Source organism: Streptomyces cucumeris (assembly GCF_024295805.1).
Lineage (GTDB): Bacteria > Actinomycetota > Actinomycetes > Streptomycetales > Streptomycetaceae > Streptomyces > Streptomyces cucumeris.
In genome coordinates this window covers 10,243-58,763 of record NZ_JANCLX010000009.1, presented here as the reverse complement: position 1 = coordinate 58,763, position 48,521 = coordinate 10,243, and the positions used below count along the sequence as shown (strand labels likewise).

Annotated in this window: 40 protein-coding genes; 28 read left to right on the top strand and 12 right to left on the bottom strand. The window is 71.7% G+C overall.

Annotated features, from left to right (window positions below):
* Positions 1 to 174 precede the first annotated feature (174 nt).
* Positions 175 to 3,495, bottom strand: a complete 3,321-nt coding sequence (locus tag NMK44_RS15870; protein WP_374215281.1) for a S41 family peptidase — start codon at positions 3,493 to 3,495, stop codon at positions 175 to 177.
* 175 nt (positions 3,496 to 3,670) lie between these two features.
* Here NMK44_RS15870 and NMK44_RS15865 point away from each other — a divergent pair, with 175 nt between their 5' ends.
* The 10 genes from NMK44_RS15865 to NMK44_RS15820 all read left to right on the top strand — a co-directional run bounded on the left by NMK44_RS15865 (position 3,671) and on the right by NMK44_RS15820 (position 14,424).
* Positions 3,671 to 4,240, top strand: coding sequence for a TetR/AcrR family transcriptional regulator (locus NMK44_RS15865; protein WP_254743854.1), 570 nt, complete (start codon positions 3,671 to 3,673; stop codon positions 4,238 to 4,240).
* 131 nt (positions 4,241 to 4,371) lie between these two features.
* Complete coding sequence (locus tag NMK44_RS15860) at positions 4,372 to 6,588, top strand: MMPL family transporter (RefSeq protein ID WP_254743488.1); 2,217 nt, start codon at positions 4,372 to 4,374, stop codon at positions 6,586 to 6,588.
* 170 nt (positions 6,589 to 6,758) lie between these two features.
* Positions 6,759 to 7,931, top strand: coding sequence for an energy-coupling factor ABC transporter permease (locus tag NMK44_RS15855; protein ID WP_254743486.1), 1,173 nt, complete (start codon positions 6,759 to 6,761; stop codon positions 7,929 to 7,931).
* 1 nt (position 7,932) lies between these two features.
* Entirely contained in the window at positions 7,933 to 8,697 is a 765-nt protein-coding gene (gene cbiQ / locus NMK44_RS15850) for a cobalt ECF transporter T component CbiQ (protein ID WP_254743484.1), read from the top strand.
* The gene (locus NMK44_RS15845; protein ID WP_254743482.1) at positions 8,682 to 9,491 is read left to right on the top strand and encodes an energy-coupling factor ABC transporter ATP-binding protein; all 810 of its coding nucleotides are present in this window, start codon (positions 8,682 to 8,684) and stop codon (positions 9,489 to 9,491) included. Before cbiQ ends, NMK44_RS15845 begins: the two co-directional genes overlap by 16 nt.
* A 160-nt stretch (positions 9,492 to 9,651) precedes the next feature.
* Positions 9,652 to 10,866, top strand: a complete 1,215-nt coding sequence (locus tag NMK44_RS15840; RefSeq protein ID WP_254743480.1) for a serine hydrolase domain-containing protein — start codon at positions 9,652 to 9,654, stop codon at positions 10,864 to 10,866.
* Positions 10,867 to 11,263: 397 nt separating this feature from the next.
* Entirely contained in the window at positions 11,264 to 12,208 is a 945-nt protein-coding gene (locus NMK44_RS15835; protein WP_254743478.1) for a sigma factor-like helix-turn-helix DNA-binding protein, read from the top strand.
* A 157-nt stretch (positions 12,209 to 12,365) separates the two neighbouring features.
* Positions 12,366 to 12,893, top strand: a complete 528-nt coding sequence (locus NMK44_RS15830) for a hypothetical protein (protein WP_254743476.1) — start codon at positions 12,366 to 12,368, stop codon at positions 12,891 to 12,893.
* Complete coding sequence (locus NMK44_RS15825) at positions 12,887 to 13,201, top strand: hypothetical protein (RefSeq protein ID WP_254743474.1); 315 nt, start codon at positions 12,887 to 12,889, stop codon at positions 13,199 to 13,201. Before NMK44_RS15830 ends, NMK44_RS15825 begins: the two co-directional genes overlap by 7 nt.
* A gap of 50 nt (positions 13,202 to 13,251) precedes the next feature.
* On the top strand, positions 13,252 to 14,424 hold the full coding sequence (locus NMK44_RS15820) for an ATP-binding protein (protein ID WP_254743472.1): 1,173 nt from the start codon (positions 13,252 to 13,254) through the stop codon (positions 14,422 to 14,424).
* 60 nt (positions 14,425 to 14,484) lie between these two features.
* Here NMK44_RS15820 and NMK44_RS15815 read toward each other — a convergent pair whose 3' ends face one another.
* Genes NMK44_RS15815 through NMK44_RS15800 form a run of 4 tightly spaced genes read right to left on the bottom strand, consistent with a single transcriptional unit; the run spans position 14,485 to position 18,918 of the window.
* Entirely contained in the window at positions 14,485 to 17,073 is a 2,589-nt protein-coding gene (locus tag NMK44_RS15815) for a caspase, EACC1-associated type (RefSeq protein WP_254743470.1), read from the bottom strand.
* 2 nt (positions 17,074 to 17,075) lie between these two features.
* Positions 17,076 to 17,513 carry an effector-associated constant component EACC1 gene (locus tag NMK44_RS15810; RefSeq protein WP_254743468.1) on the bottom strand — a complete coding sequence of 146 codons (438 nt, stop codon included), beginning with the start codon at positions 17,511 to 17,513 and terminating at the stop codon, positions 17,076 to 17,078.
* A 20-nt stretch (positions 17,514 to 17,533) separates the two neighbouring features.
* Positions 17,534 to 18,433: an EamA family transporter gene (locus NMK44_RS15805; protein WP_254743466.1), complete on the bottom strand. Its 900-nt coding sequence runs from the start codon at positions 18,431 to 18,433 to the stop codon at positions 17,534 to 17,536.
* Positions 18,430 to 18,918, bottom strand: coding sequence for a YbaK/EbsC family protein (locus tag NMK44_RS15800; RefSeq protein WP_254743465.1), 489 nt, complete (start codon positions 18,916 to 18,918; stop codon positions 18,430 to 18,432). The genes NMK44_RS15805 and NMK44_RS15800 overlap by 4 nt, the downstream gene beginning before the upstream one ends.
* Positions 18,919 to 19,129: 211 nt before the next feature.
* Between NMK44_RS15800 and NMK44_RS15795 the strand changes: the two genes are divergently transcribed.
* Together NMK44_RS15795 and NMK44_RS15790 are read left to right on the top strand one after the other, a co-directional pair.
* Complete coding sequence (locus NMK44_RS15795) at positions 19,130 to 20,068, top strand: TIGR03564 family F420-dependent LLM class oxidoreductase (protein WP_254743463.1); 939 nt, start codon at positions 19,130 to 19,132, stop codon at positions 20,066 to 20,068.
* A gap of 171 nt (positions 20,069 to 20,239) precedes the next feature.
* Positions 20,240 to 20,635 (top strand): cupin domain-containing protein, encoded by a 396-nt coding sequence (locus NMK44_RS15790; RefSeq protein WP_254743461.1) that lies wholly within the window; start codon positions 20,240 to 20,242, stop codon positions 20,633 to 20,635.
* A 75-nt stretch (positions 20,636 to 20,710) separates the two neighbouring features.
* On the opposite strand, the gene NMK44_RS15785 is transcribed toward NMK44_RS15790, so the two are convergent.
* Together NMK44_RS15785 and NMK44_RS15780 are read right to left on the bottom strand one after the other, a co-directional pair.
* Positions 20,711 to 22,345 (bottom strand): penicillin-binding transpeptidase domain-containing protein, encoded by a 1,635-nt coding sequence (locus tag NMK44_RS15785; RefSeq protein ID WP_254743459.1) that lies wholly within the window; start codon positions 22,343 to 22,345, stop codon positions 20,711 to 20,713.
* A gap of 154 nt (positions 22,346 to 22,499) precedes the next feature.
* Positions 22,500 to 24,266: a dolichyl-phosphate-mannose--protein mannosyltransferase gene (locus NMK44_RS15780; protein WP_254743457.1), complete on the bottom strand. Its 1,767-nt coding sequence runs from the start codon at positions 24,264 to 24,266 to the stop codon at positions 22,500 to 22,502.
* A 102-nt stretch (positions 24,267 to 24,368) separates the two neighbouring features.
* Here NMK44_RS15780 and rsmI point away from each other — a divergent pair, with 102 nt between their 5' ends.
* From rsmI to NMK44_RS15735, 9 genes are all read left to right on the top strand, one after another.
* Entirely contained in the window at positions 24,369 to 25,244 is an 876-nt protein-coding gene (gene rsmI, locus NMK44_RS15775; RefSeq protein WP_254743456.1) for a 16S rRNA (cytidine(1402)-2'-O)-methyltransferase, read from the top strand.
* A gap of 173 nt (positions 25,245 to 25,417) precedes the next feature.
* On the top strand, positions 25,418 to 25,876 hold the full coding sequence (locus tag NMK44_RS15770) for a hypothetical protein (protein ID WP_254743455.1): 459 nt from the start codon (positions 25,418 to 25,420) through the stop codon (positions 25,874 to 25,876).
* A gap of 97 nt (positions 25,877 to 25,973) precedes the next feature.
* On the top strand, positions 25,974 to 26,894 hold the full coding sequence (locus tag NMK44_RS15765) for a TatD family hydrolase (RefSeq protein WP_254743453.1): 921 nt from the start codon (positions 25,974 to 25,976) through the stop codon (positions 26,892 to 26,894).
* A gap of 105 nt (positions 26,895 to 26,999) precedes the next feature.
* Complete coding sequence (locus tag NMK44_RS15760) at positions 27,000 to 28,238, top strand: resuscitation-promoting factor (RefSeq protein ID WP_374215280.1); 1,239 nt, start codon at positions 27,000 to 27,002, stop codon at positions 28,236 to 28,238.
* Between the two features lie 100 nt (positions 28,239 to 28,338).
* Positions 28,339 to 29,208, top strand: coding sequence for a 16S rRNA (adenine(1518)-N(6)/adenine(1519)-N(6))-dimethyltransferase RsmA (gene rsmA, locus NMK44_RS15755; RefSeq protein ID WP_254743451.1), 870 nt, complete (start codon positions 28,339 to 28,341; stop codon positions 29,206 to 29,208).
* Positions 29,209 to 29,317: 109 nt separating this feature from the next.
* A complete protein-coding gene (locus tag NMK44_RS15750; RefSeq protein ID WP_254743450.1) occupies positions 29,318 to 30,244 on the top strand; it encodes a 4-(cytidine 5'-diphospho)-2-C-methyl-D-erythritol kinase in 927 nt (308 codons plus the stop codon).
* A 60-nt stretch (positions 30,245 to 30,304) separates the two neighbouring features.
* Positions 30,305 to 32,122, top strand: a complete 1,818-nt coding sequence (locus NMK44_RS15745; RefSeq protein WP_254743448.1) for an ABC-F family ATP-binding cassette domain-containing protein — start codon at positions 30,305 to 30,307, stop codon at positions 32,120 to 32,122.
* 264 nt (positions 32,123 to 32,386) lie between these two features.
* Positions 32,387 to 34,213, top strand: coding sequence for a PI-PLC domain-containing protein (locus tag NMK44_RS15740; RefSeq protein WP_254743447.1), 1,827 nt, complete (start codon positions 32,387 to 32,389; stop codon positions 34,211 to 34,213).
* 256 nt (positions 34,214 to 34,469) lie between these two features.
* Positions 34,470 to 35,156: a response regulator transcription factor gene (locus NMK44_RS15735; RefSeq protein ID WP_254743445.1), complete on the top strand. Its 687-nt coding sequence runs from the start codon at positions 34,470 to 34,472 to the stop codon at positions 35,154 to 35,156.
* Between the two features lie 168 nt (positions 35,157 to 35,324).
* Here the strand turns inward: NMK44_RS15735 and NMK44_RS15730 are convergent, their stop codons facing one another.
* Both NMK44_RS15730 and NMK44_RS15725 read right to left on the bottom strand, forming a co-directional pair.
* Positions 35,325 to 35,648, bottom strand: a complete 324-nt coding sequence (locus NMK44_RS15730) for a hypothetical protein (protein ID WP_254743444.1) — start codon at positions 35,646 to 35,648, stop codon at positions 35,325 to 35,327.
* Positions 35,649 to 35,673: 25 nt separating this feature from the next.
* Positions 35,674 to 37,344, bottom strand: a complete 1,671-nt coding sequence (locus NMK44_RS15725) for a sodium:solute symporter family protein (protein WP_254743443.1) — start codon at positions 37,342 to 37,344, stop codon at positions 35,674 to 35,676.
* A 169-nt stretch (positions 37,345 to 37,513) separates the two neighbouring features.
* Between NMK44_RS15725 and galT the strand changes: the two genes are divergently transcribed.
* From galT to NMK44_RS15705, 4 genes are all read left to right on the top strand, one after another.
* The gene (gene galT, locus NMK44_RS15720; RefSeq protein WP_254743442.1) at positions 37,514 to 38,557 is read left to right on the top strand and encodes a galactose-1-phosphate uridylyltransferase; all 1,044 of its coding nucleotides are present in this window, start codon (positions 37,514 to 37,516) and stop codon (positions 38,555 to 38,557) included.
* The gene (gene galE, locus NMK44_RS15715; RefSeq protein ID WP_254743440.1) at positions 38,554 to 39,531 is read left to right on the top strand and encodes a UDP-glucose 4-epimerase GalE; all 978 of its coding nucleotides are present in this window, start codon (positions 38,554 to 38,556) and stop codon (positions 39,529 to 39,531) included. The genes galT and galE overlap by 4 nt, the downstream gene beginning before the upstream one ends.
* Positions 39,528 to 40,763, top strand: a complete 1,236-nt coding sequence (gene galK, locus NMK44_RS15710) for a galactokinase (RefSeq protein WP_254743438.1) — start codon at positions 39,528 to 39,530, stop codon at positions 40,761 to 40,763. The genes galE and galK overlap by 4 nt, the downstream gene beginning before the upstream one ends.
* Positions 40,764 to 41,093: 330 nt before the next feature.
* The gene (locus NMK44_RS15705; protein WP_254743436.1) at positions 41,094 to 41,915 is read left to right on the top strand and encodes a LuxR C-terminal-related transcriptional regulator; all 822 of its coding nucleotides are present in this window, start codon (positions 41,094 to 41,096) and stop codon (positions 41,913 to 41,915) included.
* Here NMK44_RS15705 and NMK44_RS15700 read toward each other — a convergent pair.
* Positions 41,874 to 42,371, bottom strand: a complete 498-nt coding sequence (locus NMK44_RS15700) for a MarR family winged helix-turn-helix transcriptional regulator (RefSeq protein WP_254743434.1) — start codon at positions 42,369 to 42,371, stop codon at positions 41,874 to 41,876. The two genes, NMK44_RS15705 and NMK44_RS15700, sit on opposite strands and share 42 nt — an antisense overlap.
* Positions 42,372 to 42,498: 127 nt before the next feature.
* Between NMK44_RS15700 and NMK44_RS15695 the strand changes: the two genes are divergently transcribed.
* Both NMK44_RS15695 and NMK44_RS15690 read left to right on the top strand, forming a co-directional pair.
* Positions 42,499 to 43,323 (top strand): trans-aconitate 2-methyltransferase, encoded by an 825-nt coding sequence (locus tag NMK44_RS15695; RefSeq protein WP_254743432.1) that lies wholly within the window; start codon positions 42,499 to 42,501, stop codon positions 43,321 to 43,323.
* Positions 43,320 to 43,682, top strand: a complete 363-nt coding sequence (locus NMK44_RS15690; RefSeq protein ID WP_254743430.1) for a VOC family protein — start codon at positions 43,320 to 43,322, stop codon at positions 43,680 to 43,682. Before NMK44_RS15695 ends, NMK44_RS15690 begins: the two co-directional genes overlap by 4 nt.
* Positions 43,683 to 43,773: 91 nt before the next feature.
* Here the strand turns inward: NMK44_RS15690 and NMK44_RS15685 are convergent, their stop codons facing one another.
* Positions 43,774 to 44,481 carry a TetR/AcrR family transcriptional regulator gene (locus NMK44_RS15685; RefSeq protein ID WP_254743852.1) on the bottom strand — a complete coding sequence of 236 codons (708 nt, stop codon included), beginning with the start codon at positions 44,479 to 44,481 and terminating at the stop codon, positions 43,774 to 43,776.
* A complete protein-coding gene (locus NMK44_RS15680; RefSeq protein WP_254743428.1) occupies positions 44,481 to 45,461 on the bottom strand; it encodes an acyl-CoA desaturase in 981 nt (326 codons plus the stop codon). The genes NMK44_RS15685 and NMK44_RS15680 overlap by 1 nt, the downstream gene beginning before the upstream one ends.
* A gap of 247 nt (positions 45,462 to 45,708) precedes the next feature.
* Here NMK44_RS15680 and ppc point away from each other — a divergent pair, with 247 nt between their 5' ends.
* Positions 45,709 to 48,429: a phosphoenolpyruvate carboxylase gene (gene ppc, locus NMK44_RS15675; protein ID WP_254743426.1), complete on the top strand. Its 2,721-nt coding sequence runs from the start codon at positions 45,709 to 45,711 to the stop codon at positions 48,427 to 48,429.
* The last annotated feature ends 92 nt before the right edge of the window (positions 48,430 to 48,521 follow it).

The window sequence follows — 48,521 nt, the reverse complement described above, 5'->3', positions numbered from 1 at the left end:
GCTGCGGGGGTGGGGCGCCCGCGCCCCGCCGCGAGGGTCGGGCCACGGGGCGCGCTCCAACAGGGGCGCGCCCCTTCGCCGTACCCGGAGCCGGGCTCAGTTCCCGGTACCCGGAGCCGGGCTCAGTTCCCGGTACCCGGAGCCGGGCTCAGTTCCCGGTACCCGGAGCCGGGCTCAGTTCCCGTTGCGCGGCGGGAGTTCGGGGCGCCGCAGATCCGGGACGTCCGCATAGCCGGGCGGGCTCGCCGCCGGATGGCGCTCCAGCAGTTCCAGCGCCGTACGGACCGCCACCCCGAGCTGCGGATGGCGCCCCTCGGCCCAGTCCACCGGGGAGCGCGGCGCCTCGATGTCCGGCTCCACCCCGTGGTTCTCCACGCCCCAGCCGTAGGCGTCGAACCAGGCGGCGTTCATCGGCACGGTGATCGCCGTACCGTCGCCCAGCAGATGACGGCCGGTCATCCCGACCACCCCGCCCCAGGTACGCAGCCCCACCACCGGGCCGATGCCCTGCACCTTGATCGCCGCGGCGATCATGTCCCCGTCGGAGGAGGTCATCTCGTCGGCGACGGCGACGACCGGCCCGCGCGGCGCGTTGCTGGTGTACGACACGGGCTGGGCGTTGCGAGTGAGGTCCCAGCCCATCACCGTGCGGGTGAGCTTCTCGACCACCAGCTCGCTGATGTTGCCGCCCGCGTTGCCCCGGACATCCACGATCAGGGCGGGCAGCGACATCTCCCGGCGGACATCCCGGTTGAACTGGGCCCAGCCGGAACCGCCCATATCGGGGATGTGCAGATAGCCGCACCGTCCGTCGCTCAACTCCCGCACCACCGCGCGGCGTTTGGCCACCCAGTCCTGGTAGCGCAGCGGCCGGTCGTCGATCAGCGGGACCACGGCGACCCGGCGCGGCGGCCCGTCCCCTTCGGACGGGGCGAAGGTGAGCTCCACCGTGGTGCCGCCCGCGGCGGTCAGCAGCGGAGAGGGCCCGGACAGCGGGTCCACCGGGCGCCCGTCGACATGGGTGAGGGTGGCGCCCTCCCGGATGCCCGCTCCCGCCAGCGGCGATCGCGCCCGGGAGTCGGAGGACTCCCCGGGCAGGATGCGGGAGACGATCCAGGCGCCCTCCTTGGTGCGGGCGAGGTTGGCGCCCAGCAGCCCGATGGGGCGCTGGTAGTGGGCCGGGCCCTCGTTGCGGCGCGCGGAGCTGACATAGGCGTGGGAGGTGCCCAGTTCGCCCATCACCTCGCGCAGCAGATCGGCGAACTCGTCGGGTGAGGCGACCCGTTCGACCAGCGGCCGGTACTGGTCGAGCACCCCGCCCCAGTCGATCCCGCACATATCCGGTTCCCAGAAGTAGGCCCCGGTGATCCGGCCCGCTTCCTCATAGGCCTGCCGCCACTCGGCGGCCGGATCGACGGTGTGCTGGATCCGGCGCATGTCGATGTGGACGGTGGAGTCCCCGTCGCCGGACTCGGTGGCGGGCACCGCCCGCAGATCACCCTCGTCGTTGACCACCAGCCGGGAGCCGTCGCCGCTGACCGCGAACCAGTCCAGTTCGGCGCTGAGTTCACTGCGCTTGGCCTTCGCCAGGTCGAAGTGTTCCAGGGTGGGGCGGGCGGAGGTGTCGGCCGGATTGGCGAAGGTCTCGCCGAGCGCGCCGGAGATCGGCCAGCGCAGCCACACCAGTCCGCCGCCGCTGACCGGATAGAGCGAGGAGTACTTGGAGGCGGGCACCGGGAAGACGGTGACCCGGCTCGGCAGCCCTTCCACCTCGACGGTGACGGTGCCGTCGCCCTCGGCCGCGCCGTCGTCCGGGTCCAGCCCGCCCGCCGCCGGCCGCCCCTCGGGGGACAACGCGAAGGGGGAGGGGGTCGCGGAGGACAGCGGCACCAGATAGGGGCGGCAGCCCAGGGGGAAGGAGAGATCGCCGGTGTGCACGTCGTAGACGGGGTCGAAACCGCGCCAGGAGAGGAAGGCGAGATAGCGGCCATCGCTGGTGAAGACCGGCTCCTCGTCCTCGAACCGGCCGTTGGTCACGTCCACCGTCGTCCGGTCCGACAGCCGGGCGATCTTGATAGAGCGCAGGGAACGCCCGATACCCGGGTGGGACCAGGCCAGCCAGGCGGAGTCGGGGGAGAAGGCGAGATCGCCCACCGGGCCGTTGAGCGACCGCACCAGCTCGGTGACCTCGCCGTTCCCATCGGGGGAGGTGTCCACCAGCAGCAGCCGCCCGTCATGGGAGGCCACCGCCAGCAGATCCCCGTCCGGGGCGGGCTCCACCTCGTGCACCCGGCCCAGCTCCCCGGCGGCCAGCCGCCGGGATTCGCCCGCCTCGGTGGCCCGCGGCAGGTAGCCGATCTCGATCGCGTCCTCGCCCTCGGCGTCCGTCACATACGCCACCCGGCCCGTGGCGCCCAGGACCGAGGGGAGCCGGACCCGGACCCCGGGGGTGTCGGAGAGGGTGCGGGCGGGGCCGTCGCGGTGCGTCAGCCAGTACAGACTGCCGCGTACGCACACCGCGCTGGCCCGGCCGGTGGTGTCCACCGCCAGTGAGTCGACGTGCGAGGCGGCCGGGATCTGGTAGGGCCGCCGTCCGGTGCGCGGTCCGCCCAGCCGTACGGCCAGCCGGCGCGGTACGGACTCCGGGGCGAGGTCGTCCACCAGCCACAGGTCGCCCGCGCACTGGTAGACCACGCGGGAGCCGTCGGTCGAGGCGTGCCGGGCGTAGAAGTCCGCGTGGTCGGTGTGGCGGCGCAGATCGGAGCCGTCCGGCAGACAGGAGTAGAGGTTGCCGATGCCCTCGTGGTCGGAGAGGAAGGCGATCCGGTCGCCGACGAACATCACCGAGTCCAGATGGCCGCCGATGTCGGGCAGCAGCCGGGTGCCGTGCAGCCACAGCCGTCCGGTGGCCCCACCCCGGTAGCGCTTCCAGGAGGCGGGTTCATGCGGCGGTTTGCCGGTGAGCAGCAGGGTGCGGTGCTCACCGTCCTGGTCGGCCACGGCGATGTCGGACACCGGCCCCCAGGGCAGCCGTCCCCCGGGGCCGCCGTCGGTGGCCAGGCCGTAGGCCCAGGAGAAGTGGGAGAAGGGCTGGCCGTGGGAGGAGACGGCGAGGATCTGGGAGCGGCCGTCGGCGTCCGGGGGCGTCCAGCCGCAGACCCGGGCATCCGTACTGCCCCAGTAGGTCAGCCGGCGGGTCGGCCCGCCGTCCACCGGGACGAGATGGATCTCGGGATCCAGGCTGCGCCAGGTGGTGAAGGCGATCTGGGAGCCGTCCGGGGAGAAGCGGGGATGGCCCACCCGGGTACGGTCCGCGGTCAGCCGCCAGGCACGGCCCGGGGCCTGCCCCGGGGCGGCCAGCGGCGCCACCCACAGATCGTCTTCGGCGGAGAAGCAGATCAACTCGCCGTGGAGATGCGGGAATCGCAGATAGGCGGAGTCATGATCGCTGCCAGGGCGCGGTGGTTCGCGGTGTGCGTCGCTCACTCCACCCATGTTTTCGGGCCAGGCGACCGGGAGCAACTCGGTTCTGTGACGGACACCACCAGCGAAACGGCTCGGTTTCGCTAGTGAGGGGCTTATGCTGGTCGAGTACGAAACCGTTTCGTTCGGAGGGAGGCGCCCCATGCAGGCGACGGACCAGCAGACAGAAGACCGGCCCACCGCCCGGGTGCGCCGCAGTCGGTTGTCCCCCGAGCGTGAGCGCGAGCTCTGCGAAGCCGTGGTCGACATGCTCCAGGAGGTCGGGTATGACGCCCTGACGATGGACGCCGTCGCGGCCCGCACCCACTCCAGCAAGGCCACGCTCTACCGCCAGTGGAAGAGCAAGCCGCAGCTGGTCGCCACCGCCCTGCGATGTACCAAGCCGATTCTGCTCGAGGACATCGACACCGGATCGCTGCGCGGCGACCTCCATGAGATCGTCAGGTGCTCCGAGCCCTCCCGGGAGCGGGACGCGGCGCTGATGAGGGGGCTCGCCCAGGCCGTTCATGAGCATGAGGACCTCCAGGAAGCCCTGCGCGAGTTGTTGGTCTACCCCGAGATCGAGGCGCTCAACGCCCTGCTGGCACGTGCCGTCGACCGGGGGGAGATCGCCCCTGGAACGCCCGCCCTGCGCTATGTCGGGCACATCGTGTGCGGCGCCTATGTCGCCCGCCCGTTCATCGAGGGGAAAGAGCCTGATCTCGAGTACCTCGAGGACTTCATCGATGCCGTGATCCTCCCCGCCCTCGGCGTCTGACCTCCCCGCACTCCCCGCACTCCCCGATTTCCCCACACAACCACATAGTCGCCAGTCGGCGCGCCGCTCTCGTCGCCGGCCGGTCATCCCCGCCTGTTCGTGCCATCTATTCGACGGGAGCACTCCTTCTCGTGGCCACGTTCCTCTATAAACTCGGCCGTTTCGCCTTCCGGCGCCGCGGTCTCGTCTCCCTGATATGGGTGGCGCTGCTGGTGGTCGCCGGTGCCGGCGCCGCCACCGCCTCTCCGCCCGCCAATGAGAACTTCTCCGTCCCGGGTACGGAGGCGCAGAAGGCGTTCGACCTGCTGGAGCAGCGCTTCCCGGGCAGCAGCGCCGATGGCGCCACCGCCCGCGTGGTCTTCCGTGCTCCCGACGGCGAGAAGATGACGGACCCGGCGAACAAGCAGGCCGTCAAGAAGGTCATCGGCGAGCTCAAGTCCAGCTCCGACCAGGTCGCTTCGGTCGCCGACCCCTATGTCTCGAAGGGGGTCAGCAAGGACGGCTCCACGGCGTACATCCTGACCACCTACAAGGTCAACTCCATGGAGCTGGAGGACAAGACACGGGACGCGCTGGAGGACACGGGTGAACACGCCCGTGACTCCGGGATGACCGTGGAGATCGGCGGTGACGCGCTCCAGGAGATGCCCGAGACCGGTGCCACCGAGGTGATCGGTATCGCGGTCTCCGCCGTGGTCCTCGCCATCACCTTCGGCTCGCTGATCGCGGCCGGAATGCCGCTGCTGACCGCGCTGATCGGTGTGGGTATCGGTATCTCGTCGATCACCGCGCTGGCCTCCACCCTGGGTCTGTCCAGCACCACCTCCACGCTGGCGATGATGATCGGCCTCGCGGTCGGTATCGACTACGCGCTGTTCATCGTCTCCCGCTACCGGGCGGAGCTGGCCGAGGGACGGGACCACGAGGAAGCCGCCGGACGGGCCGTGGGCACCGCGGGCTCCGCGGTGGTCTTCGCCGGCCTCACGGTGGTCATCGCCCTGGTCGGCCTCGCCGTGGTCAACATCCCGATGCTGTCCAAGATGGGCTTCGCCGCCGCGGGCACCGTGGTGATCGCCGTCCTGATCGCGATCAGCCTCATCCCGGCGCTGCTCGGTTTCGCCGGCAAGCGGATCGTCAGCCGCAAGGCCCGCAAGGCGGCCGAGGCGGGCGCCGACACGGGCGAGAAGAAGGAGAACGCGGGTACCCGCTGGGCCCGGTTCGTGCTGCGCCGCCCGGTGATGGTGCTGGTGGTGGCCGTCCTCGGCCTGGGTGTCGCTGCCGCCCCGGTGGCGAGCCTGGAGCTCGGACTGCCCGACGACGGCTCGCAGCCGACCAGCACCACCAAGCGCAAGGCGTACGACATGGTGTCCGAGGGCTTCGGCCCCGGGTTCAACGGTCCGTTGATGATCACCGTCGACACCAAGAACAGCGACGATCCCAAGGGCGCCGCCAACCAGGTCCGCAAGACCATCAAGGGCATCGACGGCGTCGCCGGGGTCAGCCCGGCCAGCTTCAACAAGGCCGGTGACACCGCCATGCTGTCGGTGGTGGCCAAGTACAAGCCCAGCAGCATCGACACCGAGCATGTGGTCGCCGACATCCGCGACACGGCGGATTCGATCAAGTCCGACACCGGCGCCGACATGCTGGTCACCGGGCAGACCGCGATGAACATCGATATCTCGAAGAAGCTCAACGATGCACTGGTGCCGTATCTGGCACTGGTGGTGGGTCTGGCCTTCCTCCTGCTGATGGTCGTCTTCCGGTCCATCCTGGTCCCGCTCAAGGCGGCGCTCGGCTTCCTGCTCTCCGTGGTCGCGGCGCTGGGCGCGGTCGTGGCGGTCTTCCAGTGGGGCTGGCTGGCGGGTCTGCTCAATGTGGAGGAGACCGGCCCGATCATGAGCATGATGCCGATCTTCATGATCGGTGTGGTGTTCGGTCTCGCGATGGACTACGAGGTCTTCCTCGTGACCCGGATGCGCGAGGCGTTCGTCCACGGCGAGCGTCCCGGCCAGGCCATCGTCACCGGCTTCCGGCACGGTGCCCGGGTGGTCACCGCTGCCGCGGTCATCATGATCAGCGTCTTCTCCGGGTTCATCGGCTCCACCGACTCGATGGTGAAGATGATCGGCTTTGGTCTCGCCATCGCGGTCCTCTTCGACGCGTTCATCGTCCGCATGGCCATCGTTCCGGCGGTGCTCGCCCTGCTCGGCAAGTCCGCGTGGTGGCTGCCGCGCTGGCTGGACAAGGCGCTGCCGAACGTGGACGTGGAGGGGGAGCAGCTCCAGAAGCAGCTCGCCACCGGCACCGCGTCACCGGAGAAGGACACGGAGCTGACCCGCGTCTGATCCATGCCTGATCCACGGGTGTCCAGGGGGCGCCCACGGCGCCGATGGCGGCCTTCCCACAAACGGAAGGTCGCCATCGGCGTTTTTTGCGATCTCTCCGCTCTTGCGAAGCATTCGCAGGCAGGCGCTACCATCGAGCCGAAACTCGCAGCTCAGGAGCGGAGCCCCGGATGCATGTCCCCGACGGATTCATCAACGCCCCGGTGTCGGCGGCGACCGGTGTGGTCGCTGCTGCCGCCGTCGCGGTCAGTCTCCGCGGTGCCCGCCGGGAGCTGCTGGACACGGCGGGCGGGCCCGCCGGCGACGCCGGTACGGGCGGCGGGGAGCGCACCGCGCCCCTGGCGGGTCTGGTCGCCGCCTTCATCTTCGCCGTGCAGATGCTGAACTTCCCGGTGGCCGCCGGGACCAGCGGACATCTGCTGGGCGGGGCGCTGGCGGCGATACTCGTCGGCCCCTACACGGGGGTGCTCTGTGTCTCCGTGGTGCTGCTGATGCAGGGCGTGCTGTTCGCCGACGGCGGCCTCACCGCGCTCGGTGTGAACATCACGGACATGGCGGTGGTCACCACGGTCGTGGCCTACGCGATCTTCCGCGGGCTGCTGAAGCTGGCCCCGGGCCGCCGCCGCACCGTCACGGTCGCCTCCTTCGTGGCGGCGCTGGTCTCCGTCCCGGCCGCGGCGGCCGCGTTCACCGGGCTCTACGCGCTGGGCGGCACCACCGACGTCCCCATCGGCAAGGTCTTCACGGCCATGTTCGGGGTGCATGTACTGATCGGCATCGGCGAGGCGGCGATCACCGCCCTGACCGTCGGCGCGGTCATGGCCGTCCGCCCGGATCTGGTCCACGGCGCCCGCGGAGTGGCCGCCCGCCCCCTGGAGCTGCGCAACACCGGTCCGGTGGCCACCCCCGGCGCGCCCGCCGCGGCCCCCGCCGCCGCGCGGTCGGCCGATGAGCCCGGGGCCACGGCGGCGCCGGAGCCCGCGGCCCCCGCCGCCGCGGCCCCGGCCCCGACCGCCGCCCCGCGCAGCTCCGCGCGCCGGGTCTGGCTGGCCGGTCTGGCCGCCGCCCTGCTCTGCGCGGGTGTGGTCAGCTTCTACGCCTCCGCCAGCCCGGACGGGCTGGAGAAGGTCGCCGCCGACAAGGGCATCGACAAGAAGACCGAGGACCACGCCACCAAGGACTCCCCGCTCGCCGACTACGGCGTGAAGGACATCACCGACACCCGGCTGTCCGGCGGTCTCGCCGGGGTCATCGGCGTCGGCGCCACCCTCGCCGTGGGGACCGGGGTCTTCGTGGTGGTGCGCAGGCGCAGGTCGGCGGCCGAGCCCGCCGAGACGTCCTGACATGGGCGCGGGCCACGCCCACCAGCTCTACCGGGAGGGCCGCTCTCCCGTGCACACACTGCCCCCGCACTGCAAGATCGCCGCGGTGTTCTGCTTCGTCGTGGTGGTCGTCTCCACTCCGCGCGAGGCGGTCTGGGCCTTCGGGGCGTACGCGCTGCTGCTGGCCGGAGTGGCGGCGGTGGCCCGGATTCCCGCGGGCTTCCTGCTGCGGCGGCTGCTGATCGAGATCCCGTTCGTGGCCTTCGCCCTGCTGATGCCGTTCGTCGCGGAGGGCGAGCGGACCACGGTGCTGGGGATGTCGCTCAGCCAGTCCGGGCTGTGGAGCGCCTGGAACATCCTGGCCAAGGGCACCCTGGGTGTCGCCGCCTCGGTGCTGCTGGCATCCACCACCGAACTGCGTTCGCTGCTGCTCGGGCTCCAGCGGCTGCGGATGCCCCCGCTGATGGTGCAGATCGCCTCGTTCATGATCCGCTACGGGGACGTGATCACCGACGAGATGCGCCGGATGCGGATCGCCCGCCGCTCGCGCGGTTTCGAGGCGCGGGGGATCCAGCACTGGGGGGTGCTCGCGAAATCGGCCGGTGCGCTGTTCATCCGCTCCTACGAGCGGGGCGAGCGGGTCCATCTGGCGATGGTCAGCCGCGGTTACACGGGCACCATGCCGGTGATCGACGAGGTGACCGCGTCCCGGACCCAGTGGACGTACGCCGCCGCACTCCCGCTGACCGCGCTGGCGGTCTGCCTGACCGGATGGATGCTCACGTGACCGCAGCCGAGACCCCGAAGACACCGGCCACCGGGCCCGAGGCGCCGCCCTCGCTCCAGGTGTCCGGTCTCGCCTACGCCTATCCCGACGGTCACCAGGCCCTCTTCGGGGTGGACCTCACCGTCGCCCGCGGGGAGCGGGTGGCCCTGCTCGGTCCCAACGGGGCGGGCAAGACCACCCTGGTGCTGCACCTCAACGGGATCCTCGGCGCGGGCGCGGGGACGGTCACCGTCGCCGGACTGCCGGTGGCCAAGCGGAACCTGCCGGAGATCCGCCGCCGGGTGGGGATCGTCTTCCAGGACCCCGACGACCAGTTGTTCATGCCGACCGTCCGGGAGGACGTGGCGTTCGGCCCGGCCGCGGCCGGGCTGCGCGGCGCGGAGCTGGAGGAGCGGGTACGCACCGCGCTGGAGCGGGTCGGGATGGCGGACTTCGCCGACCGGCCGCCGCATCACCTCTCCTTCGGCCAGCGGCGGCGGGTGGCCGTCGCCACGGTGCTCGCGATGGAGCCGGAGATCCTGGTCCTGGACGAGCCGTCGTCCAACCTCGACCCGGCCTCGCGCCGTGAACTGGCCGACATCCTGCGCTCGCTGGACGTCACGGTGCTGATGGTCACCCACGATCTGCCGTACGCGCTGGAGCTGTGCCCGCGCTCCGTGGTGCTCTCCGGCGGGGTGATCACCGCCGACGGCACCACCCAGCGGCTGCTGTGCGACGAGGAGCTGATGCGCGCCCACCGGCTGGAGCTGCCGTTCGGCTTCGACCCCGGCTCGGTGACGGTCCCCGGCGCGTGAGCGGATCCGGCGGGTGAGCGGATCCTGCCGTGGACCCGGCCGGAGGTGGCCGAGGAAGGGGGCCCGGTCCGGACCTGCGCCGGGGTCCGTTGCACCATAAGGGGGGCACAGCGGAAGACACAGCGCACTCGGTCGGGTCGGCAGGGCAGGAGTCGGATCAGTGGTGGACGTCCAGGGCACGGTGGCCGACGGTTTCGAACCGGTCCGGGACGCTTTCGCCGAGAACTTCGCCCGCCGCGGTGAGCGCGGCGCGGCCGTGGTTCTCTACCGCGAGGGCGAGAAGGTCGTCGACCTGTGGGGCGGTGTCCGGTACGCGGACGACCCGGCCGACGGCACCGCGGAGCCGTGGACCCGGCACACCGCGCAGGTCGTCCGGTCCGTCACCAAGGGCGTCGCCGCCGCGGTGCCGCTGCTGCTCCACCAGCGCGGCCAGCTCGACCTGGACGGCCGGGTCGGCACCTACTGGCCGGAGTTCAAGACGAACGGCAAGGAGCGGGTGCTCGTACGGCATCTGCTCGGCCACCGCACCGGGATACCGGTGCTCGACACCCCGCTGACCCCGGACGAGGCGGTGGACGGGACATCCGGTCCGCGGGCCGTCGCCGCCCAGCGTCCCGTGTGGGAACCCGGAACCGACCACGGCTACCACGCCCAGACCTATAGCTGGCTGATGAGCGAGCTGGTGCGCCGGGTGACCGGACGGACCATCGGACGCTGGATCGCCGAGGAGATCAGCGGTCCGCTCGGCCTCGACCTGTGGCTCGGGCTCCCCGCGGAGCAGCGCGCACGCGTCGGCCGGATCGCGTCCGTCGAGGCGCCCGCGGGCCCCGCCGCCCAGGGGCTGCGGCTGCGCCCCAAGCGGTCGGTCACCGAGGCGTACCAGGACCCGGAGTCGCTGACGCGGCGGGCGTTCGCCGCGATCACCCCGCTGCCGGACGAGAACGACCCGGCGTATCTCGCCGCTGAACTGCCCGCCTCGGGCGGGGTGGCCACCGCCGACGCGCTGGCCCGCTTCTACGCGGCGCTGATCGGGCCGCTGCCCTCGGCCCGCACCGCCCGCGCGGGGGGACGGCTCTTCGCCCCGGCGACCCTGACCCTGGCCCGTACCGAGGAGTCGGCGGGGCCGGACCGGGTGCTGGTGGTCGGTACCCGCTTCGGGCTCGGCTACATGCTGCACGGACCGGCGTCCCCGCTGCTCGGGCCCGGCTCCTTCGGCCACCCGGGCCGCGGTGGCTCGCTCGCCTTCGCCGACCCCGGGGCCCGGATCGGCTTCGGCTATGTCACCAACGGGATGCAGCGCGGGGTCACCGCGGATCCGCGGGCGCAGGCGCTGGTACGCGCGGTGCGGACGTCCCTGGCGGCCCGGGAGGAGTAGCGCACCGCCCCGGCGTGAACTCCCTTCGTTCGCACGCCCCTTGAATGCCTCCATGCGCCCTCCGGTATCCGCGCCGGTCACCTGATCAAGGGCCAAGGGTCCCTATTGCGCCTTCCCCGGTCTGCCCAGACTGGGAGGTCTTCCGGCAGGGCCATGCCCCTGGCATGAGAACGGACGCCATGGGCAATGGCGCCGCCCTGCCGGAGGTCGGGGGACGACGGGGGAACCAGGTGGAGCGTACGGAGACGGCCGACGGCCGTGCGCGGACGAGCGGCGCGCGCTCCACCACCCCCCGCGGCACGGCGGACTTCCGCCCGCGCACCGTGCCGATCCCTGTCCCGCGCGGCGCGGGCACGGAACACGGCACACCGACGTGCCGGAACAGGGGGGGATCGGCATGAGGGACGGCACTGCGGAGCACGGTGGCGGACCGCCGCTCCAGGTGGCGGTGGTCGAGGACCACGAGATGACCCGGCGGGGCCTGGTCGCCGCGCTCGACGCGGACCCACGGCTGACGGTGGTGAGCGACGTTCCCTCGGTGGAGCGGCTGACCGTCAGCGGCGCTGAGTACGACGTCTGCGTGGCCGATCTGCGGGGCGTCGGCACCGCCGAGCGGTTCACCGAACTGGTGCGGCGCTCGGACGTGGTGGTGTGCACCGCCTCCGAGCAGTGGCGGCAGCGGGTCGCGCCGTGGGTGTGCGGGGCGCGCGCGGTGTTCGGCAAGACGGTCAGCGCGGTCGTGCTGGCCAACGCCGTATGGGACGCCCGCCACCATCCGCACTGGCTCAAACCGCATCTGGCCTCCGCGCTGGAGGCGGCCGTGCGCGAGTGCGGCCTCACCGTGGAGCCCTATCTCGCCGATGTGCTGGCGCGCACCGCCCGCGGCGGGCGGGTGGCCTGGATCCTGGACGAACTGGACGTCACCGAGGAGTGCTACCGCGAGGACCTCCATCTGCTGCGCACCCGCTGCGCCGCGGCCGGGCTCGGCCGGATCACCCTGCCGGACGTACCGGACCCGGCGGCACCCGGCCACCCGGCCACGGCCCATGAGCCGGTGGTGTTCTCGAGCTGGGCGGCCGGGCTGAGCGACGGAATGGTCCGGGCGCTGGAGTGGTACGCGGACGGCTACTCCTACGAGGAGACCGCCGCCCAGCTCGATGTGAAGGTCTCGACCGTCCGCACCCAGATCGAACGGGCCATGACGGTCTGCGGCATCCGCTCCAAGCCCGCCGACGTCCGCATGATGTTCGCGATGTACGTGTGCTCCCGGCACAGCAAGCCGGATCTGCTGCTGCGCAGGCTCAGCGCACTGGGCGCCCACCCGCCGCGGCGCGGCGTCTAGGAGGCCGTTGTCGGATTCTGTCGTCACGGGAGACGACACCGGCGGCCGGAATTCCCCGCACCGGCGTGGGACGCGGAGCGACACCCCCGGCGCGGAGGATCGGAAGCGGGCCCCCGAGGGGAGAGCGGGGGCCCGCCATCCGAGAAACGGAGAAGCCATGTCCGAACACCGCGCAGCGCGGGACGGAGCGACGTCCGACCGTCTGCTGGGCACCGCCGACACCATGCTCCGCCGGATCGAATCCCTCATCAACTGGGGCGACCGCATCAGCGAGGCCAGGGACGAACTCAACGCCAAGCGTCCGCCGCTGCGTGATGTCCTCGGCTACGCCGATGTGGTCGACTTCCTGGTCACCAACCATTCCCAGGCGCCCGGCGCGACGGCCGGCGCGGTCCTCCGCCGCCGCACGGGCCATGAATTCCTCGTACAGACCTTCTTCCTGGACGAGGACGGCACCCCGCTGGGCGACGGCCATGGCGAGAGCGACGGCCACCGCGAGGACCGGCGGAACCGCGAGCACCGCGAGCCCCGGCAGGGCCGGGTCCGCGACGGCGGTGGCGACGGCGGGACCGGCACGCCCGCCCCGGTCTGGATCTGCCGGGCCCGGAGGCTGGACGACGAACTGTCCGACGCCTTCGGGGACACCGATCTCATCGTCTTCGGAGAGGCTGCACCGTCATGCTGAGTCTGCTGGCCATGGTCCTCGTCGCGCTCGGCGGCCTGGGCGCCGTCGCGGTGGTCTACGTCGTCATGGTGACCATCGAATTCCTCACCGACTGGTTCCGCGCCCGCGGCGAGCGGCTCCAGACCGACCCCGACCTGCGTGCCATCACCGTCGCCGAGGACATCCGCAACGGCAACGTCACCTATATCCAGGGCCTGTTCGACACCTCCCTGGAGAAGTTCGTCGACAGCCGCCGGGTCGAGGGCAAACAGGCCGACGAGCGGGTACGCAGCGCCCACGCCGCCCACCAGGTCGCCGTATGGGGATGACCCGCCGAGCCGCCATCCGCGCAGCCACCCAGAGAGGAGGAGAGAGCTCCGTGAAGAGCCATGGACGGACCGGGGACCGCGCCACCGCGGCCGCCGGACACCCCGGGGCCCACACGGCGGGGGCCGTCCGTCACTCCTTCGCCGTCAGCGGTATCCCCCGGAGCGCCGACGCCGTCGAGGCGGGGCTGCTGCGCACCCGGCTGATCGCCGCCGCCAAGGCGTTCAGCGTCAGCCACGGGCCGCGTCCGCTCACCGTGACCCTCACCAACCGCCCCTGGCCGGCGGACGAGCGGATACCGGACGGGGCGGACCCGGCGCCCGCGCCGGACGAACCGTCGACGGCCGAACGGGCCCGGTGGTTCACCGCCACCGCCCCGCTGTACACCTTCGACCGCCTGGTGCTGCCCGAGGGGACCCTGGAGCACCTGTTGCGCGCGGTGCACACCGTGGAGCGGCGCGGGGTGCTGTTCGACGACTGGGGGCTGCGGAGCATCCAGCCGCACCCCAGCTCGGCGGTGAACCTCGAAGGCGGGCCCGGCACCGGCAAGACCCTCGCCGCGCATGCCATCGCCGACCGGCTGGGCCGCCCCGTGATCGTGGCCCGGGGCTCGCAGTTGGAGAGCAAGTTCCACGGGGAGGGCCCGAAGAACCTCGCGGCGCTCTTCCACGCCGCCCGTGAGCAGGGCGCGGTGCTCTTCCTCGACGAGGCGGACTCACTGATGTCCGCGCGGTTCGAGACCACGAGCCATGGCTCGGAGGCCGCGGTGAACGCCATGCGGAGCGAGATGCTCACCGCGCTGGACAGCCATGAGGGGCTGGTGGTGTTCGCCACCAACCTGGTGACCGCGTATGACACCGCGTTCGACAGCAGGGTGTGGCACGTCCGGTTCCCCAGCCCGGACCGGGCGGCCCGCACCCAGATCTGGCGGCGCCACCTCCCCGAGGCCCTGCCCCGGGACGACACCGTCTCACCCGAGGCCCTGGCCGAGGTCGACGACGTCACCGGGCGGGACATCTGCCGCGCGGTGATCGACGCGGCGGCCGAGGTGCTGCGCACCGGGCGGAACCGGGTCGGGCAGCGGGATCTGCTCGACGCGGTGGAGCGCATCAAGGCGGGACGGCCCCGCCGCGGTGAACCCGCCGCCCCGCCCACCCCGGTACCCGCGCCACCCGGCGTCGCCGAAGCCGTCGCGAACGCAGTGCCGTCACCCCGCGAGGGGTGACCCGCCCCAGCCGCCCCCGCCCGGCCGTGCCCCCGGGCGGGGGCCCTTCCGCGTACGGCGTCAGCCCTTGACCCCCAGGGTCGCCATGTCATAGCCGCCGGAGTACGCGTCGCTGGTGTGCACATTGGTGAGCCGGGTGCTGCGCCAGCTGTAGCCCCGCTGGAAGAGGAGCGGTACGTAGGCGGCGTCGTCGACCAGGGCTTTGTCGATCGCCGCGTAGTGCTCCGCGGCCTTCTTGACGCTCAGGCCGCCGGTCGCGGCGTCGAAGCGCTCGTTGATCGCGGTGTTGTCGACCAGGGCGGAGTTGTAGTTGCCCGTGGGTTCGATGAAACGGCCGTCGGCCAAGGGCCGGAGGAAGCCCTGAGCGGTCGGGACGTCCGCGCCCCACGTCGTGAGGATGATGCCGTAGCCCTTCTTCTTCACGGTGCTGGGCGAGCCCGTGGCGGTGAGCATCTCACCAAAGGGGATCTCCTCGATCCTGACGGTGATCCCGGCCTGCTTCAGGGACTCCTGAACCACCTCGGCGGCATCACGCTCGGGCGTGCGGTCGTTCCGGACCGCGAGGGTGGTCGAGAAGCCCTTCGTGTGGCCGCATTTCTTCAACTCGTCCTTGGCCGCGGAGGCATCGACCTCCGCCGGTGCGCCGTTCGTGGAACCCCCGAGGGACGGGGGAAGCAGGGTCGCGGCGAGGTCGCCCCCCGCGCCGGCGCCGCCGAAGGCGGTTTGCACGGATTTCCGGTCCACGGCGAGCCGGACCGCCCTGCGGCAGTGGACGTTGTCCATGGGGGTGACGGACCGGGGGAGGGCCAGAAAGCGGGTGAGTCCGGTCCGGGGATTGTCGAGCTGCTCCCTGAGTTTGCCCCGTGCCATGGCCTGGATCCGGGGTCCGTCTTGCAGGGCGGCGGGAGTGAGCTCCAGGTCGTATCTGCCGCTGAAGAGGCCATTGCTCCGGCTTCCCGGGTTCTCGTCGACATCGAGGCGGATCGTCTCCGGCAGGGCGGTGCGGATCAGATCCGATTTCCTGTCCCACTCGTCGTTCCGCTTCAGCTTCAGGGGTCCGCTCGTCCTGGGGGAGACGAACTTGTACGGGCCGGAGGAGAGAGGACGCTCGCCGTACTTCTTCTTCGTGTCCGCGGACTTGGGCACCGGCGAGGCCGCGGGCATCGCAAGCAACTGCTCGAAGTCCGCGTCCGGCTTGGGGAGACGGAAGACGATGGTGCTGTCGCCATGCGTCTCGATGGCCTTGAGCCCTCCCGTGTCCTTGTACGGTCCCCGGTAGGTGTGCTCGGGGTCGAGCGCTCGCTGGAGCTGGTCCGGGCCGCCGGGCAGGACATCGGTCGCCCAGCCGCGCTCGATCCCGTACTTGATGTCCTGCGCGGTGACCGGTTTGCCGTTCTCCCAGGTGACGCCCTCGCGCAGGGTGTACGTGTAGGTCCGCCCGCCGTCCGTCACCCGGGCCGTGTCCTTCGCGAGGTCCGCCACCAGCGTGGTGCTCTTGTCCCCGGGGGCGGTGGACCAGGTGACCAGTTGGCGGGTGAAGTAGCGGGCGAAGTTCCATCCGCCGGAGGAGTACATCCGCTGGGGGTCCCAGGAGTCCTCCCATGCGGCGACGAACCGCAGCTCACCGTCGCGGTCTGTCGAAGGGTTCACGATGCCCTTGGTCGCGGCGTTGTAGCCGGTGGTGACCACGGCGTCCTTCGGCCGTCCGTCCGCCGCCGACGGTTTCCCGTCCCCGTCGTCCGCCAGCCAGCCGCGCGCCAGCGGAATGCCCGCGGCCAGCAGCGCGACGCTCACCGCCCCCACCACCGCGGCGCGGATCCGGCGGCGGCGCGGATCTCCGGTGGCGGGTGCCGGGGGCCGGGTGGGCCGGGGCGGCACGACCGTATGCGGCGGGGGCGGCGGTCCGAAACCCGGCGGGACCCAGGCCGCGTTACGGACCAGGGCGAGCCGTCCGGCGCTGTTGCGGGCGCGCTTCTGCGGCAGCGGCCGCCCCTTGGCCCGCAGCGCCGCGTGCACCCGGGCGTAGACGGTGTCCAGGTCGAGTAACTCCGGCCCGTCCGGCACCCCGTCGCGCAGCACCCGGAGCACCTCACCGGTGAACGCGGTGTGGGGTTCACCGGGCGGGGCGAGCGCGTAGCTGGTGTCGGGCACGGCGGCCAGCAGATAGGTGCCCTCGGTCTCCGCCCGGTCGACGACCGAGTCCGCGCTCGCCATGAAGCCCAGCGCGCGCCCGCTGAAGCAGCAGTCCAGCAGCATCACCTGACGGTCGGCCCGCCCGTCCAGCACCACATCGCGCAGGGCGCCGTACGGCAGACCGGTGTAGGACCGCTGTGGCATCGAGCGGGTCAGTCCGAGGTACAGCTCACCGCGGCGCGGTTCGACCAGACCGTGTCCGGCGAAGTACACCAGCAGGGTGTCGGTGGCCTCCTCGGCGGCGGTGCGGACCGCCTCCAGGACGTCGACCGCGGCCACCGGGTCCTCGATCACCGTGCAGTGCTCCCGGGCGAGGCCCCAGGAGCGTGCGGAACACAGCGCGTCGGCCAGCGCCCCCAGATTGGCGGACACCGCCGGGATGGATTCCAGATGGACGTAGTCACCGGTGCCGATGAGCACCGCCCGCGAGGCCGCGGGGTCGGGCAGGGCCGTCACGCCTACCGCCCCTCGCCGCCGCCGCTCTCCGGGTCCGCTCCCGGTTCCGGTTCCGGTCCGGCGTCCGGTCGCTCCAGCGCCGCGATCAGCCGCCGGAGCTCCTCCTCGTCGCCGTTCTCGATCGAGACCGAGAGATCGCCGCGCCGGACCACGATCCGCCGCGCCTGGGGACGGGTCTGCCGCCAGGTGCTCAGGGCCAGCGCGAAGGACGCCGCGCTCCACGCGTTGTCGGTGATGAGCTGGAGCACCTCGGCGACCGCTCCCATATGCCCCGGCGCGGGCACCGGCTGGACCAGCTCCACCCGGGCGCCGCGGCGTGTCGCGGGATCCCGCCCGAGCCAGTCGTACAGCGAACGCAGCTCCCGCTCATCGCCGTTCACGTCCACGTCGATCCGCACCGGGCCCCCTCGAGTGACGACGGTGTCCTCATTCTGCCCCACCGGGGGGCCGTCATGAGGGGTCAACCGGCGTGCAGCATCAGGCCGATGCCCGCCACCATCAGACCGGCCGCGGCGATCCTCGGGGCGCCGAACCGCTCCTTGAAGAAGAGCGCGCCGATCGCCGCGCCCACGATGATCGACGACTCGCGGAGCGCCGCGATCGGGGCCAGCGGCGCCCGTGTCTGCGCCCACAGCACCAGGCCGTACGCGAAGACCGACAGCACCCCGCCGAGCAGTCCGCGCAGCGCGACCGGGCGGAGCTGCCCGATCAGCGCGCGGCGGCGGACCGCCAGGGCGTACACCGGGACGGCGAAGCCCTCCAGGATCATCAGCCAGGCGATATAACCCATCGAGCTGCCGGAGGCGCGCACGCCGAGGCCGTCGATGACCGTGTACGCGGCGATGGACAGACCGGTGGCGACCGCCGCGGTGAGCGCCAGCCAGGGCCGTCCGCCGCTCGCCGTGGCGCCGTTCGCCGTGGCGTCGGCGTCGGCAGCGGCCCGGCGGCCGCCGCGGACGCCCCACAGCGCCACGCCCAGCAGTCCCGCCGAGGCCAGCGCGATCCCCGTCGCCTGCCAGGCGTCCGGGGTCTCGCCGACGAAGACCGCGGCCAGCACGGTGACCACCAGGGGCGCGGTGCCGCGCGCGATGGGATACATCTGGCCGAAGTCACCGAGGTGGAACGACCGCATCAGCAGGACGTAGTAGATGACGTGCACCACCGCGGAGGCCAGCAGATACGGCCAGGCGGCGGCGTCCGGCACCGGGGTGAAGGCGGCCATCGCCAGGCCGCACACCGCCCCGCCACCGCCGACCAGGGTGAAGGCGAGAAGCTGGTCGCGTATGCCGTGCGCGATGGCGTTCCAACTGGCGTGGGTGATGGCCGCGATGAGCACCGCGACCGCGACGAGCGGGGTCACGCGGTGCGCTCGCGCACGTCCGCCACGGTGGCTCCGGCGTGGGTGACCAACTCCGCCGGGGGCAGCGGGAACACGGTGTGCGGGGTGCCCGCGGCGGCCCACACCACCGGGTGGCCGAGCAGTCCGCGGTCGGCCAGCACCCGGGTGCGCACCCGGTGGCCGAAGGGCGGCACCCCGCCGATGGCGTAGCCCGTGGTCTCCCGGACCACCGACGGATCGGCGCGCCGGACGGATCCGGCGCCGAGCTCCTCGCGCACCCGCTCGACGTCGACCCGTGAGGCGCCGTCCACGAGCACCAGCACCGGTGCGCCGTCGGCTTCGAAGACCAGGGACTTCACGATCTGGCTGAGTTCGCACCCGAGCGCCGCGGCGGCCTGGGCCGCGGTGCGGACGGCGTCGGGGAAGGCGCGCACCTCCACCTCCAGGCCGAGTTCGCGCAGGGCGTCGGCGAACCGTGGATGAGCTACGGAATCCGGAATGGCCATGGCCTCGACGCTATCGGGGCGCCACTGAGCCACGCGAGGGCATTTTCCCGGTACCGGAATGCGGTCCGGACCCGCCGGGTTACCGGTTTCACGCGCCTGGAGGCGGCTCGTCCGTACGCCGCGCACCACCGGGACGTCAGCAATGTCACAAGGCTAGAAAAGGCTGTATCACGCTGAAAGACCCATAACGCCATGAAGAGGAGATATGCGGATGTCGCTGGGTATTGCCCTGCCTGCCGGTGACGACCACCCCGGCAATCTGGTGACCGAGCTGCTCGATCAGGTCCAGGAAGCCGCCGCGGCCGGGATCGGCGCGGTGTGGTTCGCCCAGCGCCAGGACGTCGACGCGATGACGCTGGCCGCGCTCGCCGGTCAGGCCGTTCCCGGGATCCGGACCGGCACCGGTGTGGTGCCGGTCTACCCCCGGCATCCGATCACCCTCGCCGCGCAGGCGCGCACCGCCCAGGCGGCCTCCGCCGGACGGTTCCGGCTCGGGCTGGGGCTCTCCAGCAAGAGCTTCGTGGAGGAGAGCTTCGGGGTCCCCTTCGACCGGCCCATCCGGCACCTGCGCGAATACCTCACGGTGCTGGGCGGTCTGCTGCGCGAGGGCGCGGCCGACTTCGCCGGCGAGACCCTGCGCGCCCGCACCGTCTTCGGCCCGGTCTCGGTGGCGGGCGCGGAGGCGCCCCCGGTCCTGGTCGCCGCGATGGGCCCGCAGGCGCTGCGCGCCACCGGGGAACTGGCCGACGGTACGGTGCCCTTCCTCGCCGCGCCCCGGGCGCTGGCCGACTACGTCGTGCCCACCATCGGCGCCGCGGCACAGGCGGCCGGTCGGCCCGCCCCGCGGGTGGTCGCCATGGTCCCCGCGCTGGTCACGGCGGATACGGACGCGGTACGGCAGCGGGCCCGCGAACAGTTCGCCTTCTACGAGGGCATCCCGTCCTACCGCGCGATCCTGGACCGCGCGGGGGTGGAACGGGCCGGGGACGTCATGGCGATCGGCGACGAGGAGACCGTGGCGGCCGAGCTCCGCCGCCATATCGAGGCGGGCGCCACCGAGCTGATCGCCTCCCAGACCGGTATGGGCACCGCGGAGGACCGGCGACGCACCTGGCGGCTGCTGGGCGAACTGTCCGCCGGGAGCAGCTAGGGCGTGTCCTGCCGGTCTTCGTGGGCCCGCGACGCCCGCCACCGTGCCTCGCCGGGCTGATCCACGAAGACCGACAGGACAGGACCTGGACCCCTGGCCCCCGAACAGGCCCCGGCCAGGAGCGCACCGGCGTTCAAGACGGGGCCCGGACCCGTCGCGGAGGATCGGTGCATGGACCTCGCACCCGTCAATCTCACCGAGGCGCTGGCCTCCTTCGACGACGTCTACAGCCCCCGCGTGGTGGGCCGGATGAACGACTACGACATCCGGATCGCCCACACCCGGGGCGAACACATCTGGCACGTGCACGACGACACCGACGAGTTCTTCCTCGTCCTCGACGGCCGCTTCGACATCGCGCTGAGGGACGCCGACGGCACCGAGACCACCGTCGTCCTGCGGCGCGGTGACACGTTCACCGTCCCCCGGGGCACCGAGCACAAGCCGTCCTCACCCGGGGCCTCGATCCTCATGGTCGAGCCCTCCGGGACCTGGACGACCGGGGACCGCCACGAGGGCGAGATCCCGGCCCATGTGGACAGCACCACGGGCCACCCGCTCAGCTGACCGGCAGCCCAAAAGGGCCGGGCGGACGCGGAGTTCCCGCGCCCGCCCGGCCCCTTCGCCTATCCGGGCTCGCCGTCAGCCCGCGCGCAGCACCGAGGCCACGATCGGGCCCGCGGTGTCACCGCCGTGGCCGCCCTCGGGGACCACACCGGCCGCGGCCAGGTCGCCGCGGTAGGCGGTGAACCAGCCGTTGGGCTGCTTCTGGCCGTCGACCTCGGCCGAACCGGTCTTGGCGCCGAAGTCGCCGCTCATCCCGGACATGGCCTCCGCGGCGGTGCCGGAGGTGGCGGTCAGATGCATCAGCTTGCGCAACTGCTCACGGGTGCCCGGCTTCATGGTGCGCGGGGCCTTGGCCAGCGTCCGGTCGTCCAGCGACGGCGCGACCAGGTACGGCTGGCGGAAGACACCGGTGGAGGCGGTGGCCGAGACCGACGCCATGTTGAGCGGGTTCATCCGCACCCCACCCTGGCCGATCAGCGAGGCGGCCTTGGAGGCCGCGGACTGCACCGGCACTGCGCCGTCGAAGGAGGGCACGCCCGTCTGCCAGTTGAGGCCGATACCGAAGACATCCCGGGCCTCCTTGGTGAGGTCGTCGTCCTTCAGCTTCGCGGCCTGGCTGATGAAGGCGGTGTTGCAGGAGCGGGCGAAGCTCTGCTCGAAGGTGCCGCCCTTGATCTCGAACTTGTCGTCGTTCTGGAACTTCCAGCCGCCGTACGAGGAGTACTTGGGGCACGGGTGCGCCTTGCCGTACGCGGCCAGACCCTTGTCGATCAGGGTGGCCGAGGTGATGACCTTCATCGTGGAGCCGGGTGCGTAGGAGCCCTGGAGGGCCGCGTTGAAGCCGTTCGCGGGGGAGTTGGCCACCGCCAGTATCTCCCCGGTGCTGGGCTTCACGGCGACCACCGACGCCTTGGCGCGCTTGCTCACCGCCCGCTCGGCGGTGCGCTGGAGCCCCGCGTCGATCGTGGTGCGCAGGGTGCCGGGGGTGCCCTTGGAGAGCACCTTCAGTGTCTCGTCGGGGGACTTGGACCCCTTGGCGCGGGCGATCCAGGTCTCGACCCCGGCCGTGCCGCCCGCCTTCTTGCCGTAGCGCTCGCGCAGTCCGGCGAGGACGGTCTTCAGCGTCGGGTGGTCCTCGGCGCTCAGCTCCGCGCCATCGCGGTCCACGGCCTTGATCGGCGGGGCGTCGGCCTCACCGGTCCTCAGGGTGTCACCGGTGCGCAGCTTGGGGTGCACCACCGACGGCTTCCAGTCGACGACGGCCTTGCCCGAGCCGGTGTCACGGGTGACCGTGAGCGATGAGGCGTAGGTCAGTGGGACCTGCCGGCCGCCGTAGGAGATCCGGGCGTTCACCGAGAACGGCACGGTCCGGCCGCTCGGCTTCCCCGGCTTCAGCGCCACCTTGTCGACATGGGCCTTCTTCCGGTACCCGGTGAGCGCCGTGGTGGCCGCCTCGGTGTCATCGGTGAGCTCCGCGGCCTTCGCCGCCGACCCGGACGACCACGTCGCGAGGAACTCCTTGGCGGTTGTCCTGACCTCGGCCGCGCTGGGCGGGCCGGTCTTCGCGCCCTTCAGGGAGTTGTTGCCTCCCCCGGCGTCCGCGCCGTTCTTCCCTCCCGACGCATCGTCCTGACCCCCGCCGCAACCGGCCGTACCGATCATGGCGGCGAACAGCGCACCGGCGATCGCGGCTCTCGCGCCACTCCGCATTGCAGACCCCCACAGTCCTCGAATTCCCCCACCAGTCCGATGGAGGCCGCGGTGGAGGCACTCTACCGGCATCCCCGACGGGCTCCGCCGCCACCGCCGGAGCCCCTGTCCGGGGGCCCGGAGGCCCGGCGGACAGCGGGTTCCGGGGCTCGGTTCAGATCCAGGAGTCCAGCCACATCCGCGCCCGCCAGGCGTCGATCGGAAGGGTCTGGCCGGTGTAGAGCGGGAAGAAGTAGATGAAGTTCCAGATGATGAGCAGGATCAGCGCTCCGGAGCCGACGGTGCCCACCACCCGCCGGGTCTCCGAGGCCCCCGGCGGCCCCAGCATCGCGCCGATCATCATCGCCACCGCCAGACACAGGAACGGCACGAAGACCACGGCGTAGAAGGAGAAGATCGTGCGGTCCAGGTAGAGGAACCACGGCAGATAGCCCGCCGCCACCCCGCACAGGATCGCGCCCGCCCGCCAGTCACGCCGCAGCGCCCAGCGGTACAGCAGGTACACCAGCGCGAAGCAGGCCGCCCACCACAGCAGCGGGGTGCCGATGGCCAGGACCTCGCGGGCGCACTTCTCGGCGGTGCCGGAGGGACAGCCCGCCTCGCCCGGTTTGGGCGACTCGTAGAAGTAGGAGACCGGACGCCCCTGGACCAGCCAGCTCCAGGGCTGGGACCGGTAGACGTGCCATGAGTCCAGGTCCACGTGGAACTGGTAGACCTCGCTCTCGTAGTGCCACAGGCTGCGCAGCGGGTTGAGCAGCCAGGAGAACGCCCCGCCGCTGCTGTAGCCGCCGTCGGTCTCGGCCCAGTGGCGGAAGTAGCCGCTGTCCTGCCAGCCGGTGCGCTTGGTGTACGAGCCGGCGGTCGCGAACCAGCCGGACCAGGAGACGATGTAGGTGATCAGCGCGACCGGCACCGTGGACAGGAACGCCCAGCCCAGATCGCGCCGGAGCACCGCCCGGTAGGGGCTGCTGACCCCCGCCAGACGGCGTGCGCCCACGTCCCACAGGACGGTCATCAGCCCGAAGGCGGCCAGTACATAGAGCCCGCTCCACTTGGTGCCGATGGCCAGGCCCACCATCACCGCGGCTGCGATCCGCCAGGGCCGCGGGCCCAGCTTCAGGCTCCAGGCGACCGCCGGGTCCGGCCGGGCCGTACCGTCCTCACCGGTCGGCAGTGCCGCGGCGAGCCGGGCCCGCGCATGGTCCCGGTCCACCAGCAGACAGCCGAAGGCGGCCAGCACGAAGAACATCAGCACCAGGTCGAGCAGGGCGGTGCGGCTCATCACGTAGTGCAGTCCGTCCACCGCGAGCAGCGCGCCCGCCAGACAGCCGAGGAACGTCGAGCGGAACAGCCGCCGTCCGATCCGGCACAGCATCAGCACCGACAGCGTGCCGAGCAGCGCGACCATGAACCGCCAGCCGTACGGGTTCAGCCCGAAGATCTGCTCGCCGATGCCGATGACCCACTTGCCGACCGGCGGGTGGACCACATACGCGGCGGCGTCGCTGAGCGGGATGTGCTGCGGGGTGCCGAGGATCTGCTCGTTGGCGTTCTTCGGCCAGGTGCCCTCGTAGCCGAACTCCCAGAGCGACCAGGCGTCCTTGGCGTAGTACGTCTCGTCGAATATGACGTTGTCCGGGCTGCCCAGCCGCCAGAAGCGGACCAGCCCGGCGCAGAGCGCGACGAGCAGCGGTCCGGCCCAGCCCGACCAGCGGGCGATCCGGGCCGCCGCGGTGGGGGTCGCGCCGAGCGTCTCCCACAGCCGGGCGCCCTGCTGCGGGTACGGCGGGACCAGCCGCTCGCGTACATCGGACCGGGGCCGGCCCGCGTAGCCGAAGCGGCGCAGTCGGCGCTGCCAGGCCGGGGCGTGCTGGCCGGCGGCGTGGCCCGGCTGCGCGTGGGTCGCGGTGTCACTGCTCACCGGGCCATCGTAAGGAAGCGGACTGTGACTGGCGTCCACTTGCGGTGGGCCGGGCTGTCGTCCCCGTCACGGCGGCGCGGCGCGGCTGCGAGGATGGTGGGCGTGACTGGAACGCTCGTACTGGCAGGGACCCCCATCGGCGACACCGCGGACGCGCCGCCGCGGCTGGCGGCCGAGCTCGCCGCGGCCGATGTGGTGGCCGCCGAGGACACCCGGCGGCTGCGCCGGCTCACCCAGGCGCTGGAGGTCACGCCCGGCGGCCGGGTGGTGTCCTACTTCGAGGGCAATGAGTCGGCCCGTACGCCCGAGCTGGTCGAGGCGCTCACGGGCGGCGCCCGGGTGCTGCTGGTCACCGACGCCGGGATGCCCTCGGTCTCCGACCCCGGCTACCGGCTGGTCGCCGCCGCCGTGGAGCACGGCATCAAGGTCACCGCGGTGCCCGGGCCGTCCGCGGTGCTCACCGCGCTGGCGCTCTCCGGGCTGCCGGTGGACCGCTTCTGCTTCGAGGGCTTCCTGCCGCGCAAGGCGGGGGAGCGGCTGGGGCGGCTGCGCGAGGTCGAGGCCGAGCGCCGCACGCTGGTGTACTTCGAGGCCCCGCACCGGCTGGACGACACCCTGGCCGCCATGGCCGAGGTGTTCGGCGCCGACCGGCGCGCCGCGGTCTGCCGGGAGCTGACCAAGACCTATGAGGAGGTCCGGCGCGGCCCGCTCGGGGAGCTGGCCGCCTGGGCGGCCGAAGGGGTGCGCGGCGAGATCACCGTGGTGGTGGAAGGGGCCGCCGCACCCGGGCCGGAGGACGCCGGTCCCGAGGAGCTGGCCCGGCGGGTCGCGGTGCGCGAGGAGGCGGGGGAGCGCCGCAAGGAGGCCATCGCGGCGGTCGCCCAGGCGGCGGGTGTGCCCAAACGGGAGGTCTTCGACGCCGTCGTGGCGGCAAAGAACGCGGCAGGAAACGGGCCACGCGAAGGTAAAGGGCGGTAGCGGAAGGCAAAGGCGGGGTCAGTCGCCGGGGCCTTTCGCAAAGGCGGTCACCAAAACTGCCTCAAACTCGGGGAAGAGCTGCTGCGGTATCGCGCGGAAAGGCGTCCACTGGTGGGGACGGCGCGGGCGGGGCCATCCCGGATCCCTTGTCCCGCGCGACAAGAGGAGCTGCCATGAGCGATATAGCGGGAACCCCGAGCGGTGTCCGGCCGACGGCCCGCCTCCCTCTCGGCCCGGCGGTCGGCGAAGTGGCCCACGAGGCGTATGCCTTCGCCTGTATGAAGTGCGGGCACGGCTGGGAGCGGTCGTACGACATCGAGCACCATGTGGACGGTGAGGGCCGCGCCTTCGTCGTGTACTTCACGGACGGGACGCGCGTCCGGTCCCCGCTCACGAGCCCCGACTGCATCAACTGCGGTGGCCATCTGGTGCGCATCATGCGGGCGGGCCAGGTCGCGTCGGCGCTGGAGGGCGCACGGCGCGGGCGGCGCCGCACCGTCTCGGGGGCGTCGGCGGCGCAGGCCGGTGACCTGGCGGGGGAGACGGCGAGGGACGAGGACGGCGCCAAGCGCCGCAGGCATCACTGGCACCTCTCGGATCTGCTGCACCCGTTTCAGCACCACCGCACCTGAGAACCGGACCGTCTGGCACCGATGAGCCCGATACGGAACACCTGAGCGGCCGGACGCGATTCACCGCGCATTCACCGGCATTCATAGAATCGCCGTCATGGCGAAAACAGGACCGGCACCCGGCGGCAACGAGAAGGCGAACGGAGCGCGAAAGGAAAAGGACGCGCCCCCGCCGCTGCCCGAACCGCTGCGGGTGCCGGTGGCCGACTCCCACACCCATCTGGACATGCAGACCGGCACGGTCGAGGAGGCGCTCGCCAAGGCGGCGTCCGTCGGGGTGACCACCGTCGTCCAGGTGGGCTGTGATGTCGCCGGGTCCCGCTGGGCGGCGGAGACCGCCGCCGCCCACGAGAGCGTGTGGGCGACCGTCGCCCTGCACCCCAACGAGGCGCCCCGGATCGTGCTGGGCGACCCCGACGGCTGGTCCCGCCAGGGCGCGCGGCAGCCCGGCGGCCAGGCGGCGCTGGACGCCGCCCTCGCCGAGATAGATGAGCTGGCCGCGCTGGACCAGGTGCGCGGGGTCGGCGAGACCGGTCTGGACTACTTCCGCACCGGCCCCGAGGGCATGGCCGCCCAGGAGTACTCCTTCCGCCGCCACATCGGCATCGCCAAGGACCACGGCAAGGCGCTGGTCATCCATGACCGCGACGCCCATGACGACGTGTTGCGGATCCTGGCGGAGGAGGGTACGCCCGAGACCGTCGTCTTCCACTGCTACTCGGGTGACGCCGCCATGGCCGAGGTGTGCGCCGAACGGGGCTATTACCTGTCCTTCGCGGGGAACATGACGTTCAAGAACGCCCAGCCGCTCCGCGACGCCCTCGCCGTCGCGCCCCTCGACCGGGTCCTGGTCGAGACGGATGCGCCCTTCCTGACCCCCGCCCCGTACCGCGGACGGCCCAACGCTCCGTATTTGATTCCGATCACTCTGCGGGCCATGGCCGAGGTCAAGGGAGTCCCCGAGGACGAGCTCGCGGCCGCCGTAGCAGCGAATACGGCCCGCGCCTTCGGTTACTGACCGCGGACGCCAGGCTCACATCATCACGACACAGCGTGATGATGTGGCTTTGGAGAGTGACGATCACCCGCTACAGTCCCGGACCCATACGCCCCATCCCCGGACGTGTGGAGTGTGGTCGTGAGCCGAACGCAGGACAGCCACCCCGTCCCGGGCGGTCGCGCCGTCGCGCGCCGTGCCGCCCGGCGCAAACGCACAGCCGCCCGGACCGATCCCATGCGACGGCTGCTGCCCCAGGCACTCGTCGTCGCCGCTCTCGCCGGAGGCACCTCCGCCTTCGTCGCCCATGACAAGGCGGTGCACCTCACCGTGGACGGTGAGCGGCGCACCCTGCACACCTTCGCCGATGACGTCGGCGAACTGCTGGCCGAGGAGAAGGTGCGGGTGGGCCGCCACGACATCGTGGCCCCCGCCCCCGGCCAGAGCCTCAAGGACGGTGACGAGGTGGCCGTGCGCTACGGCCGCCCGGTCGCCCTGACCCTCGATGGCCGGCGCCGCGAGGTGTGGACCACCGCCGGTACCGTCGACGGCGCGCTGAACCAGCTCGGGGTGCGCGCCGACGGCGCCTTCCTCTCCGCCTCGCGCTCCGCCGGGATCTCCCGGCGCGGACTGGCCCTGGACGTCCGCACCGAGCGCACCGTCACCTTCACGGCCGACGGACGCGAGCACACCGTGCGCACCAACGTCGCGACGGTGGGCGAGGCGCTCGACGACGCCGGGATCACCCTGCGCCGCCACGACACCACCTCGGCGCCCGAGGGCAGCTTCCCGCGCGACGGCCAGACCGTGAAGGTGACGCGGATCACCCGAGACAAGGAGGTCCGTCGCAAGCCGCTGGCCTTCACCACCGTCCGGCGCGCGGACCCGACGGTGCCCAGGGGCACCGAGATCGTCGAACGCCAGGGACGGCCGGGCTCGGTGCGCACCACCTACCGGGTGCGCACCGTCGACGGTGTCCGCGAGCGGCCGCACAAGCTGAGCTCGGAGGTGGTCAAGGAGCCGGTGCCCAAGGTCGTGCGGGTGGGCACCCAGGCGGCCCCGCCCCCGGCGACACCCCCCGGCGGTGGCGCCGGCGGTGGTGGCGGTGGTGGCGGCGGTGGCGGCAACGGGCTCAACTGGGACGCGGTGGCGCGCTGCGAGTCCGGCGGCCGGGCCGACGCGGTGGACCCCAGCGGCCGCTACGGCGGGCTCTACCAGATGGACCGGCAGACCTGGCGCTCCGTCGGCGGCAGCGGCAATCCACAGGACGCGCCCGCCTCCGAGCAGACCCAGCGGGCCAAGAAGCTGTATGTGCAGCGCGGTGCCAGCCCCTGGCCGAACTGCGGCAGCAACCTGCGCCGGTGAGCCACCCGGGGGCACCCCGCCCACCCGGGGTGCCCCCGGCTCCTCCCGCCGGAGCCCGAGCCCGGACCGGGCCACCGCAAAGTCGGCCTAGACTTCCCCGGTGAGCTCCACCGACCCCGATGTCCTGCTCGGCCCCGCCGACGTCCGCGCGCTCGCGGCCCGGCTCGGCGTACGCCCCACCAAGCAGCGCGGCCAGAACTTCGTCATCGACGCCAACACCGTCCGCCGGATCGTGCGCACCGCCGGTGTCCGGCCCGACGACGTGGTCGTCGAGATCGGCCCCGGACTGGGCTCGCTGACCCTCGCCCTGCTGGAGGCCGCCGACAGGGTCACCGCCGTGGAGATCGACGACGTACTGGCCGCGGCCCTGCCCGCCACCGTCGAGGCCCGGCTGCCCGGCCGTGCCGACCGGTTCGAGCTGGTGCACCAGGATGCCCTGCGGGTCACCGAGCTCCCCGGGCCCGCCCCGACCGCGCTGGTCGCCAACCTCCCGTACAACGTCGCCGTGCCGGTGCTGCTCCATATGCTCGCCGGTTTCCCGAGCATCGAGCGGACGCTCGTCATGGTGCAGTCCGAGGTCGCCGACCGGCTCGCCGCGGCCCCGGGGTCCAAGGTCTACGGCGTGCCCTCGGTGAAGGCCGCCTGGTACGCCCGGGTCAAGCGCGCGGGCGCGATCGGGCGCAATGTGTTCTGGCCCGCGCCCAACGTGGACTCCGGGCTGGTCTCCCTGGAGCGGCGTTCCGAACCGCTCCGCACCACCGCCTCCCGGGAACAGGTCTTCGCCGTCGTGGACGCCGCCTTCGCACAGCGCCGCAAGACGCTGCGGGCGGCGCTCGCGGGCTGGGCCGGTTCGGCCGCCGCGGCCGAGGCCGCGCTCACGGCCGCCGGGATATCGCCCCAGGCCCGCGGGGAGGCGCTCACCGTGGAGGACTTCGCGGCCATCGCCGAGCACGGACCGGCCGCCGGCTGAGCCGTCCCCGCGCCGGACCCCGGCGAGGGCCGTTCCGCGGGCGCGGGACAATGGCCACCGGTACCACCGCAGCACACCGCACCGCAGCGCCCCGAGGAGTCCCGCACCCGTGATCCGCCCCGTGACCGCCCGCGTCCCCGCGAAGGTCAACGTCCAGCTCGCGGTCGGCGGCCTGCGCCCCGACGGCTTCCACGACCTGGCCAATGTCTTCCTCGCGGTGGGCCTCTACGACGAGGTCACCGCCACCCCCGCGGACACGCTGCGGATCACCGTCGCGGGCTCGGACGCCCACCAGGTGCCCCAGGACCACGACAACCTGGCCGCCCGCGCGGCGCTCGCCCTCGCCGCGCGGCACGGCGTCGACCCCGCCGTCCACCTCCACATCGCCAAGGACATCCCGGTCGCCGGGGGCATGGCGGGCGGCAGCGCGGACGCGGCCGGGGCGCTGGTCGCGTGTGACGCGCTGTGGGGCACCGGCGCCACCCGTGAGGAGCTGCTGGAGATCTGCGCCGAGCTGGGCAGCGACGTCCCGTTCAGCCTGGTCGGCGGCGCCGCGCTGGGCCGGGGCCGGGGTGAGCTGCTCGAACCCCTGGAGACCGGCGCGGCCTTCCACTGGGTGTTCGCGGTCGCCGACGGCGGTCTGTCCACCCCCGCCGTCTACCGCGAGTGCGACCGGCTCCGCGAGGCGTCCGGCACCGGCGCCACCGTCGCGGACATCCCCGACCCCGAGCCCTCTCCGGCGCTGCTGGAGGCCCTGCGCACCGGGGACCCGGCGGCGCTCGCCGCCGCGGTCACCAATGACCTCCAGCCCGCCGCCCTGTCCCTGCGCCCCACGCTCGCCGGGACGCTGTGCGCCGGGGCGGACGCCGGAGCGCTCGCCTCGCTGGTCTCCGGCTCCGGCCCGACCTGCGCCTTCCTGGCCAAGGACGCCGAGGCCGCCCAGGCCGTGGCCGCCGCGCTGGCCGCCTCCGGCACCTGCCGCGCGGTGCGGACGGCCTCCGGCCCGGCGCCCGGTGCGACGGTGCTGACCGGCTGAGCGGGCGGTCGTCCGCGGCGACTAGGCTGGGACGTCGATCGATCCGCGTACAGGAGTGTGATGGCCACCAATCTGGTCAACGTCGAAGCCGTCGGCAAGGTGTACGGCACCCGTGCACTGCTCGACGGGATCTCCCTCGGAGTCAACGAGGGCGACCGGATCGGCGTCGTCGGCCGCAACGGCGACGGCAAGACCACTCTCATCCGGATCCTCGCCAAGCTGGAGTCCGCCGACACCGGCCGGGTCACCCACTCCGGGGGCCTGCGGCTGGGGGTGCTCACCCAGCACGACTCGCTCGACCCCGCGGCCACCGTCCGCCACGAGGTGATCGGCGATCTCGCCGATCACGAGTGGGCGGGCGACGCCCGGATCCGGGACGTGCTCACCGGGCTCTTCGGCGGGCTGGACCTGCCCGCCTTCCCGCAGGGGCTCGACACCGTCATCGGTCCGCTCTCCGGCGGTGAGCGCCGCAGGATCGCGCTGGCCAAACTCCTCATCGCCGAACAGGACCTGATCGTCCTGGACGAGCCCACCAACCACCTCGACGTCGAGGGCATCTCCTGGCTGGCCGCCCATCTGCGGGCGCGCCGCTCGGCGTTGGTGGTCGTCACCCACGACCGCTGGTTCCTCGACCAGGTCTGCACCCGGATGTGGGACGTCCAGCGCGGAGTGGTCCACGAGTACGAGGGCGGCTACAGCGACTACGTCTTCGCCCGGGCCGAGCGGGAGCGCATCGCCGCGACCGAGGAGGCCAAGCGGCAGAACCTGATGCGCAAGGAGCTGGCCTGGCTGCGCCGCGGCGCCCCGGCCCGCACCAGCAAACCGCGCTTCCGGATCGAGGCGGCCAACGCGCTGATCGCCGACGTACCGCCGCCGCGCGACAGCGCCGAGCTGATGAAGTTCGCCAACTCCCGCCTCGGCAAGAGCGTCTTCGAGCTGGAGAACGTGACCGTCACCGCCGGGCCCAAGGTGCTGCTGCGCCATCTCACCTGGCAGTTGGGGCCGGGGGACCGGATCGGTCTGGTGGGCGTGAACGGCGCGGGCAAGACCTCGCTGCTGCGTGCCCTGGCCGAGGCGGCGCGTACCGAGGGTGAGTCCCAGCCCGAGGCGGGCCGGATCAACGTCGGCAAGACCGTCAAACTGGCCTATCTGTCCCAGGAAGTGGCGGAGCTGGACCCCAACTGGCGGGTCCTGGAGGCCGTCGAGCAGATCCGGCAGCGGGTGGACCTCGGCAAGGGCCGGGAGATGACCGCCTCCCAGCTGTGCGAGAAGTTCGGGTTCACCAAGGAGAAGCAGTGGACCCCGGTCGGCGATCTGTCCGGCGGTGAGCGCCGCCGCCTCCAGATCCTGCGGCTGCTGATGGACGAGCCCAATGTGCTCTTCCTCGACGAGCCCACCAACGACCTGGACATCGAGACCCTGACCCAGTTGGAGGACCTGCTCGACGGCTGGCCCGGTTCACTGGTGGTCATCAGCCACGACCGGTACTTCATCGAGCGCACCACCGACCGGGTGCTGGCCCTGCTCGGCGACGCCGCCCTGCGGATGCTGCCGCGCGGTGTGGACGAGTACCTGGAGCGGCGGCAGCGCGTCCAGGCCGAGGCGGCCGCGGCCGCTCCCGCCCGGCAGAAGGCCGCCGAACAGCCCGCGGACGGCCGTCTGTCCGCCGCCGAGCAGCGTGCCGCCAAGAAGGAGCTCCAGCGGATCGAGCGGCGGCTGGACCGGGTCAGCGAGCAGGAGTCCACCCTCCACGACCAGATCGCCCAGAACGCCACGGACTTCACCAAGGTGGCCGAACTCGACGCCCAGTTGCGGGAGCTGGCCAGGGAGCGCGAGGACCTGGAGACCCGCTGGCTGGAGCTGGCCGACGACGTCTGATCCGGCGGGCCGTCCGGTACCGGACACCGCGCCCGCCGTGTGACGCCTGCCGGCAACAGTCCCGTCACAGGCCGGTCTCAGCTGTTCGATGAGGCGGAGACCGGACCGGAGCGTGTCAGCGCCGGGTGATACAAAGAACTCCCGCCTGCCTGCCGTTCACTGGCGGATCTCATGTCCGATTCGCTCCTTCCTGGGGGACTTCGACCTCCAGGATCGCGGGGGAGGCCGATCGGACGATGGGTCCCCGCGCAAGAAGGAATCCGCATGTCACAGCCGCCTCCGCCGCCGAACCAGCCGCCGCAGGGCGGCTTTGGCGCGCCGCAGGATCCTGGTTACGGCTATCCGCAGCAGCCGCCCGCCCCGCCCCAGCAGGGGCCGGGCGCGCCGCAGGCGCCGGGCCAGCCGCCGCAGGGTCCGCCGCCGCCTCCGCCGGTGACCCCGCCGGCCGCGCCGCAGACGCCCCCGCAGGGCGCCGGTGGCTACGGCTACCCGGGGCAGCCGGTGCACGCCCAGCCGACCCAGGTGGGCATGCCCTCGCCGTTCCCGTCCGGTCAGCAGCAGTACGGCTATCCGCAGCAGGGGCAGTACCCGCCCCAGGGGCAGTACCAGTACCCCGGCGCCCCGGCGCCGGGCCCCGGTGGCGGCGGTTCCAACCAGTCCAAGCAGCGCATGATGATCATCGTGGCGGCCGTGGTCGCGGTCGCGCTGGTCATCGGCGGCGGCATCTGGTTCGCCACCAAGGACAAGGGCGGCAGCGAGGCCAAGGACGACGACAAGAAGAGCAGCCAGGGCAGTTCGAGCGGCAATGACGGCGGCTCCTCCGGCGGCTTCAAGAAGAAGCCCGCCCCGGAGACGGCCTCGGGCAAGCTGCTCCACAAGATCCCGATGCCCAAGGTCAAGGACCAGGTCACGGTCTACGGGAGCTGGGTGACCGACGATGTCTACGCGAAGGTCGGCGTCTACAAGATCGCCGGTTATCCGCTGGACGGCGGCAGCCCGAAGTGGGAGATACCGCTCTCCGGTGAGATCTGCTGGGCCTCCGCCCATGTCACCGAGGACGGACTGACCTCGGTGGTCTACAAGGACGCCAAGCCCTCCAAGGAGCGGAAGTACGGCGGCGACTGCACCCAGGTCGGCCTGGTCGACCTCAAGCAGGGCAAGCTGCGCTGGCACAAGCAGCTCGACGGCGACTACTCCAAGATGCGCTTCGACGAGGTGACCATCGGCGGCGGGACGGTGGCCGCGGGCGGCAGCAGGGGCGGTGCCGCCTGGTCCCTCGACGGCAAGCAGCTGTGGAAGCCCAAGGAGGACGACGAGTGCCGCGACAACGGCTACGCGGGCGGCGGGGACAAGCTGGTCGCGGTGCGCAAGTGCGGTGACTACGGCAACGAGCAGATCACCGTCCAGACGCTGAACCCGAAGTCGGGCGCGGTGAAGTCGAGCTACAAGGTCTCCCGGGGCCTGGACTACGTGCACATCGCCTCCACCGACCCGCTGGTGATCGGGCTGGACGCGGGCGATGACACCGGCAGCAGCGTCTCCGACTTCCTGACGATCGACGACAGCGGCAAGGCCGGCAAGGTCGTGAGCAAGACCAGCACCGAGAACGGCAAGTACGAGCCCAAGTGCGAGTCGACCAACGTCGAGGGCTGCAAGCGGATCGGCATCAGCAAGGCGACGAACAGCCTGTTCATGGCGACGGAGGACCGCAGCTTCAGCTCCGAAGGTCCCCGTAACGAGATCGTCGCCTTCAGCCTGAAGACGGGCAAGCCGATCGGGAAGACCGAGGGCGTCACCGCCGCCACCTTGACGCCGCTCGGCACCGACAAGGACGGCTATGTGCTCGCCTACCAGGACGGCGGTTACTCCCGCGGCGGCGCCGTGTGGCGGATCGACCCCAAGTCGTACGAGAAGAGCAAGCTGCTCCAGAACGACAGCTCGACCGCCGAGGTCGAGTCGGACTTCAGCGCGGAGTACTCGGAGGTCCTCTCCGACGGCAAGCGGCTCTTCATGGCCGACCGCTACGCCAGCAAGCCGTCGGGTCAGTACGACAAGGACGACCCGCTGGCGGTCATCTTCGGCGCGAGCTGACCCCGGCCCGGCCCACACCTCCGGCGGCCCCGCCCGTACCCCGGTACGGGCGGGGCCGCCGTTGTGCGCTCCGGCTCATGAACCGTCCTCTTCGATCGTCCGGACCGCTCGCATCGGTCGGTTTCGGACGTCGATCGGATGTCAAGTAGGCGCGAATGGCCGGGATTTCGGCATTCCGGGGGGCTTCTTCCCGGTAGGGGGCGCGCGACGTCGAACAAGCGTGTAGCTTCCCCCCTGGGCGAAATGGGGGGAGCTCATGGGCGTGCGACTCATGGTGGTCGACGATCACCGTCTGCTCGCGGAGGCGCTCGCCTCGGCGTTGAAGCTGCGCGGGCACCGGGTGCTCGCCGCGGCCGCGCCGAGCGCGGGGGCGGCCGATCTGGTGGTGAGCCGGGCACCGGAGGTGTGTCTGCTGGGCACCGCGACACCGGCCGAGCCGGGGGTCTTCGATCCGGTCGTGCGGATCAAGAAGGAACGGCCGCAGATCGCGGTGGTGGTGCTCGGCCCGGTGCCGAGTCCGCGCGGTATAGCGGCCGCGTTCGCGGCCGGGGCGTCCGGCTATGTGCGCCACGACGAGCGCATCGAGGGTGTGGAGCGCGCCATGATGAAGGCGCGGGCCGGAGAGGCCGCCGTGGCACCGCAGTTGCTCCAGGGGGCCTTCGCGGAACTGCTCAACCCCGCGGCCCAGCCCGATGACGAGGGCGCCCGGCTGCTGCGGATGCTCACCCCGCGCGAGGTGGAGGTGCTGGTACGGGTCGCGGAGGGCGAGGACACCCGGCTGATCGCGGCCGGCATGGGGATCGCGCCCAGCACCGCCCGCACCCATGTGCAGCGGGTGCTGATGAAGCTGGGCGTCGGGTCGCGGCTGGAGGCCGCCGCGCTGGCGGCGCGCACCGGACTGCTGGAGCGGGCGGCGGCACACCGCGCGTCGCCGCCCGCCTAGGCCCTGTCCTGCCGGTCTTCGTGGGCCCGCGACGCCTGGCACCGCACCTCGCCGCGTTGTCGGGCTCATCCGAGTACGCCCAGTACAAGGACGACCCTCCGCCTTGCGAGCTACGGCACCAGACGCCGCGGCCTGATCCACGAAGACCGACAGGACAGGACCTTGCCATCAGACCGTCTCGTCCCCGGGCCGGGCCGGACCCGGCGGCGGTTCGGGGGCGGGCTCCGGGGCGGTCGCGGGCCGCAGCCACATCCAGACCAGGAACAGCACCCCGACGATGAGCATCGCCAGCCCCGTCCACAGGTTGATGTTGATGTTCTGGGCCTTCTTCAGGTCCGCTTCGGAGGCGGTGATCCCGGCGATCGTCACGATGATGCCGTAGACCACGAACAGTCCGCCGATGAGCCGCCGGACGTCGAACAGCCGGGCAGCGGTCGCCGACTTCTCCGCGAGCTCCTCGACCTGGTGCTGGTACTCGAACTCGTCACTCATGGCGCGATCTCCTTTCCGGCCGGGGTCACAGGGAGAACGGGACGTAGCACAGGGCCGCGAGGATGATCGCGCCCCAGCCCAGCAGCGCGGGCTTGCGGTACCAGGCCTCGTCGCCCGCGGCCGGGGGTTCGGCCATCCCGGGCGAGGTGGTGCCGTAGACCAGCCCGGCCAGCGACTCCACCGGCTTGGGCTGGGTGAACAGCGAGACGCCCACCATCACCACACCGCCGACGACGAACGCCACGATCGCGGAGACGAAGTTGGCGCCCTGGTCGCTGGGGATCGAGATGACGCCCTCCTGGTAGAACCAGAAGTAGTTGATCATCGCGGCCACGGTGCCGCTGAGCAGTCCCCAGAACCCGGCCGCGGCGGTGGCCCGCTTCCAGAACATCCCGATGATGAAGACGCAGAACAGCGGCACGTTGAAGAAGGAGAACAGGGTCTGGAGGTAGTTCATGATGTTGCTGAACGAGGAGGCGATGAACGCCGTCCCCATACCGCACAGCACCCCGACGGCGGTGACCACCCGCCCGGTGAGCAGGTAGTACTCATCCGGGCGGCCCTTGCGGATGTAGGCGCCCCAGATGTCGTTGGTGAACACCGTGTTGAACGAGGAGACATTGGCCGCCATGCCCGCCATGAAGGCGGCCAGCAGACCCGTCACCGCCAGTCCCAGCACCCCGTTGGGCAGCAGGTCCCGCATGAGCAGCGGGATCGCGTCGTTGTACTGTGTCCCGCTCTTCTCGGTGCCGATACCCGGTTCGAGGACCAACGCGATCAGCCCGGGGACCACCACGATCAGCGGGATGAACATCTTGGGGAAGGCGGCGATCAGCGGGGTGCGCTGGGCGGCCGAGAGGTTCTTGGCCGACAGGGCGCGCTGCACCTCGGCGAAGTTGGTCGTCCAGTAGCCGAAGCTCAGACAGAAGCCCAGACCCAGCACGATGGTCAGCCAGTTGGCGCCCAGCGGGTTGTCGGATCCGATACCGGTGCCGCCCCACGCCGAGGTGAAGTCGGCGCCGTGGGAGGTCTCGAGGGAGTCCTTCAGCCCGCCCCAGCCGCCGACCCGCTTGAGGCCGACGATGGTCAGCGGGATCAGGGCGGCGAGGATGACGAAGAACTGGAGCACCTCGTTGTAGATCGCCGAGGACAGACCGCCCAGGGTGATGTACGCCAGCACGAAGAAGCCCGCGACCACGATGGCCACCCACTGTGGCCAGCCGAGCAGCGCCTCCACCACGATCGCCATCGCGTACAGGTTGACGCCCGCGATCAGCACGGACGCCACGGAGAAGATCACCGAGCTGAGCAGATGCGAGGACGGCCCGTAGCGGTGCAGCAGGAACTCGGGCACGGACCGCACCTTCGACCCGTAGTAGAAGGGCATCATCACCAGGCCGAGGAAGACCATGGCCGGGATCGCGCCCACCCAGTACCAGTGCACGGTGTAGACCCCGTACTGCGCGCCGTTGGCCGCCATGCCCAGGATCTCCAGGGCGCCGAGGTTGGCCGCGACGAAGGCGAGTCCGGTGACCCATGCGGGCAGTGACCGCCCGGAGAGGAAGAAGTCGAGGCTGGTCTGCACGCTCCGTCTGGCGGCGAATCCGACGCCGAGCACCACGGCGAAGTAGAGGATCAGGATCGAGTAGTCGAGCGCGTTGGTGGGGAGCCGTAGCCCTTCGGCCAGATAGTGCATAGGTGACTCGCTTCATTGCGTGAACGGAATGCACCACAAACGTGCGGTGAAGGTATCCGAATTCTCCATCTTTGTCCGAGCCCTTCACTGTCCATTGACGGCACTGTGCGCTTGTGGTTCATTATGTTTAGTTGTGTTGAGTGAGGATGGCACGTAAGGAGCCGGCGGAGTGAAGAAGACGGCGACGCGGCTCGCGGACGGACGCGAGCTCATCTACTACGACGCGCACGGTGACGCGGTGCGCGACGCCGTCGACCAGCGGCCGCTGGACCCCATCACCACCCGCTCCGGTATCCGTCACGACCCGCTGCTCGGTGATGACGTGGCCGTTGCCTCGCACCGTCAGGGGCGCACCTACCACCCGCCCGCCGACGAATGCCCGCTGTGCCCCTCCCGGGACGGGCGGCACACCGAGATCCCCGCGGCCGACTACGACGTGGCCGTCTTCGAGAACCGCTTTCCGTCGCTCGCGGGGGAGTCGGGCCGGTGCGAGGTGGTCTGCTTCACCTCGGACCATGACGCCTCGTTCGCCGATCTGTCCCTCGAGCGCGCCGGTCTGGTGCTCGACGTGTGGGCGGACCGCACCGTGGCGCTGTCCCGGCTCCCCGCTGTCGAGCAGGTCTTCTGCTTCGAGAACCGCGGCCGGGAGATCGGGGTCACCCTCGGCCATCCGCACGGCCAGATCTACGGCTATCCCTTCGTGACCCCGCGGACGCGCCGGATGCTGGACTCGGTCGCCGCCCACCATGAGCGGACCGGTCGGAATCTGTTCGACGATGTGGTGGCCGGGGAGCTGGCCGACGGAGAGCGGGTGGTGATCGACGGGGAGCACTGGACCGCCTTCGTCCCCTACGCCGCCCACTGGCCGTACGAGGTCCACCTCTACCCGAAGCGGCGGGTCGCGGACCTCACCGAGCTGGACGACGCCGCACGCAAAGAATTCCCACAGGTCTATCTGGAACTCTTGCAGCGCTTCGACCGGATCTTCGGGGAGGGGGAGCCGCCCACGCCGTACATCGCCGCCTGGCACCAGGCGCCGTTCACCGCGGTGAACCGGCGGGATTTCGCTCTGCACCTCGAGCTTTTCACCATTCGCCGCACTTCCGGCAAGCTGAAGTTTCTCGCGGGTTCCGAATCCGGCATGAACGTGTTCATCAATGATGTGCCGCCTGAGGCCGCGGCCGAGCGACTGCGAGAGGTAGCGAGCAAGTGAGCAATGCGCAGCAGAAGAAGTACCTGGTCACCGGCGGTGCGGGCTATGTCGGCAGCGTGGTCGCGGCGCATCTGCTGGAGGCCGGTCACCAGGTGACCGTCCTGGACGACCTGTCCACCGGGCACCGCGCGGGCGTCCCCGCGGGCGCGGAGTTCATCGAGGGCCGCGTCCAGGATGCGGGCAAGTGGCTCGACCCCTCCTTCGACGCGGTGCTGCACTTCGCCGCCTCCTCACAGGTCGGCGAGTCCGTGGTGCGCCCGGAGAAGTACTGGGCCAACAACGTCGGCGGCACCACCGACCTGCTCGCCGCGATGCGCGACGCGGGGGTGCGCACCCTGGTGTTCTCCTCCACCGCCGCCACCTATGGCGAACCCGACGAGGTCCCGATCACCGAGGACGCCGCCACCGCGCCCACCAACCCCTACGGCGCCACCAAGCTGGCCGTCGACCACATGATCGGCGGCGAGTGCGCGGCCCACGGCCTGGCCGCCGTCTCCCTGCGCTACTTCAACGTCGCGGGCGCCTACGGGGCGTACGGCGAGCGCCATGAGCCCGAGTCCCATCTGATCCCGCTGGTGCTCCAGGTCGCCCAGGGCCGCCGCGAGACGATCTCCGTCTACGGCGATGACTACCCGACCCCCGACGGCACCTGCGTGCGCGACTACATCCATGTCGCCGACCTGGCCGAGGCCCATCTGCTGGCGCTGGACGCGGCCGTCTCCGGTGAACACCTGATCTGCAACCTCGGCAACGGGAACGGCTTCTCCGTCCGTGAGGTCATCGAGACCGTGCGCCGGGTCACCGGCCATCCCGTCCCCGAGACCGCGGCCCCCCGTCGCGGCGGTGACCCGGCGGTGCTGGTGGCCTCGGCCGAGCGCGCCAAGGAGCGGCTGGGCTGGCGCCCGAGCCGTACCGACCTGGCCGGAATCGTGGCGGACGCATGGGAGTTCGCACGGCGGAGGGAGAGCGAGTGACCGACAGCGACAGCGACAGCGGCAGCGACGGCGACCGGGCCCGGCGGGCGGCGGACCGGTTCCGCGAGGTCCACGGAACCGATCCCGCCGGGGTGTGGGCGGCCCCCGGGCGGGTCAATCTGATCGGTGAGCACACCGACTACAACGACGGTTTCGTCATGCCGCTCGCCCTGCCGCACACCTGTCTGGCGGCCGCGGCCCCGCGCCGCGACGGTGTGCTGCGGGTGCACTCCGGGGAGGCGCCGGGCGGCACCGTCGCCCTGCGCGTCGCCGATCTGACCCCGGCCGGGACCGGCGGGGCGGGCGGCGACCAGGGCGGCTGGGCGGCCTATCCGGCGGGTGTGGTCTGGGTGATGCGGGCGGCCGGGCTGCTTCCGGACGACGCCGCGGGCCCGGCCGGCGCGGACCTGTACTTCACCTCCACCGTGCCCACCGGCGCCGGGCTCTCCTCCTCCGCGGCGCTGGAGGTGGTCACCGCGACCGCGCTGAACGACCTCTACGGACTGGGCCTCACGCCCGGGGAGATCGCCCGGCTGTGCCAGCGCGCGGAGAACGAGTTCGTGGGCGTGCCCTGCGGGATCATGGACCAGACCGCGTCCGCCTGCTGCACCGGGGGCCATGCGCTCTTCCTCGACGCCCGGGACCTGACCAGCCGTCAGGTGCCGTTCGACCTGGCGGCGGAGGGGCTGCGCCTGCTGGTGGTGGACACCCGGGTCACCCATGAGCTGGGCGACGGCGCCTACGCCGAGCGGCGGGCCGCGTGCGAGACCGCGGCGCGGGAGCTCGGGGTGCGGGCGCTGCGCGAGGTGTCCCCCGAGGGGCTGGACGACGCGCTGGCGCGGCTCGCGAAGGCGGGCCAGGATGCTTCCGTGCTGCGGCGGGTCCGGCATGTGGTGACCGAGAACCGCCGGGTGGAGGAGGTCGTCGCACGGCTCGACGCGGGTGACGTCCGGGCGATCGGACCGGTGCTGACCGACGGACACGCCTCCTGCCGCGACGACTTCGAGATCTCCTGCCCGGAGCTGGACCTGGTGGTGGAGTCCGCGAACGCCGCGGGCGCGCTGGGGGCGCGGATGACCGGTGGCGGCTTCGGCGGCTCAGCCATCGTCCTGGTCGAGGAGACCGCCGCGGATGCGGTGGGCAAGGCGGTCACCGAGGCGTTCACCGGGGCGGGGCACCGGGCCCCGCGGATCTTCACCGCGGTGCCGAGTGCGGGGGCGCGGCGGCTCTAGCCCTGGACCCTCGGCCACTCCGCGATCGGTTTTCGCCGTTCTGGGCCGACATACTCCCCAAGACCGAACACAAAACTCACAGTAAACGGGTGAGGACGGACAGTTTCGCGAAACGGCTCCGGATTGTGGGTCCCGGCCTTACGCTGAGTACAGCACCGGTGGGGGCCGGTGCTTCATCAGGGGGCGAGACAGTCAGGTACGACGCCCGGGGCGGGGTAGCGATGACGGCGCGGCGGCGGCCGCGCGGATCGTGCTGACCTCTTGCCGGGCGCCGTACCCGCACTGATGCTCGGAGCAGTCCGGGAAGTTCCGGTGACGTGGGGGGTGTCCGTGGCACGTATTCGGGTTCTCGTGGTCGACGACCATCGCATTTTCGCCGAGTCACTGGCAGCCGCCCTCGCGGCGGAGCAGGACGTGGACGTGGCGGCGGCGGGGAGCGGTCCGGCGGCGCTGCGCTGTCTGGAGCGGGGCGCCGCCGAAGGGCGCCGGTTCGACGTCCTGTTAGTCGACGCCGATCTGGGTACCGCGGCCGGTGACCACGCGCCGGTACCGCTGCCCACCCAGCCGGACGCGGCCTACGGCGGGGCGCGCCCGCCGGGGTCCACCGTGCCCGCCCGCCCGGTCAACGGCCGTGCGGCGGACGGGATATCGCTGGTCGGCGGGGTCCGCACCGCCCAGCCGGGGGTGCGCACCGTGGTGCTGGCCGAGCGGGACGATCCGCGCCGGGCGGCCGCGGCCCTCCAGGCCGGAGCCTGCGGCTGGGTCGCCAAGGACTGCTCGCTGGTCCGGCTGCTTGCGGTGATCCGCGGGGTGCTGCGGGACGAGACGCATCTGCCGCCCGCTCTGCTCACCGGCGTCCTGCGGGAGTTGACCGCCGCGCGCAAGCACCGCACCGAGAGCGAGCGGCTGGTGGAGTCGCTGACCCCGCGGGAGCGCGAGGTGTTGCGCTGCATGGTGGCCGGGCTCGGCCGCAAGGCGGTCGCCGAGCGGCTGTTCCTCTCCCCGCACACCGTCCGCACCCATATGCAGAACGTGCTGGGCAAGCTGGGGGTGCACTCCACCCTGGCGGCCGTGGCGCTGGCCCGGCGGGCCGGGGTCGGCCCGGTCGACCTAGCCGGGGAAATTGTCGAACGGGGCGGTCAGCTGGCGTAGCAGCGCCGCCAGTTGCGCGCGCTGGGCCTGCGAGAGCTCGGCGAGGATCGCATGCTCCTGGTCCAGCAGTCCGGCCAGTGCCTGGTCCGCGCGGTCCCGTCCCTCGGTGGTCAGCCGGACCAGCACCCCGCGCCGGTCGCTGGGGTCGGGCTCCCGCTGCACCAGGCCCTTCTTGGCGAGCCGGTCGATCCGGTTGGTCATGGTGCCGGAGGTCACCAGGGTCTGCGTGAGCAACTGCCCGGGGGAGAGCTGGTACGGAGGCCCGGCCCGGCGCAGTGAGGTCAGGACGTCGAACTCCCAGGGCTCAAGCTGGTGCTCGGAGAAGGCGATCCGCCGCGCCCGGTCCAGATGGCGGGCGAGCCGGCTGACCCGGCTGAGCACTTCGAGCGGTTCGACATCGAGATCGGGGCGCTCCCGCCGCCACGCCGCGACCAGCCGATCGACCTCGTCCTCCATGGCGATCAGTGTAATAGGTCTGTCGACATGAAGTCTCTTGACATCAAGAGATATCGTGGAGCACCGTGAGGGAGCGTGGAAACGCGATCACGATGTCCCGACCGTACCCGCAGGGGGCTTGACGACCATGAGTACCGCACCGCAGTGGGATCCGCAGCAGTACCTGCGTCACTCCGGCTATCGCACCCGGCCCTTCCTCGACCTGCTGGCCCGGGTCCCCCGGCTGCCCGCCGAGGCCGGTCACGCCCCCCGGATCGCCGATCTCGGCTGCGGCCCCGGCAATGTCACCACGCTGCTCTTCGACCGCTGGCCCGACGCCCGGGTCACCGGTCTGGACAACTCCGCCGAGATGCTGGAGTCCGCCAAGCCGCTGGCGGGCCCGACCACCGGCGGCGGCCATCTGGACTTCCGCTCCGCCGACATCCTGCGCTGGGCCCCCGATGAGACCTACGACCTGATCGCCTCCAACGCGGCGCTGCAATGGGTGCCCGGCCATGTCGACGCCTTCCCCACCTGGCTGGACGCGCTGCGTCCCGGCGGCTCCCTCGCCTTCCAGATCCCCGGCAACTTCGACGCCCCCAGCCACCGCCTGCTGCGCGAGCTGTGCGCGTCACCCCGCTGGCGCGACCGGCTCGGTGAAACGCTCCGCCACCGCGGCGCGGTGCTGGACCCGGTCGGCTACCAGGACCGGCTGGCCGCGCTCGGCTGCGAGGCCGATGTCTGGGAGACCACCTACGTACAGGTCCTCAGCGGCCCCGACCCCGTGCTCGACTGGGTGAAGGGCACCGGACTGCGCCCGGTGCTGACCGCCCTCGCGGACGATCCGCAGGCGGCCGAGGAGTTCACGGGTGAGTACCGCGAGCTGCTGCGCGAGGCGTACCCGCCCCGGCCGTACGGCACGCCCTTCCCGTTCCGCCGCATCTTCGTGGTCGCCCGGAAGCGGACGAAGTGATCGCCGCCCTCGACCACGTCCAGCTCGCGGCCCCGCCGGGCAGCGAAGCCGCGCTGCGCGCCTACTACGGCGAGGTGCTCGGTATGACCGAGATCCCCAAGCCGCCCGTGCTCGCCGCGCGCGGCGGGGTGTGGTTCCAGACCGGTCCGGTCCAGCTCCACCTGGGCATCGAGCAGGACTTCCGGCCCGCCCGCAAGGCTCATCCGGGGCTGCGGGTCACCGGTATCGAGGAGTTCGCAGCCCGGCTCATCGAGCGGGGCGCCCCGGTCACCTGGGACGGTGACCTTCCCGGCCACCGCCGCTTCACCTCCGAGGACCCGGTGGGCAACCGGCTGGAGTTCCTGGAGCCCCTCGGATGACCCCTTCGGCCGGGACGGGGGTCCGGCCGAAGAGGGGTGAGGCCGTGTCGTCGGGATCTCCGCGCATCAGCGGAGACCCCGACGGCACGGCCTAGTTCTTGCGGTGACCTATCAGCCGCGGCTTGGGCTCCAGACCGTCCAGACCGTGCCAGGCCAGATTCACCAGATGGGCCGCGACCTCGGCCTTCTTGGGCTTGCGAACGTTCAGCCACCATTGGCCGGTCAGCGCCACCATGCCCACCAGCGCCTGCGCATAGAGCGGGGCCAGCTTGGCGTCGAAACCGCGCGCCTTGAACTCCAGGCCGAGGATGTCCTCGACCTGGGTGGCGATATCGCTGATCAGCGAGGCGAAGGTGCCGGTCGACTGGGCCACCGGGGAGTCACGGACCAGGATCCGGAAGCCGTCGGTGTACGCCTCGATGTAGTCGAGGAGCGCGAACGCGGCCTGCTCCAGCAGTTCGCGGGGGTGGCCCGCGGTCAGGGCTCCGGTCACCATGTCCAGCAGCTGGCGCATCTCGCGGTCCACCACGACCGCGTAGAGCCCCTCCTTGCCGCCGAAGTGCTCGTAGACCACCGGCTTGGAGACCCCGGCCTTGGCCGCGATCTCCTCCACCGAGGTGCCCTCGAAGCCCCGCTCGGCGAAGAGCGTGCGACCGATGTCCAGCAGCTGCTCACGGCGTTCCTTGCCCGTCATCCGGACCCGGCGGGTACGCCGGGTCCCGGAACCTGAGTGCCGGGCGGCCCTGGCGGGCCGGTCCCTGTTGCCGCTGGTATTACTATCGGTCGCCACAGGCTCCATCATGCCGCTCCGACGGACTCCTCTTTACGCCGGGCGTCGATACGGGCCTCGTTCGGCCACCGGACGTCATACGCCCAGCCCGCCTTCTCGAACCAGCGGATGATCCGGGCGCTGGAGTCGAGCTGTCCCCGCATCACACCGTGCCGGGCCGAGGTCGGGTCCGCGTGGTGCAGGTTGTGCCATGACTCACCGCACGAGAGCACGGCGAGCCACCAGACGTTGCCGGAGCGGTCACGCGACTTGAAGGGACGCTTGCCCACCGCGTGGCAGATCGAGTTGATCGACCAGGTGACGTGGTGCAGCAATGCCACCCGGACGAGCGATCCCCAGAAGAACGCGGTCACCGCGCCCTGCCAGGACCAGGTCACCAGACCGCCGATCAGCGGGGGCAGCATCAGCGAGACCACGGTCCACAGCGCGAACTGCCGGGAGATCGCGCGCAGGGTGCTGTCCTTGACCAGGTCCGGAGCGTACTTCTGCTGTGAGGTCTGCTCCTCGTCGAACATCCATGCGATATGGGCCCACCACAGGCCCTTCAGCAGAGCCGGGACGGTCTCCCCGTACCGCCACGGAGAGTGAGGGTCCCCCTCGGCGTCGGAGAACTTGTGGTGCTTGCGGTGATCGGCCACCCAGCGCACCAGCGGGCCCTCCACCGCCAGCGATCCGGCGATGGCCAGCGCGATCCGCAGCGGGCGCTTGGCCTTGAAGGAGCCATGGGTGAAGTAGCGGTGGAAGCCGATGGTGATGCCGTGGCAGCCGATGTAGTACATGGCCACCATCAGTCCCAGGTCCAGCCAGCTCACCCCCCAGCCCCAGGCCAGGGGGATGGCGGCGAGCAGGGCGAGGAACGGGACGGTGATGAACAGCAGCAGGGTGAGCTGCTCGATGGAACGCTTGCTGTCCCCGCCGAGCGTGGCGGAGGGAATGGGCTTTTCCTGGGCCTTCGGCGCGTCGTCTACCACGTCGGGGCTTGCAGTCATGGGATCCCTCGTGGGGCTCGGGGGCTGGGCTACGGATCCGTAACCTACGGCGACGTAAGTATGGCAGGGCCTCGAAGCGGGGCAAGAGGGCTCTGGTCCCTCTCAGGGACGCGCCGCCTATCCTGGGTGCGTCGGACAGCGCGGTCCGCACCTGGCCGAAAGCATGGGGGCCATGGCGCGCGGTACCCGCCGCGCAGGCGCTTCGCCCCGCTTGACGAACCCCGTTCACTGCAAGGAGCCCGCACCTGTGAGCAGTGCCGACCACACCAATGCCGCCCTGCGCGCCGATATCCGCCGTCTGGGCGATCTGCTCGGCGAGACACTCGTCCGCCAGGAGGGCCCCGACCTCCTCGACCTCGTCGAGCGCGTCCGCGCCCTCACCCGCAGTGACGGAGAGGCCGCGGCGGAGCTGCTGGGCTCGACCGACCTCGCGACCGCCGCCAAGCTGGTGCGAGCGTTCTCCACCTATTTCCACCTCGCGAACGTCACCGAGCAGGTGCACCGCGGCCGTGAGCTGCGCGCCCGCCGGGACGCCGAGGGCAGCATCCTCACCCGCACCGCCGACCAGCTCAAGGACGCCGACCCCGAGCACGTCCGGCAGACCGTCGAGCGGCTCAATGTGCGCCCGGTCTTCACCGCGCACCCCACCGAGGCCGCCCGCCGCACCGTCCTGAACAAGCTCCGCCGGATCGCCGAGCTGCTCGACGGGCTGGCCGCCGGGGGCGAGGAGCGCCGCACCGATCTGCGCCTCGCCGAGAACATCGACCTGCTCTGGCAGACCGATGAGCTGCGGGTGGCCCGCCCCGAGCCCGCCGACGAGGCCCGTAACGCCATCTACTACCTGGACGAGCTGCACGCCCACGCCGTCGGAGACGTCCTGGAGGACCTCTCCGCCGAGCTGGACCGGGTCGGCCTGGAGCTGCCCGCCACCACCCGCCCGCTCACCTTCGGCACCTGGATTGGCGGTGACCGCGACGGCAACCCCAACGTCACCCCCGAGGTCACCCGTGAGGTGCTGATCCTGCAGCACGAGCACGGCATCACCGACGCGCTGGAGATCATCGACGATCTGCGCGCGGCCCTCTCCAGCTCCATCCGCAACTCCGAGGCGTCCGAGGAACTGCTCGGCTCCCTCCAGCGCGACCTGGAGCTCCTCCCGGAGATCAGCCCCCGCTACAAGCGGCTCAACGCCGAGGAGCCCTACCGGCTCAAGGCCACCTGTATGCGGCAGAAGCTGATCAACACCCGGGAGCGGCTCGCCTCGGACACCCCTCACCAGCCCGGCCGCGACTACCTCGGCACCGCCGAGCTCCTCGCCGATCTCCACCTCATCCAGGACTCGCTGCGCGCCCACCGCGGACGGCTGATCGCCGACGGCCGGCTGGAGCGCGCCCTGCGCACCCTGGCCGCGTTCGGCCTCCAGCTCGCCACCATGGACGTCCGGGAACACGCCGACGCCCACCACCACGCGCTCGGCCAGCTCTTCGACCGGCTGGGCGAGGAGTCCTGGCGCTACGCCGACATGCCGCGCGACTACCGTCGCAAGCTGCTGGCCAAGGAGCTGCGCTCGCGCCGTCCGCTCGCCCCGTCCCCGGCCCCGCTGGACGCCGCCGGGACCAAGACCCTCGGTGTCTTCCGCACCATCCGGGACTCCTTCGAGCGGTTCGGCCCGGAGATCGTCGAGTCCTACATCATCTCCATGTGCCAGGGCTCCGACGACGTCTTCGCCGCGGCCGTCCTCGCCCGTGAGGCCGGGCTGATCGATCTGCACGCGGGCTGGGCCAAGATCGGCATCGTGCCGCTGCTGGAGACCACCGATGAGCTGAAGATCGCCGACAAGCTGCTCGACGAGATGCTGGCCGACCCCTCCTACCGGCGGCTCGTCGCCCTCCGCGGCGATGTCCAGGAGGTCATGCTCGGCTACTCCGACTCCTCCAAGTTCGGCGGTATCACCACCTCCCAGTGGGAGATCCACCGCGCCCAGCGGCTGCTGCGCGACGTCGCCCACCGGCACGGCGTACGGCTGCGGCTCTTCCACGGCCGCGGCGGCACCGTCGGCCGCGGTGGCGGCCCCACCCATGACGCGATCCTCGCCCAGCCCTGGGGCACCCTGGAGGGCGAGATCAAGGTGACCGAGCAGGGCGAGGTCATCTCCGACAAGTACCTCGTCCCGGCGCTCGCCCGGGAGAACCTGGAGCTGACGGTCGCGGCCACCCTCCAGGCGTCCGCCCTGCACACCGCGCCCCGTCAGTCGGACGAGGCGCTCACCCGCTGGGACTCGGCGATGGAGACCGTCTCCGAGGCCGCCCACTCCGCGTACCGCAGGCTGGTCGAGGACCCCGATCTGCCCGCGTACTTCTTCGCCTCCACCCCGGTGGACCAGCTCGCCGAACTCCACCTGGGCTCCCGGCCCTCCCGCCGTCCCGACTCGGGCGCCGGACTGGACGGACTGCGGGCCATCCCGTGGGTGTTCGGCTGGACCCAGTCCCGGCAGATCGTGCCCGGCTGGTTCGGGGTGGGCTCCGGTCTGAAGGCCGCCCGGGAGGCCGGTCTCGACGGTGTCCTGGACGAGATGCACCAGCACTGGCACTTCTTCCGCAACTTCCTGTCCAACGTGGAGATGACCCTCGCCAAGACGGATCTGCGGATCGCCCGCCACTACGTCGACACTCTGGTGCCCGACGAGCTGGGGCATGTCTTCGACACCATCGTGGCCGAGCATGAGCTGACCGTCCGCGAGGTGCTGCGGATCACCGGCGGAACCGAGCTGCTGGACTCCAACCCGGTGCTGAAGCAGACCTTCCACGTCCGGGACGCCTATCTCGACCCGATCTCCTACCTCCAGGTCTCGCTGCTGCACCGGCAGCGCACCGCCCGGGAGAACGGCGAGGAGGCCGATCCGGTGCTCGCCCGCGCCCTGCTCCTCACCGTCAACGGGGTCGCGGCGGGTCTGCGCAACACCGGCTGACCCCGGTCACCCACCCCATGACACCGGGCGGTGGGCCCCGCAAAAAAGGGGCCCACCCCCCGTGTCGGCGTGATGGGGGGCCCGCCGGGCGG

Excerpts from the sequence above, each read along its gene's own strand:
- NMK44_RS15725 (WP_254743443.1), bottom strand. The coding sequence starts at position 37,344 with ATGCACTATCTGGCCGAAGGGCTACGGCTCCCCACCAACGCGCTCGAC.
- NMK44_RS15825 (WP_254743474.1), top strand. The coding sequence starts at position 12,887 with ATGCTGAGTCTGCTGGCCATGGTCCTCGTCGCGCTCGGCGGCCTGGGC.
- NMK44_RS15845 (WP_254743482.1), top strand. The coding sequence starts at position 8,682 with ATGGATGCTCACGTGACCGCAGCCGAGACCCCGAAGACACCGGCCACC.
- NMK44_RS15795 (WP_254743463.1), top strand. The coding sequence starts at position 19,130 with ATGTCGCTGGGTATTGCCCTGCCTGCCGGTGACGACCACCCCGGCAAT.
- NMK44_RS15785 (WP_254743459.1), bottom strand. The coding sequence starts at position 22,345 with ATGCGGAGTGGCGCGAGAGCCGCGATCGCCGGTGCGCTGTTCGCCGCC.
- NMK44_RS15685 (WP_254743852.1), bottom strand. The coding sequence starts at position 44,481 with ATGGAGCCTGTGGCGACCGATAGTAATACCAGCGGCAACAGGGACCGG.
- NMK44_RS15765 (WP_254743453.1), top strand. The coding sequence starts at position 25,974 with ATGGCGAAAACAGGACCGGCACCCGGCGGCAACGAGAAGGCGAACGGA.
- NMK44_RS15740 (WP_254743447.1), top strand. The coding sequence starts at position 32,387 with ATGTCACAGCCGCCTCCGCCGCCGAACCAGCCGCCGCAGGGCGGCTTT.
- cbiQ (WP_254743484.1), top strand. The coding sequence starts at position 7,933 with ATGGGCGCGGGCCACGCCCACCAGCTCTACCGGGAGGGCCGCTCTCCC.
- NMK44_RS15695 (WP_254743432.1), top strand. The coding sequence starts at position 42,499 with ATGAGTACCGCACCGCAGTGGGATCCGCAGCAGTACCTGCGTCACTCC.
- NMK44_RS15790 (WP_254743461.1), top strand. The coding sequence starts at position 20,240 with ATGGACCTCGCACCCGTCAATCTCACCGAGGCGCTGGCCTCCTTCGAC.
- NMK44_RS15800 (WP_254743465.1), bottom strand. The coding sequence starts at position 18,918 with ATGGCCATTCCGGATTCCGTAGCTCATCCACGGTTCGCCGACGCCCTG.
- NMK44_RS15735 (WP_254743445.1), top strand. The coding sequence starts at position 34,470 with ATGGGCGTGCGACTCATGGTGGTCGACGATCACCGTCTGCTCGCGGAG.
- NMK44_RS15700 (WP_254743434.1), bottom strand. The coding sequence starts at position 42,371 with ATGGAGGACGAGGTCGATCGGCTGGTCGCGGCGTGGCGGCGGGAGCGC.
- NMK44_RS15745 (WP_254743448.1), top strand. The coding sequence starts at position 30,305 with ATGGCCACCAATCTGGTCAACGTCGAAGCCGTCGGCAAGGTGTACGGC.
- NMK44_RS15870 (WP_374215281.1), bottom strand. The coding sequence starts at position 3,495 with ATGGGTGGAGTGAGCGACGCACACCGCGAACCACCGCGCCCTGGCAGC.
- NMK44_RS15835 (WP_254743478.1), top strand. The coding sequence starts at position 11,264 with ATGAGGGACGGCACTGCGGAGCACGGTGGCGGACCGCCGCTCCAGGTG.
- NMK44_RS15770 (WP_254743455.1), top strand. The coding sequence starts at position 25,418 with ATGAGCGATATAGCGGGAACCCCGAGCGGTGTCCGGCCGACGGCCCGC.
- NMK44_RS15830 (WP_254743476.1), top strand. The coding sequence starts at position 12,366 with ATGTCCGAACACCGCGCAGCGCGGGACGGAGCGACGTCCGACCGTCTG.
- NMK44_RS15855 (WP_254743486.1), top strand. The coding sequence starts at position 6,759 with ATGCATGTCCCCGACGGATTCATCAACGCCCCGGTGTCGGCGGCGACC.
- NMK44_RS15730 (WP_254743444.1), bottom strand. The coding sequence starts at position 35,648 with ATGAGTGACGAGTTCGAGTACCAGCACCAGGTCGAGGAGCTCGCGGAG.
- NMK44_RS15680 (WP_254743428.1), bottom strand. The coding sequence starts at position 45,461 with ATGACTGCAAGCCCCGACGTGGTAGACGACGCGCCGAAGGCCCAGGAA.